The sequence below is a fragment of the Fulvivirga sp. M361 genome, assembly GCF_007097395.1.
GTDB lineage: Bacteria > Bacteroidota > Bacteroidia > Cytophagales > Cyclobacteriaceae > Fulvivirga.
Genome location: NZ_VKDC01000003.1, coordinates 1 through 57671 on the forward strand (window position 1 = coordinate 1; position 57671 = coordinate 57671).

The 57671-nt window shown below is 41.1% G+C and carries 41 protein-coding genes; 12 read left to right on the top strand and 29 right to left on the bottom strand.

The window, feature by feature from the left end:
• Window positions 1-78: 78 nt before the first annotated feature.
• The 14 genes from FNH22_RS02565 to FNH22_RS02630 form a co-directional block, all read right to left on the bottom strand.
• Window positions 79-1491 (bottom strand): family 20 glycosylhydrolase, encoded by a 1413-nt coding sequence (locus FNH22_RS02565; RefSeq protein ID WP_143396758.1) that lies wholly within the window; start codon window positions 1489-1491, stop codon window positions 79-81.
• A gap of 718 nt (window positions 1492-2209) precedes the next feature.
• Window positions 2210-4294: a six-hairpin glycosidase-like protein gene (locus FNH22_RS02570; protein ID WP_185154050.1), complete on the bottom strand. Its 2085-nt coding sequence runs from the start codon at window positions 4292-4294 to the stop codon at window positions 2210-2212.
• Window positions 4295-4313: 19 nt separating this feature from the next.
• Complete coding sequence (locus tag FNH22_RS02575) at window positions 4314-5651, bottom strand: trehalase family glycosidase (RefSeq protein WP_143396760.1); 1338 nt, start codon at window positions 5649-5651, stop codon at window positions 4314-4316.
• 122 nt (window positions 5652-5773) lie between these two features.
• On the bottom strand, window positions 5774-8386 hold the full coding sequence (locus FNH22_RS02580) for a glycoside hydrolase family 31 protein (RefSeq protein WP_143396761.1): 2613 nt from the start codon (window positions 8384-8386) through the stop codon (window positions 5774-5776).
• A 20-nt stretch (window positions 8387-8406) separates the two neighbouring features.
• Window positions 8407-10692, bottom strand: coding sequence for a family 20 glycosylhydrolase (locus tag FNH22_RS02585; protein WP_143396762.1), 2286 nt, complete (start codon window positions 10690-10692; stop codon window positions 8407-8409).
• Window positions 10693-10696: 4 nt separating this feature from the next.
• The gene (locus FNH22_RS02590; RefSeq protein ID WP_143396763.1) at window positions 10697-11059 is read right to left on the bottom strand and encodes a hypothetical protein; all 363 of its coding nucleotides are present in this window, start codon (window positions 11057-11059) and stop codon (window positions 10697-10699) included.
• 79 nt (window positions 11060-11138) lie between these two features.
• A complete protein-coding gene (locus FNH22_RS02595) occupies window positions 11139-13601 on the bottom strand; it encodes a glycoside hydrolase family 88 protein (RefSeq protein WP_185154051.1) in 2463 nt (820 codons plus the stop codon).
• Window positions 13602-13686: 85 nt separating this feature from the next.
• A complete protein-coding gene (locus FNH22_RS02600) occupies window positions 13687-16200 on the bottom strand; it encodes a glycoside hydrolase family 88 protein (protein WP_143396765.1) in 2514 nt (837 codons plus the stop codon).
• Between the two features lie 12 nt (window positions 16201-16212).
• Window positions 16213-18348 carry a polysaccharide lyase family 8 super-sandwich domain-containing protein gene (locus FNH22_RS02605; protein WP_143396766.1) on the bottom strand — a complete coding sequence of 712 codons (2136 nt, stop codon included), beginning with the start codon at window positions 18346-18348 and terminating at the stop codon, window positions 16213-16215.
• A 117-nt stretch (window positions 18349-18465) separates the two neighbouring features.
• Window positions 18466-20721, bottom strand: coding sequence for an alpha-N-acetylglucosaminidase (locus FNH22_RS02610; protein ID WP_143396767.1), 2256 nt, complete (start codon window positions 20719-20721; stop codon window positions 18466-18468).
• Between the two features lie 547 nt (window positions 20722-21268).
• On the bottom strand, window positions 21269-22954 hold the full coding sequence (locus FNH22_RS02615) for a RagB/SusD family nutrient uptake outer membrane protein (RefSeq protein WP_143396768.1): 1686 nt from the start codon (window positions 22952-22954) through the stop codon (window positions 21269-21271).
• A gap of 12 nt (window positions 22955-22966) precedes the next feature.
• Window positions 22967-26326 carry a TonB-dependent receptor gene (locus tag FNH22_RS02620; RefSeq protein ID WP_143396769.1) on the bottom strand — a complete coding sequence of 1120 codons (3360 nt, stop codon included), beginning with the start codon at window positions 26324-26326 and terminating at the stop codon, window positions 22967-22969.
• Between the two features lie 142 nt (window positions 26327-26468).
• Window positions 26469-27515 carry a FecR family protein gene (locus FNH22_RS02625; RefSeq protein ID WP_143396770.1) on the bottom strand — a complete coding sequence of 349 codons (1047 nt, stop codon included), beginning with the start codon at window positions 27513-27515 and terminating at the stop codon, window positions 26469-26471.
• A gap of 143 nt (window positions 27516-27658) precedes the next feature.
• Window positions 27659-28324, bottom strand: coding sequence for an RNA polymerase sigma factor (locus FNH22_RS02630; protein WP_143396771.1), 666 nt, complete (start codon window positions 28322-28324; stop codon window positions 27659-27661).
• 435 nt (window positions 28325-28759) lie between these two features.
• On the opposite strand from FNH22_RS02630, the gene FNH22_RS02635 reads away from it, so the two are divergent.
• Both FNH22_RS02635 and FNH22_RS02640 read left to right on the top strand, forming a co-directional pair.
• Window positions 28760-29380 carry an HAD family phosphatase gene (locus tag FNH22_RS02635; protein WP_143396772.1) on the top strand — a complete coding sequence of 207 codons (621 nt, stop codon included), beginning with the start codon at window positions 28760-28762 and terminating at the stop codon, window positions 29378-29380.
• On the top strand, window positions 29373-30485 hold the full coding sequence (locus FNH22_RS02640; protein WP_143396773.1) for a site-2 protease family protein: 1113 nt from the start codon (window positions 29373-29375) through the stop codon (window positions 30483-30485). Before FNH22_RS02635 ends, FNH22_RS02640 begins: the two co-directional genes overlap by 8 nt.
• Here the strand turns inward: FNH22_RS02640 and FNH22_RS02645 are convergent.
• The 7 genes from FNH22_RS02645 to FNH22_RS02675 all read right to left on the bottom strand — a co-directional run bounded on the left by FNH22_RS02645 (window position 30457) and on the right by FNH22_RS02675 (window position 39136).
• On the bottom strand, window positions 30457-30774 hold the full coding sequence (locus FNH22_RS02645; protein ID WP_143396774.1) for a rhodanese-like domain-containing protein: 318 nt from the start codon (window positions 30772-30774) through the stop codon (window positions 30457-30459). The two genes, FNH22_RS02640 and FNH22_RS02645, sit on opposite strands and share 29 nt — an antisense overlap.
• Window positions 30774-32696 (bottom strand): T9SS type A sorting domain-containing protein, encoded by a 1923-nt coding sequence (locus FNH22_RS02650; protein ID WP_143396775.1) that lies wholly within the window; start codon window positions 32694-32696, stop codon window positions 30774-30776. Before FNH22_RS02650 ends, FNH22_RS02645 begins: the two co-directional genes overlap by 1 nt.
• Complete coding sequence (locus FNH22_RS02655; protein ID WP_143396776.1) at window positions 32693-33511, bottom strand: PASTA domain-containing protein; 819 nt, start codon at window positions 33509-33511, stop codon at window positions 32693-32695. Before FNH22_RS02655 ends, FNH22_RS02650 begins: the two co-directional genes overlap by 4 nt.
• 73 nt (window positions 33512-33584) lie before the next feature.
• The gene (locus FNH22_RS02660; RefSeq protein ID WP_185154052.1) at window positions 33585-34649 is read right to left on the bottom strand and encodes a D-alanine--D-alanine ligase family protein; all 1065 of its coding nucleotides are present in this window, start codon (window positions 34647-34649) and stop codon (window positions 33585-33587) included.
• A 57-nt stretch (window positions 34650-34706) separates the two neighbouring features.
• Window positions 34707-37469 (bottom strand): T9SS-dependent choice-of-anchor J family protein, encoded by a 2763-nt coding sequence (locus FNH22_RS02665; protein ID WP_143396778.1) that lies wholly within the window; start codon window positions 37467-37469, stop codon window positions 34707-34709.
• A 265-nt stretch (window positions 37470-37734) separates the two neighbouring features.
• Window positions 37735-38031: a NifU family protein gene (locus FNH22_RS02670; RefSeq protein ID WP_143396779.1), complete on the bottom strand. Its 297-nt coding sequence runs from the start codon at window positions 38029-38031 to the stop codon at window positions 37735-37737.
• Between the two features lie 10 nt (window positions 38032-38041).
• Window positions 38042-39136 carry an Mrp/NBP35 family ATP-binding protein gene (locus FNH22_RS02675; protein WP_143396780.1) on the bottom strand — a complete coding sequence of 365 codons (1095 nt, stop codon included), beginning with the start codon at window positions 39134-39136 and terminating at the stop codon, window positions 38042-38044.
• Window positions 39137-39347: 211 nt separating this feature from the next.
• Here FNH22_RS02675 and dnaG point away from each other — a divergent pair, with 211 nt between their 5' ends.
• The 8 genes from dnaG (at window position 39348) to surE (ending at window position 47371) form a co-directional block, all read left to right on the top strand.
• The gene (gene dnaG, locus FNH22_RS02680; RefSeq protein WP_143396781.1) at window positions 39348-41264 is read left to right on the top strand and encodes a DNA primase; all 1917 of its coding nucleotides are present in this window, start codon (window positions 39348-39350) and stop codon (window positions 41262-41264) included.
• Window positions 41265-41597: 333 nt separating this feature from the next.
• On the top strand, window positions 41598-42455 hold the full coding sequence (locus tag FNH22_RS02685; RefSeq protein WP_143396782.1) for an AraC family transcriptional regulator: 858 nt from the start codon (window positions 41598-41600) through the stop codon (window positions 42453-42455).
• A 95-nt stretch (window positions 42456-42550) separates the two neighbouring features.
• Window positions 42551-42952: a DUF5367 family protein gene (locus FNH22_RS02690; RefSeq protein ID WP_143396783.1), complete on the top strand. Its 402-nt coding sequence runs from the start codon at window positions 42551-42553 to the stop codon at window positions 42950-42952.
• Between the two features lie 45 nt (window positions 42953-42997).
• Entirely contained in the window at window positions 42998-43513 is a 516-nt protein-coding gene (locus tag FNH22_RS02695) for a DUF1772 domain-containing protein (protein WP_143396784.1), read from the top strand.
• A gap of 97 nt (window positions 43514-43610) precedes the next feature.
• Window positions 43611-44444, top strand: coding sequence for an SDR family oxidoreductase (locus tag FNH22_RS02700; protein WP_143396785.1), 834 nt, complete (start codon window positions 43611-43613; stop codon window positions 44442-44444).
• A 294-nt stretch (window positions 44445-44738) separates the two neighbouring features.
• Window positions 44739-45965, top strand: coding sequence for a bifunctional 3,4-dihydroxy-2-butanone-4-phosphate synthase/GTP cyclohydrolase II (locus FNH22_RS02705; RefSeq protein ID WP_143396975.1), 1227 nt, complete (start codon window positions 44739-44741; stop codon window positions 45963-45965).
• 3 nt (window positions 45966-45968) lie between these two features.
• Window positions 45969-46601: a hypothetical protein gene (locus FNH22_RS02710; protein ID WP_143396786.1), complete on the top strand. Its 633-nt coding sequence runs from the start codon at window positions 45969-45971 to the stop codon at window positions 46599-46601.
• Window positions 46601-47371, top strand: coding sequence for a 5'/3'-nucleotidase SurE (gene surE / locus FNH22_RS02715; RefSeq protein ID WP_143396787.1), 771 nt, complete (start codon window positions 46601-46603; stop codon window positions 47369-47371). The genes FNH22_RS02710 and surE overlap by 1 nt, the downstream gene beginning before the upstream one ends.
• A 19-nt stretch (window positions 47372-47390) precedes the next feature.
• Here surE and FNH22_RS02720 read toward each other — a convergent pair whose 3' ends face one another.
• The 8 genes from FNH22_RS02720 to rpsF form a co-directional block, all read right to left on the bottom strand.
• Window positions 47391-48038: a DUF6048 family protein gene (locus FNH22_RS02720; protein WP_143396788.1), complete on the bottom strand. Its 648-nt coding sequence runs from the start codon at window positions 48036-48038 to the stop codon at window positions 47391-47393.
• Complete coding sequence (locus tag FNH22_RS02725; RefSeq protein WP_143396789.1) at window positions 48010-48642, bottom strand: hypothetical protein; 633 nt, start codon at window positions 48640-48642, stop codon at window positions 48010-48012. The genes FNH22_RS02720 and FNH22_RS02725 overlap by 29 nt, the downstream gene beginning before the upstream one ends.
• A gap of 107 nt (window positions 48643-48749) precedes the next feature.
• Complete coding sequence (gene priA / locus FNH22_RS02730) at window positions 48750-51260, bottom strand: primosomal protein N' (protein WP_255517965.1); 2511 nt, start codon at window positions 51258-51260, stop codon at window positions 48750-48752.
• Window positions 51261-51418: 158 nt separating this feature from the next.
• Entirely contained in the window at window positions 51419-53536 is a 2118-nt protein-coding gene (locus FNH22_RS02735; RefSeq protein ID WP_370513160.1) for a thioredoxin domain-containing protein, read from the bottom strand.
• Between the two features lie 12 nt (window positions 53537-53548).
• A complete protein-coding gene (locus tag FNH22_RS02740; protein ID WP_143396790.1) occupies window positions 53549-54520 on the bottom strand; it encodes a GSCFA domain-containing protein in 972 nt (323 codons plus the stop codon).
• 103 nt (window positions 54521-54623) lie between these two features.
• On the bottom strand, window positions 54624-55064 hold the full coding sequence (gene rplI, locus FNH22_RS02745) for a 50S ribosomal protein L9 (protein ID WP_143396791.1): 441 nt from the start codon (window positions 55062-55064) through the stop codon (window positions 54624-54626).
• Window positions 55065-55076: 12 nt separating this feature from the next.
• Window positions 55077-55328, bottom strand: coding sequence for a 30S ribosomal protein S18 (gene rpsR, locus FNH22_RS02750; protein WP_143396792.1), 252 nt, complete (start codon window positions 55326-55328; stop codon window positions 55077-55079).
• The gene (rpsF, locus tag FNH22_RS02755) at window positions 55325-55699 is read right to left on the bottom strand and encodes a 30S ribosomal protein S6 (protein WP_143396793.1); all 375 of its coding nucleotides are present in this window, start codon (window positions 55697-55699) and stop codon (window positions 55325-55327) included. Before rpsF ends, rpsR begins: the two co-directional genes overlap by 4 nt.
• 187 nt (window positions 55700-55886) lie before the next feature.
• Here rpsF and FNH22_RS02760 point away from each other — a divergent pair, with 187 nt between their 5' ends.
• Together FNH22_RS02760 and FNH22_RS02765 are read left to right on the top strand one after the other, a co-directional pair.
• Complete coding sequence (locus FNH22_RS02760) at window positions 55887-56666, top strand: DUF547 domain-containing protein (protein WP_370513161.1); 780 nt, start codon at window positions 55887-55889, stop codon at window positions 56664-56666.
• A 272-nt stretch (window positions 56667-56938) separates the two neighbouring features.
• Window positions 56939-57601 carry an RNA polymerase sigma factor gene (locus FNH22_RS02765; protein WP_185154053.1) on the top strand — a complete coding sequence of 221 codons (663 nt, stop codon included), beginning with the start codon at window positions 56939-56941 and terminating at the stop codon, window positions 57599-57601.
• The last annotated feature ends 70 nt before the right edge of the window (window positions 57602-57671 follow it).

Here is a 57671-nt window from a genome sequence, read left to right on the forward strand (position 1 = left end):
ATCAATATGTTATTTTCTCAAAGATTATCTGAAATATCTTCAGGGGTGGCTAAACAACTCCTCAGTACATTCTATGTTTTATCTAAAATCAGATTTCTTAACCCAATGAATAATGCGGGTTAAACTTTTGAATTCAACCTCTTCCCGTTGTTCCCAGGCGCACATTTGGGCCCCGATGACCATAGGTGTTGACTGAAGCTGTATAGGAACAACAGAAGGGGCTTTGGGAAACCAGTTCTCCCACCGCCACATGTTCCACCCATAAATGGTTTTCGGCTCCCATTTCTTTTGATTGACCACATAAATGGGTTTCCAGGATGTATTTACAACAGTGTATCCATCTTCCACCAGGTGATTGGGAAGGTACCGGTTGGTTTCAAATTCGTAAACGATAATATCCTTTGGGATCTCTGTTTTTCCTTCTCTTCTGAAACCTTCCCATACACACATTTGTTTTCCCTGTTTTTTAACCATTTCATTTAGCCTTACCAGAAAGTGCCTGTATAGCTCATGTACATCCTTACCCAGCTCGTGTTTTTTCATATACGCTTTGACATCAGGATCCTCTGTGGTTTTGTTAAAAATGGCCTCATCTCCTCCTATATGGAAATAGGGAGAGCTTTTGAAAACAGGAGCAATCTCTGATATGATCTCTTCGAGTGCCTGATACACTTCTTCCTTCCCCATATTGATGATCCACGGGTTGTCTTTCACATCTTTGAGTGCGAAAATTTCCGGGTAGGCCTTAACAATGGCGCTGGAGTGACCAGGGACATCTATTTCGGGAATGATCACTACTCCCCGCAGTTGCGCATATTGCTCTAACTCTTCCAGTTCCTCAAAAGTGTAATGTCCGCCGGGGGTGGATAATTTGGGGTATTTCCGGGAAGGTAATGTGTAGGATTGATAATCGGTAAAATGTAACTGCAAGTAGTTTGTTTTGTAAAAAGAAGCGAGATCAATTAATTTTTTTATGGTCTCAACACTATGCCAGTTACGGGCCAGGTCAATCATTAGGCCCCTGTACGTGGCGGAAGGTTGGTCTTTTAATTGTAAAACAGGGAAGTACAACTCGTTATTTTCAGTGAAAGACATTTGAAGTAAGGTAGTCCGCGCCATGGCCAATGCCTGGAAGCTGCCCCCTGTAACCTCGATTCTGTCCGTCACGTCGATGTGGTATTGGTCTTTGGCCAATTGACGGTTAATAGAGAATAAAATATCTGCCTGACTATTGGCAATGACAACGTCTAATGAGAAGCCTGTGAGTCGGTTTAACTCGTCGCCAAATACCTTTAATAGCGGCAGAAGTGTGTCATTTTTACCGGAGATCCTGCTTTGATCAGAAAGTAAAAGTGCTTTATCAGATCGGGTAATTTCTTTGGGAACAGGTATAAGGTCTAAATCAATTTCAAGGTTTTTACTATTGGGTTTGCTGCATGAAGTCAATAAGACTATGACTGAAAGCGGTAATAGTAGGTTTCTGATGTTCATTGGAAAGACTGTTTTTAAAAGAAGGCCCCTGAATATTCAACACAAGAGCTTTTTTGTTAAAGTGTTTGATGGTTTATACTTATTGGAGTACCTATTGATTAATTACCGGGACCAATAACCTGGTATCTGAATGCCCATTAAACGAGGTCAATTTTATCGTAGCTAAGATGAAAAGCATGTTGCGTTTTTCTCTCAAACACTGCAAATACCTTTTGCAGTGTTGTATCTCTGTTATTCAATGACATTTTACCTTTTTAATGCACTGTATTTGAGCTGAAATATGCTCACACACCACTATTTGAAGAGACAAACGAATTAAGATAAATTGTCTCCCGGCAACTTTTATAATTTCTAATACAGCATTGATAATTGTATTATATATATCTTTGTTTTTGGTTAAATAATTCATTTACCAACGATTGGTATCAATACTTCGTCATTTGGTAGTGTTCTAAGTATCGAAACCTGTCGCAGCATTGGAGGCCGGATTTCCGGCCTCCAATTTCTTAAGACCAATTCCTGCCTGTTGAAGCTTTACCTGATGGTTGTTTTCCACTTATTTTTTTCTTCATGGTTATGTTATATCCGATTAAATTCAACCTATTGATCCGGTTCAATAATAGTATATGGAGTTCCTAGGGCCAATGACTGGGATCAGCCTTTAACCCTCTGATGATCAATTGCCCATTTTCTTATTAGCGTAGTTTACCATTGGCATTTATATAAAAGTTACATTTACCTCTTCTTCCTGTGTGATTTTATTTTCTGTAACCACTTCCTTGTTCTGGTCGATGACCCTTACTACTAATTGATCACGATTCTCGCGCTTTACTTCGAGGTCAAAATTTTGTCCAAATGCCTGTATATTTCTTAGCGCCATCCGGTCCCAATCCTGTGGCAGCTTTGGTGAGCATTTAAAACTACTCAGCCCGGTGGGTACTATACCAAACATCCCTTCCGTGAATACACGACAATACAGACCGCTTTCTGCAGAAAGATGGGCCATATCACCTTCGGGGTAGGCTTCCACAACATAGGGTACCCGTTTGCCCAAAAGACGTTCTGAAGAAAACTGCATAAGTTTGGAAAGGGATTCTTCTGTCGCTCCGGCCAGGAATGTGCCCCTCAAAGCATATAAGGTGCCCCGGTCCCAGAATATTTTGGAGATGGCTTCATTGTCAGAGTTTTTCTCTACATGCACTCCATTTTCTGACCATAGTTTACTGAATAATGCCTCTATCGTAGCTTCCTTTCGATCATGGATCCCCACCACTAGTGGCAGGCATATCCAATGTCTTAAATATTGGTGCTCTTTATAGTATTTGTAAGTGTCGAGCCCCTCTACAGTAGCTCCAAAATAGCTTTCTATAGCTCTTTTGAGTACACCGGCCTGTTTCTTATAAGCCTCCAGCTGCTGACTGGGTTTGTTTAGGCTTTGTCCTAAATCCACAGCTAATTGTAAGGCGCCATAAGCGAGCGATGACGTAGAGAGGTTGGCCGTGCCCGTTTCAATCCTACCTTCCATTTCATCTGACTGGGATTCCACCACCCCTTCCGTATTGGTCTTTCTTCGGCAATATTCCAGGCACCATTCTATCAGTGGCCACAATTCTTCGGCAATGGCTGCATCGCCGTTCGCCATAGCAAACTGGGCCGCTCCATAAGCGATCATAGCGGCATCACCACGGTCCAATGGATTGATGGGAGCATCTCCTTCCATTTCGAACGAATACCGGATATTCTCATAGGAAGGGCTCATTTCTTTTGCAAAGAGTCTGTAGGTGTTTAAAGAAGCCTCAATGGCTGTTTCATACCCGACATATGGAAAGAAAGGCCCTACGTACTCTGCCTGATCATTGGCCCAAAATCCACAATAATACCTTCCTCCTCCCGGTGAATGCATCAAACCCAGTTTCGATTCAAAAATGCTTTCTGATGCCCTGATCTTTGAAAATTCAAACAATGTATTGAGTACGGGTTCCGGTGTTTCCAAAATAAGAGCACTCTTTATCTCATTGAGAAAATTTCCTCTTTCCCGGATAGACGCTTTTGTCTTTCTCGCGAGCCCTGCTTCATCGTCAAGTTGCGCACTAATGGTAATAGAGAAAGTGAGGTGTTTGTTGGCCGGAATGGTGATCCTGGGCGGTGCATCGGATGAAATAGTACGTGTATACTTTCCTTTTAATCCGTAATCCTGTTGTTGAATGAAGGTCTTCCCGCTTTTGATCTGAATGGGTTCATTCCGTGTATTGGTTACTACCCAGTTTTCTATGAAGAGACGTTGACTCATCGAAGGCATCAATTTTCGGGTAATTTGTAAACCGTTTTGGGCCTCGTGCACAATGGTAAGGGTTCCGTCAAGTTGAATAGACTCTACCGGACCGGGAACGAGGATCTTATCACCTACCAGCATTCTGGGAAGAATACTGTCGTCATAAGTATCTTTCAAATACGCTCTGTAAACAAACCATCCGGGATCGGTTTGTTTAATATGGGTACGCAGTTGAGGGAAAATAATGTGACGGCTCAGTGATAAGCGTTTATCGGTGTCAATGTTGTAACTGATAATACCAGCAACCCTTTTTCCGGCCATTTCAATATTATCGGAATGGGGTAGGTTGTAGTCTTTTTTCATGTCCCACGAGATCTGTTGGGGACTCGTGATTTCCCAATGCGACTTATAGTTGTTCTTGTTCTTATTCTGTTCAGCAGGAGGTGATGACACCGGCGGAGTATCCTTTTTCAGCTTAGAGTGACATCCGGAAAAAACCAGCGTTAAGAATAATAAAGCAATCCATCTCATTTTCATTGTGATCGTACGATTAATTTTTGATTTCCAGTAACATCCATTTATCCTCTACGACTCCCTCCAGCAGATTCTGAATGCAAAGATTCCAGCTGATGAAGCCAACAATGTTCCCATCTTTATCGACATTATCATGACTGGGGGCCAGTGGCGCACCTGTGTCTGCGTGATAATTTTCATGCATGGTATTATATTTTTGGATGTCATTAAGGAGTAACTCGCCTAAGGTTTTGGCTTGCCAGCGAAGCTCTTGCTCAAAGCCATAATGTTTTAAACCTATGGAATAGATGAAATTAGCGATCGGCCAAACGGGCCCTTGCCAGTTAGAAAAAGGGATGATGATGTTTTTATTATTATAATCAGGGTCCTGTACTGAAAGGGTTCTGAAACCGTATTTGGCTTTCATATGCCCGGGATTGATCAAATATTTGGATATCATGGCCTTGCCTTTTTCAGGAGGGGCTATGGCATGCATCAATGGAACAAAGGAGGAATAGCTTACCCTTTTGTAAAAGTCACCGGTTTCACGGTCTACCGTATAGTAGATCTGATCTTCTTCAGACCAGAGAAACTTATTAATGGCTATTTTCAGATCGTCTGATTTCTTTTTGTAAAGCTGCGCGTCTTTTGACTTACTTAATCTACTTGCTATGACGGATTGTGCTAAATATTCCCTGCATTGAAGTGCGCTGGCATCCGGCGCTAAAAAGGAACGTTTGTCATCGGCGAAATAATTCATAGCCACATTATTGTCAGCACCGCTCTGCATACCATTGTCCCAGAAAAACAGACCCGTCAATGAATCTTGTTGGGTCTCTTCCCGGTATTTGAGCACTCTTTTCAGTTCTTCATAGTATTCTTCCACCCAGGTATAGTCCCCCAGGCCTTCCGAAGCAGCATATACCCCCTGTGAAAGGAATGGTTTCATAGCGAATTTACCAAACAGCAACCGGGGTCCTTTTGTGGTGGCGCCACCTGAAACATATCCTTCCTCATCAATGCCTTCAATAAGGTTGAGCGCCCAGTATTTCAGGTATTTGGGTTGTCCGATGCTCACGAAATGATTGCCCATGAAAAACCCGTCCCAATCCCACATTTGTTTGTAAAATCCTGCCGGGATCAGGTAAGGGTATTTCAAATATCCTTCAGCCGGTTGGATCACTTTGGGACGTAGCTCATCGTAGCTGGAAGTAAGATCTTTGAGTAAGGGGCGGAGATCTTCACTATTGATTTCCTGTGCCGGGTTTTTGTCTTCCGACGGCTGGTTTTCTGTATTCTGACATGCTATTATCATAGTGCATATACCCGATACCAGGAAAATTTTCCTGCTTATACTTATGATGGTTCTATTCATGACGGATAAGTTGTGGTGGTAAAATATTTCATTTTGACTGTTGCTTAGTAGGTATCTGATCTGTTAACTAGTGGTGGATTTGTTTTATGTTGCTGTTTAAATGAATGCCATTACTACCGTATTCATTTTAGTAATCGGGTTAATGGTCTGTATCTGCTGTTATCCTTTGACCATTCTTCAATCTGGTTTTGATTTTCTATGTACGTCTGACGAAGCAGCTCATATTCTTTCAGAGCGTTTTTGGCATCTAGGTTTACTCTCCGCCCTGTTTGAGCAGCGAGAACAAAATTATTGAAAGGGTATTTCCAGTCCGGCCAGTGGTTTTCCCGGGCAAAAAGAAATACCTCTTTTGATCGTGATATCAAACCTTTAATGCCGCTGACCAATTCAAGGTCATCTTTTTCAAATTCTACCTCTACTACCACTTTATCATACACACTGTATTCGTTGGTATAGACGACAGCCTCTACCTTCACTCCGTCATACCTCCAGGTTCCTTGTCTTATTTCCCTGGAGAAGGGGAGTTCCTGACCGTTTACAAGAACTTTTTTAGGTAAATGACTGATAGGAAAGCGCAATTCGTAAGCGCGGTTTAACAACATATTCTCATAGGAGCCTTCTATTTTATCAATGACAACATTAGCTTTTTTTCCATTGAATTTGGAGCTGACAGACGTATAGGTGTATGCGCCATTTTGGTAGGCTTGCGTATTACCGGCATCATCATAAACTTTAGCTGCTCCGTTAGCTCCCGGGAAGATATTCAATATCAATGGGTTTACAGGTTTCTCACCGGTGTTGTTCATATCTGGCATCATAGGAATGATCGCTCCGGCTTTTACAAATACAGGGATCTCCGAAATTGTAAACCGGGCTTCAATTTCTTTGCCGCCATCCAGCAATGTTCCGGAACTCCAATTGATCCATTGACCTTTTGGCAACCAAACTTTTTTAGTAGAAGCCATTTCACCACCTAAACTATCAATGACAGGGGCGATAATAAGATCATCTCCAAAGTAATATTGGTCTTTGTATTTGTAAGCCAGATCATCGTCCGATTCATAGTACATGGGACGGCTCAGGCATACGCCAGAATCATATGCCTTACGCGCCATGGTATAAATATAAGGTATAAGTGAATAGCGTAATTTATAGGCATCACGCATGGCGTTGGCATATTCGGGAGGATAAGCCCATGGTCTGCGGTCCATGGCAGGGTGTGCCCAGTAGTGGATCTTTACGATAGGAGAGAAGATCCCGAACTGTATCCATCGGGTAAAAAGTTCCGGCTCTTCTTTCCCTTTGAAAAACCCTCCGAGATCGTGGCCCCAATATCCCCAACCGACATTGGAAGAAGTAGCAGTAAAGTAGGGTTGAAATTGAAGGGATTTCCATGTATTGTAGGTGTCTCCTGAAAAACCTATTTGATAACGGTGATTGCCTAATCCTCCCCAACGATGGTAGATCATAGGACGATCTTTGCCACGCCTTTCCATATCCGTATAGTGAAGATAATTGAGGTAGTAGGTGGGGTTAACCCCGGGAATATCCGTGCTGTTCCACTGCTGCCAGTCAAGCCACCAGAAATCCACACCATCGTCTTCCATGGGGTGCAGCACGATATCAAAATAATTCCTGGCAAAAGATTTATCCGTAATGTTAAAGGGAATATACTTCTTAGTTGTGGGGTCCACGCCCATGGCACTGGCAAATTCATGGTACATGTCTTCATGAGGCTGAATACCGGAAGCAGGGTGAAGGTTCATACACGTTTTGATCCCTCGCTTGTCCGTCCAGTCCAAAAACCCCTTAGGGTCAGGAAAATAATTCTGGTTCCAGGAGAACCCGGTCCAACCAGCCCCCTGTCCGGCCTGGTCTGGTTTTTTGTTTTTGCCGTCATACATTTCCGGAAGGTTTACCACATGCCAATCCATGTCAATCACCAGTACATCTAGTGGAAAGTCGTTTGTTTTATACTCTTCCACTAATTCTTTTAGTTCTTCATCTGTGTATTTCCACCATCGGGACTGCCAGGCTCCAAACGCATATTTGGGTGGAAAGGCAACTTTTCCTGCTACCAAAGTGTAGTCGGCTAATGCTTGTTTATAATCGGACCCGTAGGCCATAAAGTACCAGTCTTGCGCCATCTTTTCGTCGCGTGACATTACCCATGGCCAATCAGAATTATCGAAAACGGGTTTTCCTGTATCGTCGATCAACGTCCATCCTTCGCGGGAAAGGATCCCATCTTCCAGGGGAGTAGCCCCATCGACCTGATCTAAGGTCCTGGTCGTTCCTTTTAAGTTCCCGTTATTTTTTTTGCCCGGATACCAGTCGATGAGCTTCTTTTCTGCCTGACCTTCGATGGTTAAATTTGATGTCTTAAAAGATCCTGTTCCAACCTTGTATTTCAGGGTTAACACTTCTGTTTGGATGATCACCCATCCGTCCTGACGGGATACGGTAAAATCAGGTATAGGTACCTTACGATTTACAAAAACCAAAGAGGCATGATCTTCAAACACTCCGTCTTCGGTCCATTCCATTCGTATCATACGAGGGGTGAGTACGGTGAACCTGCAATTATCACTAATGACCGTAGCGTTTTCCGGAGTTTCAGGATCATAACTGTTTTTGGCCCCACTTATCACCGATGTTTGGAGGATCATTTGGAGAATTAATATCGATACGATGGCTTTCCTGTTAAAAATATTCATTTCTTCAGCACATTTCATTGGTTGGTTCAAAACTTGTTTTATTCATACGGTTCACCGTTCAATGGCAAAACCAGGCCTTCAAAGGGTTCAAAGTCCTGCATTTCTGCCGTTTTGTATACAATGCTTAATTGATTCTGAATTTGCCTGTAGTAATATTTGATTGAAAATGAGTATTCTCCCTGGCTATGACTCGTGCTAAAAGACTCCGGTTCGTTTTTGAAGTTGTTCCCTTGTGCGACCAATTTATCGTCAATATATAATTCGGCTAACCCATCCCATGTTTGCAATTGCCATTCATAGGTGCCATCCTTCGGAATTTTTAAGATTCCGGATAATTCAACAGCATACTGATTGTAGATCCCCGGAAAACGTGTTTCGATGTGCCCCTTACTTTTGACTTTTGCAAAAAGCTCTCCGTTGATCTTTTCCAGCCGATCGGTTGTCATTTTACCCGCAAGGCCTTCTCTCATAACATTCAGTTTTGTGAAGTCGGGCATTTCCTTCCAGCCTTTGGTAGGTGCCGGGCCCAAGACTGTATAATCATAAGCGGGTTCGATTTTTCGAAAGTATCGCTGTTCAGGAAAGCCGATTTTTTTGCCATCTGCGTCAAAAAGCTGGGCTGTGATAATAGCGCTTTCATCGATTGAAATGCGCTCGTCATAATCAACGGCTTCTTTCATATCAGGTATTCCCCAATCTGTTGAAGTCATGTATTTAATTTTACCGCTGGTACTTGACGTCAGTTTGACTTTTATGATGTCGTCAAATGTCATGTCATCATTATGAAGCAGTTCTTCGGCTTCAATCGAAATAGGTCGGAATAGTTTGTTGTACAGGTCATTGGTTTGTGCAAATCGCTGCTGAAAGTCTTCGAGGTCAGGTTCAGTTGTGTAGTTCCACATACGTTCGGATAAAACAGGAACTCTTTCGCGAAGGACTGGGATTACTTTGTAGTAATTTTGTTCCCAAAAACTGATCTGACCTCCCAGGGTAGATTGATTCGGGGCTATTTCGATATCATCAAACTGATCATCCCAGTGGTGCCATTGTGTAATGTCCCATTGATATCCTTTTTCTACGGCAGGGGCAAAGTTCATTGCCCCTACCATATACCATGGCACCCATGTTGAATTGACAATGTTATATCCGTTAGCTACCAAACTGTCCGGATGATTATAGGTTGCATTCCAGACGATGACAGTTATGTCACGTGGAATAGATTCTTTACCGGCGCCTGTCCCATGAAACCCCTCCCATATCACTGATTGCTTCCCGGTGGACTTTACCATGGTATGCATTCGGTTAATGAAGTGACAAAAAAGCTCGTTAGCGTCTCCGGCCAGGGCTACATCGAGATTATTTTCCTTGCAATAGGTTTGGTATTCAGGAATGTGTTTTATGGCTTCCAGGTATACTTCATCCCCTCCGAAATGAATATATGGACTTGTGTAAAAAACTTCGGCCAGGGAGTTAATTATTTTCTCGCAGGCCTGGTAGGTTTCTTCTTTTGCCATGTTGATCACATACAGTGATACCGGTTGGTTCGTCTTAGGATCAATACTTCCAAAAACATCCGGGTACTTGCTCCATAGCTGTGTCGAGTGTCCGGGAAGGTCTATTTCGGGAATAATGGCTACCCCCCGCAACCTGGCGTATTCCACTAAATCTTTGAGTTCTTCAATGGTATAATATTCACGCGAACCATCCTTATTCAATGTCTTGAGGTCCGGAAAATCATCCATTGGAAAAGTAAATCGTCGATTATCGGAAAGGTGCAGGTGCAGGTACTTTATCTTGTAGAACCATAGCAAGTCGATGGTCTCTTTAATCGTCTCAACAGGATGCCAAAAGCGAGCAAGGTCAAGCATTACTGATCTATAGTCATAATCAGGTTTGTCATAGACAGATACTCTGGGCAAAACAATTTTGTCCTTTGAAAGGGTGAAAAGCTGTAAGATGGTTGCGGTGCCCATGGCCAGACCACTGTAATTGGATGCTTCGATCTTAATATTTTCGCAAACGTCTAAATAGTATTCTTCTTCTTTGAAACTGTCGTTGAATTCGAGGAGTATATTGTTTTCATCCTGCCCTGCTGTAGTTACATTCAACTTTAGTCCGGATATTTTATGTATTTGCCGTGCCAACAAATGGGCTAGAGGCTTGAGTGAATCACTTGAAGCAATTATTTCGGTTTTACCATTGATCTCAAATGTTCCCTGGTTAAACTCATATTGCCGTGGCTTTGGGATGATCTTCACATCCGGTGATAGTGAAGGTTTGCATTGCAGCAATAAAAGCAACAAGAAGATGGTGTATCGTTTCATAGGTTTATAGTGCTTTTGTGATTAAAAAAGAAAAGTAGCTGCTTTTCTTAGGTAAGCTCAGACTATCAAGCTCGTTATTTTGCAGATCCACGACGTAAAGTCTATGAAAGTAGCGTGACAAAAATATCCACATGAAAAGGATCAGCTTTTTTACTTCCTTTCTGACATTGAATGAATAAGAATCATACTTTTTAAATAAGGACCTAAAAGAAATACCGGAGATCAAAACCATCAGTGAAACATCATAGTTTCTTATTTGAGAAAAAATGAAAAGAGACTTCCTATGTTCTAATAGGATCATCAGGCCAATAGGTCTTGAGAGGCCCATTCCTCTATTTATTTCAGTACTGTTTTTTAAGTCGATCATATCAGGTAATTCTTCAGCCAAATGGAGGATTCACCTTGTTTAGCCTCGTATAAAGTGGATTTGTCAAACCGGATAATCATTATGGTTTATTATCAGATGTCACCATTTTATACATTTCACTTCCAGCTAACAAAAAGGCACCAGTTCCATATACATGCCAGTTATCGGGAGTGAATTTGCGGGGGTCGATGCCTTCCGGCTGCACATTTCCTAAGCGTCCGTTGTCATTGACATTATCACACAGCGCTGTCCAGGCTTTTTCCACTTTTTGCCGGTGTTTTGTATCGATCAGTCCTCTGTTTACCCCCCATGCCAAAGCATATGCAAAAAAGGCGCTTCCGCTTACCTCTCCTTTGTCATGGTAATCCGGGTCCAGAAGACTTACTCTCCACAGCCCATCTACTCCTTGCAGCTCTAATATTCTTCCTGCCATTTCTTTGTATAGCCTTTCATATTTTTCCCGGGTAGGAAAGTCATTGGGCATCAGGTCCAATATGCGGGCAAGACCAGCGATGACCCACCCATTTCCCCTGGCCCAAAAGATCTTCTTGCCACTTTCTGATCGTTGCTTGATGAACCGGTCGTCTCTGAACATCAATGAGTCTTCATTGGAATACAAATAGTCAGTTGTGATCCAATACATCTTGTCCATGTAATCAAGGTATTTTTTCTCTCCGGTTTCTTTGGACATACGGGCAAATGATGGAGGTGCCATAAAAAGGGCATCACACCATGTCCACCACTCTACGAAATAGGGATTGTTCGCAAAGCTCACATCAGCCATATAGGCCCTTCTGGTGGCTAAATGAATGTCCATGGCCCACTTACTATACCTTATTATTTCCGGATCTTTCTGCTGACCATACAGCCATGCCCAGTTAGCAGTGATGGTAAGTTGGTCGGCATAAAATATATTATCTTCCGGTTTCCAACCTGCATATTCTCCGATGTTGATCATTTCCTGCTTGTAGCGATCTTCCTGTGTTAGCTCATACAACGCTTGGATTCCAATAAAATAGGTTCCCCAATGCCATTCGAGTAGTCTTTTGAGATCATAGGGGTTTGCAAATTGCCAATCGGCTGTTTGGCGCATAACATCAATTATCTGTTTTGGCGCTAATGGATCCGTGATAGCAGGGGATGGGAGGTCCATTTTAATCGAACTGTGAAAGCGATCCGCCCAATGTGTTTTGGTCCAGGATGCATGACTGTAATTTAGATATTTTGTGTTTTGCATCCAGACTACCTGTAGAGGATTGCCTTCTTTGGCCCCACGGACAGCAAATGGACGTACATTATCTTTTTCCGAACCTTTAGTAATAAATTCTGCTTTCCACGATCGCCCATCATTTTTCGTCGTCCATTTTTCTATTTCGAAGATAGAATCTCGCTTGACTGACAGGTATAATTCATTCGTATTTTCATGGTCTATGTTTATTCCACCGGAATAATTGGGTTCAGGCTCTTTTTTACCTTCAGGTGTTTGTGGAAACCAGCCTCCTGAATTGATGAGGTCTCGGTTTAACCACTCCTTTCCTGTCCATTTGGCGTAGTAGTAGATATGTTTTTCATCTGTTGGGAACCTGGCATAGGCCAAAACGGGATTACCTTTTTCATCTTCTGCTATATCCCAATTCCATGCTTTGGCTCCTCCTTTTTTCGCGTCATAAACGATGTCCAGCTCTTCTGGCTTTAATGGCAGGTCGGTAATTTTTTTGATGAGTATACCATTAGCCTTATAAAATGCCCCATTTTGATAATATGTGTAATAAATGCTATTTCCTTTTTCATTGCGGGGATGACCGTCCGTGAATGTAAAATGTATTTTATTATCACCATTAGAGTAAACCTTAGTATATGGACGTCTGAAAGCGTATATCGGATCTGGCATCAAAAGTATTTGCCCTTTTGTCCATGATTCACCATTATCGTCACTATGTGAGTATCCGGGCTTACCATCTACACCTCTCCAAAACAAGTATATCCTTCCATTTTCAGCTTTAAGTCGAATAGGGTTGGTGTAAGTGTGTGTGAAGCTGGTTTTATCACTGACCTTATCTTTCTCATCATTGAGGAAAAGTGATTTGACTTTCGTCCATTTTGAGATGTCTTCAGGATTTTCGGATTTTATAAGATATAATGGGTGGGGATGGGGAGAGTCTCCGTAGCCGTGCCTGTTAAAAAAGATCAGGAGCTTTCCTTCTTCATCAAACAGGATGGATGGATTGTCGTGATCATCTATTTCGAGGTTTTTCCGGACGATATGTGTATTGATCTGTTTTGTTTCATGATCATAAAAACCTACGGTTATGTTTCCATAGTTATCAATCCAACCGGAATAAGTTCGCTTATGTTTCCCTTCGTAATAAACGGCCCTTGGGTCAGAAAACCAGCACCACGAACCATTGAATGTAAATGACTTAAATGACTCACTATGTTCTCCGGTGCCTTTCTTTGGTTTTGCATTGATCAATGGTCCCTGAGCATTAACCGTTGTCACTGCAACCAGGAACATCAGTGACCATACCATCGTATTTTTCATATATCTAGCTTTCATTTGTTCTTTACTGTCCTTATTTCTTGCCTCTTACCTTTAAGTATTCAAATAGGAGAGTCTTTCTTATCATTTATTTCGATTCTGCAACCATTTTATGTACTTCCGCCCCTGCCAGTAAAAATGCTCCTGTTGCGTAATTGAATGAGCTATCTTTATTAAAAACAGGGGTCGGGTCAATTCCCTCCGGTTGTACATTGCCCAAGCGTCCGTTTTCATTGACATTGTTGCAAAGTGCCTTCCATCCCCTCAATACTTGCGGCTTATGTTTTTCATCAAGCAATCCGTTATTGAGACCCCAGGTCATGGCGTAGATATAAAATGCAGCGCCACTCACTTCGCCTTGGTCCATAAATTCCCGATCCAACAGACTTGCATGCCAAAGCCCGTCTTCTCTTTGCAGGCTGAGCAATTTGATCATCATTTCGTGATAGAGGTTTTCATATTTAGTTCGGTTAGGATAGTCCTCAGGCATCATATCTAATATTTGAGTAAGTCCTCCGGCCACCCAGCCATTTCCTCGTGCCCAAAAGATCTTCTTTCCATTGTCCGAGCGTTTGTCAAAATAGCGATCATCTCTATAGATCAATGAGTCCTCTTTGGAGTATAAATAGTCTGTGGTTACCCACCACATTTCATCCATATAGTCGAGATACTTTTGCTCCCCGGTTTCCCTGGCCATTCGGGCAAAGGCCGGTGGAGACATGAAAAGAAAATCACATAAAGACCACCATTCTTCACGGGCCGGGTTATCTGCAAAACGAACATTTGCGTTCCATTTTCTTCGCATGGCGATATGCACGTCCATAACCCACCTGGCTTGCTCTATCATTTTTGACTCTTTTTCAAGTCCATACAGCCACGCCCAAATTCCTGTATGCACTACGTTATTACCATCAAAGATCTTGTCATTGGTACGCCAATTCGCGTGCTCACCTACATTGATCATCTCTTGCTTGTAGCGATCTTCTTTTGTCAGTTCATACAGTGCTTTGACTCCGGTATAGAAAGCTCCGTAGTGCCATTCCAGGATTCTCTCCAGGTCATAAGGGTTGGCAAAATCCCAATCTGCTGTTTGTCGCATGATCTCTTCAATCTGACCTGGATCAAACGGATCTGTCATTTTTGGGGAGGTAATATCCATTTTTATTGAACTCTGGAAACGCTCAGACCATTTAATATGCTTTGTCCAGTTGGCATAACTGTATTCAATGTATTTGGTATTCTGCATCCATAATACCTGAAGCCTGTTATCCTCACCAGCCCCGCGAATAGCAAACGGGCGGATATTATCTTTTTCAGAGCCTTTTGTAATAGGGTCTATCTTCCAGTTCTTACCTCCATTTGAGGTGGTCCATTTTTCAATTTCAAAAACAGTTTTTCGCTTGACCGAAAGATATAATACATTGGTGTTTTCATGGTCAATGTTCATCCCACCGGAGTAATATTGCTGGGACTCTTTTCTACCTTCCGGTGTTTCAGGGAACCAGGCTCCCGAATTGACCAGATCGTAATTCTTCCACGCTTTACCGGTCCATCGGGCATAACAATAGATGTGATCTGATGTGGTGGGGAATTTCGTATAGGCCAGTACCGGATGACCATTTTTATCTTCGGCTATGTCCCAGTTCCAGGCGCGCTCTTTGCTGCTTTTTGCGTCGTAGACCACATCCAATTCTTCCGGTAATAAGGGTAACTCATCTATCGTTTTTATTTTCTCCCCACTGGCTTTGTAAAATACTCCGTTTTCGTAATACGTATAATAAATACTGTTTTCCTTTTCCCGGTCCGGATGGCCGTCAGTAAAGGTGAAGTGTATCCTCTTATCGCCATTGGAATATACTTTGGTATATGGTCGCCTGAAACTATAGATAGGAGCCGGTGTCATTAAAATACGACCTTTGGCCCAGGTATTTCCGTTGTCCTCGCTCTGTGAATAGCTCGGCTTTCCGTCTATTCCTCTCCAGAAAAGATAAATCCTTCCATTCTCAGCTTTTAACCTGACCGGATGGCTATAGTCCTGGGACATAGATGCATTTGGGGTGGGTTTGAGGGCTTCATCGTTTAAGTACAATTCCTGAACATCTTTCCATGCTGAAATATCTTCAGGGTTTTTGGATTTGATCAGGTAACCCGGCGGCGCTACCGGGGAAGTTCCGTACCCGTGACGGTTGAAGAATACCAGTAACTTTCCTTCATCATCAAACAAGATGGAGGGATTGTCATGATCATCTACTTCAAGATTTTCCCTTACAATATGAGTGGCTATCTGCTTTGTCTCGTGGTCATAGCTGCCAATTGTAATATTTCCATAATTATCGATCCAACCGGCATAGGTGCGTTTATGCTCTCCTTCGTAATAAACTGCCCTGGGGTCGGTAAACCAGCACCAGGAGCCATTAAATGTAAGCGACTTAAAGGACTCACTATGTTGACCTGAGGTTTTATTGATCCTTGTTTGTACAAGTTTTGTCTGACCATTAACTTCTAAACTTGTAATGAAGATAATAATAAGTAATAGGGTGGTATTTTTCATTTTGTTCATTTCATAAATGGGTACGTTGGCTGAAGGATGATTCTTTTTCATTATCTGCTTTATTTAGTCAAACTCATTTATCGTCACGCTACTTCCTGCATAATCTCCGTCGGGTAGATCGACTACCAGGTTATTCTTCCCTGAAATACCAATGTGGAGCTTATTCAATGTGCGTGATGGGTCCGAAGCCGATATGCTTTCTATGGCATCTCCCTTGGTTTTTAGCATGATAATACCCGGTGAATCCAGCGTTACCCACAAGTCTTTGCCAATTTCTACTTTCCCGGAGGTGTAGAAAACGATCTGGATAATGCCCAGCCCTTTATGTTTTACGGCCTGTAGTTTTGAGGTATTGGATAAGATCTCTATATTCCGGTCGGTGTTCAACGCGTCAGGTGTTGTGACCGGAACGACTATATACTGGTAGGTGACATCCTTTGTGTCCATTTTGCCGGGATACAACCATAAGTTCTCTCCTTGCGGACGTTTACCATGATCAACCCATAGCTTAAAAACATCTTTTTCAACCAGTTCTTTTGGGGAAGTTACCTGCAGGTTTATGTCAGACCAGCGTCCACTCTCCGTTTTGTTGGTGATGTTTATGTGTGTTGAGCATGGGAATATATAGCCGGTGCCATCATGAAAGACCCAACTTACGTTGTCCAGCTTATGGTCTCCTATGTCTATTTTGCTTTTACCATTTGCTTTGGAAACCAGCACATCTCCATTTAGTAGCGTTTGATTAATAGTAGTGGCTACAGGATATCGGAAATTGTTAGAGGCAATACCTGCCCCCAGACAAACATATTCCTCATCAAAAAAGAACCATGACTTTTTTACTCTTATATGATCATGCGGACTGATAAAATCAAATCCGGCAGCTCCGTATAACCCGTCTGTTACGGCCCCTACAAAACTTGTAAGTCCGTCTTTCTGAATTTCATGCTGTGATGGTAAACCCGGCTTCTGTAAGACTGTTGTGCCGGGTATTTTTTGCCAATCATAAACGGGCCAAATGTTTAAGTACTCATTCCCTTTGACGGCCAGATGATTGGTGCCATCGCCCCTGTGATGATTAAATATACCTTCACCATTATGGGCTAATTCCATATTGCGATTACGAATCGAAAACATTCTTACGGAAGTAAAAAAGTTTGGGCGCTGGAATGTAAGGAGTTCTGATTGCCAGAAGAATTTACAAAATGAAAGTGTGGGTTTTTCGACGCTGCCTTTTCGAAGGTTTATTATTTCCAGGATCTCAGGTTTGCGATAGTCGGTTACCTCAAGGAGCGTTTCCATTGTTACCGGTGAGAATATCAATGTGGTTTCTTTTCGTGTGATATCTCTATTGGCGACACCTTTCTCATCATGTTTGCCATAAACCATCTGTTTACAGATCCCATCCAAATAGTAATCCACCATTAGCTTTATCTTTTCTTCAGAGAATACGTATTTGGTGTTGGCGACATGTGCTGCCCACTTGATACAAGCATCACCATAGGGCACTCCGTAGGGTATGGTATTATTTTCTCTGTGAACACGGTGATGGAAGCTATAATCGGATTGAAGACCTCTATTTCCGGTGGAAAATTTGACTTCACTCTCTATCAGTGTTATAATCCTTTCAAATTTTTCTTCATCTCCGATGAGGACGTAGTACTTGGCTTCAATATCGGCTATCCTTATTTTATCGGCACTTGGACGCGCCCAGGGGTTGTCCTGGTTGGCCCTGCTGATGATGGCTTTTACTTTTTTAAGAACATCCTTATTAATGTCCTTTTCCATAAAAAGAGAAATGGTAACCAGTGTTTTTGGCAGGAAAATAATGTTATGCCACCAGTTATCACTTATGAAATCATTTTCACACCAGAATTTTAATGATTTATTGATGCTGTTTTTCAGCTTTTTGTCTTTGTAAAATTCAGAACCCTTTTTGCAGTAGGATAGGGCCATTGCCATTAAGTTTTCTACATGATAGCTATGCTCAAAACCTGTAAGGGATACATCTTTGTAGTTTATATCCGGCCAACTGCCATCTTCCTTCATAGTGACCATTGCTTTTTTAGTATGCTGATCATTCATATCAGCCTTAAGCAACTCTTTGACGATGTGCTTTTTTATTTTTTGCAAATCGTTTTGACCAAATACCTCGACTGAAATGGCTACGCAAAAAATCAGACTTAATAATCTAACTATCATTTATTCATGTTTTGATGTCTTGCAGTACAAACACAGCTGGTATAATTTTCCATTTTGATCATATCCTTTGAGGGATGTTTTTATCAGAATTTCCTGACACATCATTTTTAATAGGTGTCAATTGTTTTCATTGAAATAAGACTGATATTCTTTATTTAATCTTGTAGCCACATCGATTACATCTCCGGTAGGAGCACTTGGATACGCTTCATGGCTTCTGGTCCATTGATAATCCATGGCCCTCACCTCCAGATCGTATTTTTTGGGATCGAATGTTTTACCTTCGGATAAAGCCGTTCGCATATGTTGGATCAGTAGTTTCCATCGCGGCAGGTAATATCCTTTGAATAAGCCATTCCATTGTTTTCCTGCATAATCCCGCAGGTATCCTTCTTTCCAGGGCTGCCAGATGGTGACAATGGTTCTGGCATTCCACTCGTAGTAAGCCGCTTCCTCTTCATTTTGGGCCCAACCTTTTGCATCTTCCAGCCATTTGCCCAGGAGAAAATTCTCATTGGTGCCTGTAATTTCATCCAGGTCTGTGATCAGTTTTTCCAGGCTTTTTGCTGCTTTCTCAAAACGCTTCGTGTCTTTTTCCTGGTAAGCCACCGTCAGTTCGTTGATAAACCGGTGGGTCAGACTGCTCAGTAGCTCACGATAAACGTTAGTCAGGTCGAACCGATAGGTATCCACTGAGGCCAGTTCATCGGCAGACTGTAAGAGCAGGCTGGCTGCTTTTGCGAGTTCTATCGGTTGAAAGTCCCAGGCAAAAGGGTCTTCTTCGGTGATGGTGAAACTTTTTCTCTGGTGCCTAATGTCTTCTTCGGATTCTTCAAAACGTATGGGCCTTGGTGTAGTGATCAATGGTGACCACATGGTTCGGGTCCTTGAATAGACAGTATTCAAGAGCCCTTTCCAGGCATCTATAACTTTTTCGCTGTCTGTACCATATCTCCGGATAGCATATTTTTCGATCCATTTATCTACATCTACCTGTGATTGATTCCAGGCTTTTTCGAAGATAAAATACTGAACAACAGGGTTGTATCCTAACCCTTCCGGAATGACTCCTATGCCTTTGAGGTTGTTTTTGATCTCGCTGTTATAAGCCGCTGTGAAGTTGGTTTGCATTACCGTAAGGTCACCACTCATATTGACTTTCTGGTCTTCATTGCAGATCACGTTCCATATCCATGGCTGTCCATAGAATGCTTCTGTTTTATCCCATGTGGGATTTTTCTCTCCGTAGAGATCGAGGACAATGACCTTGTCTTTTGGGACGGCTTCTAAAAACGCACGGCCTCTTTCCGGCGTCCAGAAGTCCTTTTTGAAAAAGAAGAACCAGCCTTGTAGCACCCAGGTCGCTTCCGGGTCAGCTTTGGCCATGGACTGGTAGACATTACGACTTACCTGGGCTAAGAATTCCGGGTCAGTAGATGGAGGGTCAACTTCTATGAAGCAATCGGCATCGTAGAGATGGTCAGTGCCGAATAGCTCTGTCTGTTTTTCAATAAAAGCGGTACCAATTTCTTGAAAGAGGGAATCTGTGGGATCAAGGAACCATGTGCCGGGTATGCCTGCCCAGTCTTCTATCTGGAATATATTGGCAGTGGGATATAGTTCTTTTAAAGCCTGAGGCACATGTCCGGTAAAGGCCTGCAAGACTGGCTTCATTCCTAACGAACGCATCCGTTGTAAAACCTTGTTTTGCAATTCTTTCCGCTGATCGATCCAGTTTTGTGGAAGCGGGCCACCCAGTCCGTCAATATTGCCCATCCATCCCCATGGAAGGTGGGCAGGTCCCACAAAAAAATCATCAACCTGTTCTTGAGAAAGCCCCAGATCAGTGAGTACTTCCTGCCAGACGGCCTCCTGACCGATGGTTGCCAGGGGCATATTTACTCCCATCATAGCCATGTAATCGATCATTTGCTCCCATCGATCCCAATCCCACCAGGGCATAGTGTATCCATAGGTACAGTAATTGAACATATATCGATAGTCAAACGGGGTTTCGATCCTTTGTTTTTCGTTTACTTCCGGTAGTTGGGGCGGTAGGTTTAACTGGTTATAGTTGATAGAGACCTGGGCATTACAATAGTTTTTCAAGTACCAGTTAAGCCCGGAGGAGAGTGCTACGCCACTGGTTCCTTCTATACGTATTTTGCCGTCAACACTACTGATTTCGAAGAAGTCTTTTCCATTATTCGCTACAGTTTCCTTGAAAATGAACGAACTATTGTGTTCCGGAAGCATCCTTGCCAGAAGGGCGTAAGCAGCTTGTTCGTAGGGTGTGTTAGGAATCTCTTTTTTTGTATTACAGCTTATTAAAACAAGTAATGCTAAGCAACTGATGATTCTGTATGCGCCCATGATTATCCTTAAAAATTGTTTAGTGATTATTTAGTTACTTTTTATGTACCGTTACCGGAGTATCTTTTATTTTCATTTTTATCTTTTAGTAGGACGGATCACTTCGTATTACCGTGTTCATTTTTTTATGTTTTGCATTTAGCATAAAGTATCACTACGTTTTCAGACGTCGGAGACCTCCGTTGCGTTAGCTGTAGTACTGCTGGTGTGTCATAAACTATTTTTACCACCACCAGCGATAACAAGAATATGGTTTGGTCTGGTCTTATTTCAGACATATGCATTGATCTAACAGGTGCTTTAGCCTTTCGAGTAAATACAGTCGTGATATGAATTCATAACTCGTCGTAATCGGAGTATGGTATTTATTAAATCTATACTGACCGGCTAACTATTATACTATCCATTGATTAGTAAGCTGTTATTACTCAAAGAATAAAGAAGAAGACTCCTGTAAGCCAGGAATCTTCTTTTTGATCTCTGCCTGGTTTTGAAATGCGCTTGCGACCATCTGTTATATTGGTTTTTAGCAAGCTCAATTCATGGCTTAATTATAACCTGGATTTTGCTCCAGTACAGTTTCCGTGTTTGTTTCTATCTCTCTGAATGGGATTGGAAACAGGTTGTTGAATGGTTGTATGGTTGGACCAGCTGTTGGGTTTGCCATAACAGTCCGCTCAAATAATAGGTTTAACCTACTTAGGGTCATTCTACGCTGTTCTTCCCAGTTCAGCTCTCTCAATCTTTCATCTAATATGTAGTCGATGTCTACATCTCCTTCGGCTACGGGGATCGCTCCTGCTCTGTTTCTAAGCATATTGATGTCTGCGGCAGCTAACCCAGTGTTTCCCTGAGCAAGATAAGCTTCAGCTCTGAGCAGATAAGTTTCTGCGACTCTCATTAAGTACCAGTCTGTATGTGTTTTACCTGCCAGGGGTGATAATTCTCCGGTGGTAGCATCTAAGATAGCGTCAGCAGGGTGATCATTCTTGGTAGTGATCTTAGTTACATTTGGAAAGAAATCCCGCAAGGTGTCTTGTGCACTCAGACCATCAAACCATGATTGAGGTAAATCACTTATATTTTGACCGAAATAAGCAGATCCCGGATTATCTACCATCCAATCTCTTTGAATATTCCTTTCGTGATTTCTCACATCTACATCGAAATTTCCATTGCCCCAAATGGTATGGGTAAAATATGGAGTAGGTCGTATAAAGCCAACAGGCCTGCCTCCTGCTTGAGTAGTAGGTCCTAAAAATATATCTTCCCCGTCAGGATCTTTTAGCACAAAGTAAAGCGGTCCGTAATTTCTCTCATAGGACAGGCCGGCCGTGAAGTTTTCAACAGTAGAACCACCAGGAACATTTGTTTCTGTTTGTATGACATAAATTCCTTCGGTATTTCCACTGGCTCTGTTTTGATTGTTTCGCTGGAACAGGTCCCAGTAAGGATCTCCATCGTCTGTTGCCCTGTTTCCAAAACGCGTAGTCATCAGGCTTATATTGGGGTCGTCAATAACAGCCGAAGCAGCAGCAATGGATTTGTCCAAATCACCGGAAGTAATATAGAGTTCTGCCAATGTATGTAGTGCAGCAGCATTAACTAAACGCCCCTCGTCTTGCGAAGGAATTTCACTTACGTTGGGTAAATTTTCTGCGGCAAACTCCAGGTCTGAGATGGCTTGTGCTACAGTGGCTTCTTTCGTATCTCGCACAAAATCTCTTTTGGGGCTGCTAATTTCATCTAATACAATGGGAACCCCGCCATACAAGTTTACCAAACAGCGATAAGCATATCCTCGAAAAAAACTTGCTTCAGCTTTGTGTCTCGTCCTTTCATCTTCTGAGTCGTAGTCTATACCATCTAATCTGCCTAGTATAACATTAGTGTTAAAGATAATGCTGTACATAGCATTCCAGTAATTAGCTACAAAAAAAGAAGTTGGATTAAGGTCAATCGTATAATCCTCCAGAAGAGGGATTGCCGTACCCCTGGATGACATAGCGAGGTCAGTAGCAGAATGTAAATGGCCGGTAGTAAAGTACTTGCCATCATAAAAATTTCTTATGTTATCATAATTCAGAAATAAAGCAGCTTCTATATCTTCAGGCGTTGTGAACGAGTTTTCCGGACTTAAGAAATCAAGCGGTGTCTCGTCCAATATGTCCTCATCGCAAGCACCTGCAAGAAACAGTATGCCCACCATAATTATATATCTGTATACTTTCATAATGTGTAAAAGTTAAAAAGTCATGTTTAAACCGAAAGAATAGCTTCTCAAAACGGGAAAACTACCAGTTGAGAAACCAGCGCCTGTTTCAGGGTCCAGACCTTCCCAGTCGGTCCAGGTCACAAGGTTTTTGGCACTGAAAAACAACCTCATGTTATCAATCCCATATTTTTGTAACAGGCTTTCAGAAAAGTTGTATGAAAGATTTACATCCTGTAGTCGTACAAAATTCCTTTGTTGGTAAATATGTGGTTGTGGATTATTAACATTTCTCACACCGGCATATTTGGCGTTAGGGTTTGACGGAGTCCAGAAGTCAAATTCTTTAACGGTATTAAAGTTATTTATAACACCGGGTCCCCAGGCAGCTTCTGATCTTACAGGAGTGTTGGCGGCTGTATAACCATCTTTACCACCTTGGATAGAGTTTATAAAGAAGCTGAGTGTGAATCTTTTGTAAGACACTTCATTATAGATGCTGAATCTATATGCTGGTTCTGCCATGCCCTGGAACGTTCGATCATCTAATGGAGTTATTGCATCATCGTCATTAAGGTCTCTGAGTCTGTATTGTCCTACGGCGAAACCGGTTGGGATTTCATCATCAATTTGATAAATACCATCAACGACGTAATTATAGACTGCTCCAATAGACTTTCCGATGAAGAGGTTATCCGTAATCAGATCATCTTCATTGCCATCTCCATCATTATCTGCGCCATTAATACTTACTATTTCATTAGTATTTCTGGAATAAACGAAGGTACTTTTCCAAATGAAATCACCTTTTTCAATATTCACGGAAGAAAGTGTAATTTCTATGCCATTATTGTCAATTGCCCCAATGTTGGAATTGATATTTGCAAAACCAGTGACTCTGGGTATTTGAATTCCAAATAAGACATCTTCGGTTTGGCTGTTATAGTAGTCAATGGCACCGGTCAATCTGTTCCCAAATATTCCGAAATCCAATCCGAGGTTTAACCCGGTGGTGGTTTCCCAACCTATATCGTCATTAGCTAATGATGCAATTCGTTGACCTAATACTCCTGATCCTCCATTGCCAAATAAATAGGAGAAACCCGTGTTTACTCTCGCCAGGGTAGCGTATCTCCCCACCGTCCGATTTCCGCTAACACCATAGGAGGCTCTAAGTTTAACATTATCTATTTTAGGCGATAAATTGGCAAAAAAGTCTTCATTGCTTAAAACCCATGCAAAAGCTGCGGATGGGAAAACTCCGAATTTTTTATTTGTGCCAAACCCTGAAAAACCATCTCGTCTTACGCTGAAAGTAGTTACGTATTTGTCTTTGAACTTGTAGTTTAATCTACCTAACTGGTACAACGCATTTTCTTCAAAGGCAGCAGAACGCACATCACGTTGATCAGCATCTCCACTTTCCAGGCTATTATAACCCAGGGCCTGATTCAGGAATATCCCGGCGCGGGCGTCCGACTCATCTCCAATCCTGTTTTCTCTACCATATACCAGGGTCACATCAAAGTTATGATCTTCATTAAATGTCTTCTTATAGGTTATGATATTGTCAATCGTTCTATCTCGGAAAACTTCATTGTACTTCCGTGCTGAGCCTCGAAACGTATTTTCGAACTTATTGAAGTTGTAGAACCGGCGGGTTCTATAGTTAGTATTGAAATTGAGACGATAGGATAACCCCTCGATAAAAGGTACTTTGACCTCACCATAAAAAGTACCCAATAGATTTAATCGCTCATCCAAATTGTCAACTTCCAGTGCTGCCAACGGGTTGATGTCATTGCCGAATGGAAATGGGATCAGGTTACCATCTTCGTCATAAGGTGATACTAAGGGTGAATACACTATGGCATTTCTTAAATTAGCTGCTTGCCCGGAATAATCACTGGAAGATACCTGGCTTTGCATTCCTAAAGCAAACCAGTCTGTTATATCAGTTTCAAAATTCACCCGAAGGTTTACCCTGTCATACGTATCATTTTTTATAAAGCCTTCTTGTTTCGTATATCCGGTGGAGATGTAATAGGAAGTAGCTTCAGTACTGCCGGCCATACTCATATCGGCATTGTATATAGAACCTGTTTGTGTTACAAGGTCTAACCAATCTGTGTCCGTTCCATTGTTGAAACCTTCTACAACTTCCGGAATAGTGTATGCCGTAGATGGATCGTAATTGGGATCTCGCTCTGTAAAGTCAGGTCCTATAAAAGAATTCGGATAATCAAACTGGATGGTTTTTTCGATATATTCTTCCCGGTTTAAAGGCGTTAACATATTTGCCGGTGTTTGGAAAGAATAATAGGTTGAAAAATTAAAAACAGGTTTGGATGCTTTTTTTCCCGTTTTACTGGAGATCAATATAACCCCGTTTGCAGCTTGTGATCCATAAATAGCTTTGGCACTGACATCTTTCAATACATCAATGGATTCGATATCATTGGGATTTAGATCAGTTAAATTACCACGGTAGATTATTCCGTCAAGCACGATCAGAGGATTAGTAGCACCGCCGAAAGTATTCCTACCCCTGATCGTAATAGAAGGTGCCGCACCTGCTGCAGTAACCTGTCCCACATTTAAACCTGCCACTGTTCCCTGCAGTGATTGAATAATACTCACATTAGGTTGATCTTTAAAGGCGTCAATGTTTGCAGAAGCAACTGCTCCCGTTACATCGGCCCTGGTTTGAGTACCATAACCAACTACCACTATTTCAGAAAGCAAAGCGATGTCTGTTTCCATGGCCACGTCAATGACACTTTGGCCATTAATGGCTATTTCTTTAATGGCGTACCCTACGAAAGAAAAAACCAATGTCGCCTTACTATCTACCGATAAATTATAGTTCCCATCTATATCGGTAACCGTACCGTTAGTGGTGCCTTTCTCCAATACACTTACTCCAGGTAGTCCCTCGTTGTTCTCATCTGTGACTGTTCCGGAGATAGTTACTTTCTCAATTACTTCTACGATCTCAACTTTGTCAGCAGATCTTTTTCTTTGTATCTTCTTAACATTGATGTTATTATTGACTTGCTTAAATCGCAGGCCGCACTTCCTGGACACTTCAATTAATACATCTGAAACCTTGATACTTTGATTGGAAATTGAAATTCTATTATTCAATTCCGATTTCAACTCCGATTGATCTAAAGAAAATGTAAAGTTGGTTTTTGATTCTATCTCTTTGAAAAGACGGCTAACGGTAGAGTTTTGAACGTTTAGGTCTATTTCAACCTTTTTGACACTAATCGCTTTTTGACCAATAGCATTTCCGGCGATCGCCAGATTTAAGAATAATAATTGGATCAAAAATGCATACAAAGCATACTTTGAACCCATCATAATAATTCGTATAAATCTTAATTTCATACTTTTACATATAATTAGTTAAACATGTTTTAGCTATTCCCAGGTATTGCATTCCCCAATGACCTGCCTGGGAGAATTTTAAACCGGCAACCTTGTTGTCGGTTTTTTTCCTTTAAGTACTATTGTTATACATTGTCGATTATTAAAATTTGATTTTTACAGTATCTTTATGTATTTGATATTCAAAGTTTTTAGTGTAGCTAAGGCTTTTTAGTACATTGTCCAGACTCTGGTTGTCGAACTCCGAACTATAGTCCCAGACGCCTTTTTTTCTTTCGTTTTGGATCTTAAAACTTACTCCATACCATCGTTCGAGCTTTGAGATCACCTCCGTGAATGAAGCGCGTTCAAAAAGGATTACACCATTTTTCCATGCCATTGTAGCATTTATATCGGCTTTGCCTTTAATGGATTTTTTATCCCGCTTGTTGTAAAGTAAAAATTCACCGGGATCGAGAAATGCAGCTTCTTGCGCTTTACTTTGAGCAGTGGGACGTTCTACTTTCACTTTACCTTCAACCAATACGACTTTAGCCGCATTATCTTCTTCAAAGGCTTTAACATTGAAAGCTGTGCCAAGAGCGGTGACTGACATTTCTCCTGACTCTACTATGAAAGGCCTTTCCCCGTCCTTAACAACATTGAAATAAGCCTCACCCTTTAATTTCACGATTCTCTTATCGCCTGAAAAGTTGGCAACATATTCAATTGAACTAGCCGAATTCAACCAAACCATGGAGCCATCAGGGAGGAATATCTGAGATTTTCTCCCTGCCGGATTCTCTTTATAAATTAATGATTTAACCACTACCGGGCTCCCGGTATTAGTGAGGTTATATGACTCGATCAAAAAATAAATACTAACGATCAGTACCAGGGAGGCGGCTATTTTGAAAAGTAGTTTTCCGGGAGCTTTATGTTTCCTGAAGTTTGAAGGTGTGTTTTTACTTCCTGAGTTCCTCAGTACAGAGTTCAATACTTTGTCTTTAACCTCATCTGTGGCTTTAAATTCCTTGAATTCAATATTTTGAACTAATTCCTTGGCTATCAGGAAAGTCTCCTTTTGCTTAGGATGATTCTTAAGCCAAATCTGCCAAAATTCATTAGACTCGGGGGTTGGCTCAATAACCCATGATTTGAATTCCGGGTTAAGGATGAAGTCTTCTATGTTATCGAAATGCTCTTTCATTATCACCTTCTCATTTTCAAGTTCTATGTATAAGAGAGGGAAGTTTTGAAAAAGAAATCACGAAAGATGAAAAATATTTGCACTTTTTTCTAAAAGGGCAAAATATAGGTCTGATGATTAACTAAGAGGTGTATTGAAGCCGTTCAGTTAAAAATGAACGCGGGTATTACTACAAGTAAATGTTTTTTCAATTCGGAAATAGCGCGGTACATAAGGTTGCGCGTGGCTTGAATATGTGTGAAATCCATCAGTTTTTGTATCTCGGCATAACTCATGTTTTCATAGTAAAAATAATAAATGGCCTCCCTTTGTCGAGGTGTTAGTTTTTTTATAGACTCGGCAAGTTTTTGTCTTTGCTCTATATGCATCTGACTCTCTATGAGCCTTTGTTCTATAGAAAAAGTTACTTCGAATGCGGCGTACTCAGGCTGAGGCGAATAAGGTAAATCCTTTCTGCGTTTTTCTAAAAGCTTTATCAGTTTCCTTTTAAGTGATTTAAATAGATAGAACCGGATTGACGTTTTTATTGTGATCTTTTTGCGTTTTTGGCGCAATTCCACGAAGAGGTCCTGAATAGCGTCTTCTACCAACTCCTGTATACATGTAAACTGACATCCATATTGATACAATGCCTGAAAATGTTCATTGTATATGTAAATAAAGCTGGCCTCGTCACCTGATCGGAACCTGTTCCACACGTCCGCATCGGGCAAAGTGGCCATGGGGTTTTGGGGCGAATGTAAAAGAACTTCGTCCTCCGGCTTCGAAGAAGTATGCAGTCCGTTATTTAATAGTTTTGAATTACCCATGTTAATATAGAGCAATTAAATAAACTAATAAAGATCAGATTACCAATTTAATAATTCCCCTTTATCGTTTTTGATGTCCTTTCTTTAAAACTGATCCAAAAAAATCTCTATTAAATACTAGTTGGTGGTATAGTGAGTTGATTTCCAGAATTTTAAATGAAGAATTGCCGGTAGACGGAAATCCTCAGATATGTGAGCGTTGGATAGAGGGAACCATTTGGTAATACAGAATTTTTTCCTTATCTCAATAAGCAGCTTAATAAGTTAAAGGCTTTGATTAGTCTGTAACTCATACTTCCTTGAATTGCTTAGCCCTACAAAAAACCAATGATATGAAAATAGTGACAAGTCAAAACATACTAAAACTACCTTTGTTTTGGGGGTGCGATGTCACATATTTGCCCATAAATAACCAAGTAACAAACATATTAGAAATTGGAAAAGGCGGGAGTACAAAATATTATCTTTGATCTGGGAGGTGTGATCATCGGCCTGGACATCTCGCGCACATTGCTGCGACTGGCAGAACTCCTGGACATGCACTTTGATGAAATGTCACGGATATTTTATCAGGATGTTCGATTCAAAGAATATGAAACAGGCAATTTGACTGATCAGCAGTTTCGGAATTTTATTAGAACATTAAGTAGTGTCACCATAACGGACGCAGCTATTGACGAAGCTTGGAATGCTATGATATTGGACATTCCAAGGGAGCAGATGAATTTGCTCAAAATGCTAAGGTCTGATTATTCCGTTTATTTGCTAAGTAACACGAATGCTATTCATCTTGACTACGTAAAAACCAAGCTCCCCGTAGATGAGGCGGACTTGTTTGATGAATTTTTTAACAAAACATATTACTCTCATTTAATAGGAATGAGAAAACCTGATAATGAGATTTATGAGTATGTTTTGAAAGATCGAAATATGCTGGGCACGGAGACTTTGTTCTTTGATGACAATGCGGACAACATTTTGGGCGCCCAGGCCGTTGGTATTCATACTTTTCATGTCAAGGATCTGGCAGACGTTATAACTTATTTTCATGGATAAAGACCTTAAGAGGTATCTTGTACATATCGGATTGTTTCTGGTTACTTTTTTGTCAACCACATTTTCAGGTAGCTTTTTTATAAAAGGTAAAATGTGGGGATACACCGAGTATTCCTGGGAAGATTTTCTAACAGGAATGCAGTACTCTGTACCTTTTTTACTCATCCTGACGGTCCATGAATTCGGTCATTATTTTACAGCCAGGTATCATAAGATAAAAACCACACTTCCGTATTATATTCCATTACCTCCATTCCCAATGCTTATTGGTACTATGGGGGCTGTTATCCGGATCAAGCAGTTTATTAAATCTAAAAAGATCCATTTTGATATTGGTTTGGCAGGCCCCCTGGCTGGTTTTACAGTGGCGATAGGATTACTTTTTTACGGATATGCGACCTTACCTCCTGCTGAATACATCTATGAGATCCACCCGGAGTACAAAGCGTATGGAGAGAATTATGCAGAACATTTCTACAACAATGATACCTTAATGAATGTGTCGGTAGGTAAGAACCTGACTATCCTTTTCTTTGAAAATATGGTTGCTGACCCGGAAAGAGTACCACATCCCAATGAGTTTTTACATTATCCCTATTTGTTTGCCGGATTTTTAGCCTTGTTTTTTACCGCGTTGAATTTACTTCCCATAGGTCAGCTCGATGGAGGACATGTATTGTACGGTTTGGTAGGCGCCAAGTGGCATTCCAGGATCGCTGTCACTTTTTTCTTTGGATTACTTTTTTACGCAGGTTTAGGATATGTTACGCCCTTTCAGCCCTATGAGGAGTTGTTGTGGAGCGTGCCATTGTATATCGCATTTTTGTTTTTTGCCTTAAAAGGGCTTAAAAAGGATAATCAAACTACTTTCATGTATGCACTGATCATTTTTGCGGTACAGTTTGTCGTTACTATGTTCAACCCTGGCATCGAAGGTTTCCAGGGTTGGTTGCTGTTTGGATTATTGATAGGTCGTTTTTTGGGTGTGTACCATCCAAAGTCACCCGAAGAAGAACCGCTGGATACTAAGCGCGTGATATTGGGGTGGCTAACGCTGATCATTTTTATTATTTCATTCAGTCCGGCCCCTCTGATTGTAAATTAAAGTAAGCCTCTATCCCGCCTTCCAGTGATTTCACCTTTGTAAAACCATTTTTCAGCAAAAATTTAGCAGCCTGATGGCTTCTTTTACCACTTTTGCAATGGCATATGATCTCTGCATGTTTTAGTTGAGCCAGTTCGTTGATACGATCCGGAATAGAGCACAATGGGACATTTTTAGCTCCTTCAATATTAAACTCTTCGTATTCCCAGGTTTCCCTAACATCCAATATATATGGTTTTTCTTGATGGGCAACGCGCTGTTTGAGTTCTGCAGGTTTGATGATTTCCATTAATTTTTGATAATCTTAATAGACCTGTACTCACTCTCCACCCATATTTGCATGAAATAAATGCCATCAGGAGCATTTAGCAAATCGATTTCAGTAGTTTGGTCCACCAGGGTTTTTTCAAAATTAATCTCTCGTGCGTGAATATCAAATATTCGAATGGTTTCTATTCGGGTATTCATATATACCTTACCATCAGTAGGATTAGGGTAGTACTTAATGGTTGTTTTTGTGAATGGATCATCCACCGAAGTGATCTCACTTGTATCGGGTACTCCAAATACAGGTCGTATCATCAGACTGCCGGTTTCAAGATCTGTTTCAGATTCCCAGAAACCTTTTGTATTTTCAAAGATCCTATCTATTGTGTTGGTATTCCTATCTAATCCAATCCGCAGATCAGTGTCAACATTTTGTAAATAACCTACGTAAAACCTACCGCTTAACAACGCTGAATTCCGAAAGGGATAACGTTGGTATTGGTTTATCTTAGTTCCTGTAATGATGAACACCCGTTCTTGTAATATCCGGTTGCCGGGCTCTCCATTGTTATCTGCCCAGACAATGATGTCGATGGATCTGCCGGCAGGATCTGTATTGATGAAGGGGAAATAAAGGTCCAATGCAGTTATAGAATCCTGAACACCATTTGGAAGATCAAATTGATAGGCCACCAGGCTTGCAGACTGTTTGAAGCCGGCACCGAATTCTGCAGTGCCGTCATCGTAAGCGTAGTAGTCAGAAAGCGTGTACCTTGTACGAACCGTATCATTGCTCCTGAAATTAATGGGTCGGTATACCTCAGGTTGATATTCAGGAATGGGCTCGGCTGGAGACTCAGGTATTGATATTGAATCCATATCGTCAGAGTTGAGAATAAAGCGAAAATCAACATAGATAGAATCGGCGTCCACAAGGAAATCATTGTTTGCAAAAGGAACATTAACGTCAATTTCTTTGAATTGGTTGGGTATACTCGGACTTTCAGTTGGTTCGGGTACATCTAAGAAGGAACTATTTGTGATGGTATCTTCTGCCACAAAGTTTATTACGTCTGTTTCTGTCTCGTAAGAGATTACCTGCTGCTGACCAATCCCTATCCTGTCCAGGTTGAACATACTCAGTGTTGGATTAGATAAACTGGAGGGTTCAAAATGTTCTTTTGGGATGGCCGTATAGGTATTAAATATTGAGGTAAGCCCTGAGGAGATTGTTCTGTCCGGATAAAATATGTCGTTTGGGGTCCTGTTTTTATTCATATAGACATAGTCTATATTCCAGTTATCCCAAAGTCCTGATTGTCTGCCAAAACTTCTGATCCTAAATTGGAAATTACCCTTAAAGAAGTCAGGGTCATCTAGTCGTAAAATCTCCTGGATGAATGCTCCTGACCGGTTTATCGTCGAGCTACTGGATGGCCATACCTGCACCCAAGTAGTATCGACAGATTGTCTGTAGAACTCAACGACCAGGGAATCTCCCTGCCCTTCTTCCGAAACTTCACCAAGGCCGGCAAATTGATAGAAGAAACTGAGATATACGTTATCATCCACGGTAAGTGCTGAGAGGTCAATAGGGCAGGAGGTCAGAACATCCGTAGGGCCTTCAGCGCTGGGATTGGAGCTATATCCTTTTCCATTAACATCTAATCCGTCAAAAGATGCGACATTAATACTGGGAGGATTTAGTCCAATGTCAGGATTGATTCGTACGTTTTGACTATCCTGCCATAATGTGTCACTGGGTACGTCCCTGGAAAAGGAGAAATCATCCCAAAAAGGAAGTTGTACAGGTGCAGTACTTTGCGTTCGTGCGGATTTAGATGTTCTTTGAGGGGTAGTTTGCTTTACAACAGGACTGACCTTTAACTGGGCCATCAAAAGGCCAGGTAGTAAAATACATCCTATTATCAAAACAGTTCTCATTGATCTAAACTTCCATCGGTTTCTTCACTCTGGAATAACAACTGGTATAATGAATCCGTTTCCGGTACGATCCATAAATCTACCAGGTCACCCAACTGTACATTTTGGCCTTCACCCGGATGTTGCTTTATTACAAAAGACTTTTGCTCTGTAGTGTCATTTTCTACTGTGATAATGCCTGTAGCCAGTCTCACACCTTTGATGTAAAACAGCGCTTCTTCCAATTCCAGCCCAACAAGTTTAGGTGCTTTAAAATTACGGGCTGCGTGGCCGTCACCAGCGATAAGATCTATTACAGACCCTTTTGGGATCATATCGCCTTCTTTCAAAGATTTACCGTTCCATTTCATATCCAGTACCAAATCAAAAAATGGACTCGGCTTGTAAAGAATCTTACCAGGTTTGAGTTCTGTGCTTTTTAATACCGCCTCGGCCCCTTTTAATGAAGAAGAACCAATAAGTTGGTGCGGAAAAGGAACGTTTGGTGGAGTCACCCTATTGACCGAAATAAATATTTTTCTATTCTCTTTGACCTTCGATCCTGGCTTTGGGTATTGTTTCAGGATGGTCAGCGGAGGGTGTTCGTCTGAGTAGGTGCTGTCGTTGATCTCATAACGTAAATTCCGTTTGGTGATGAAATCATCAATATCCTTCATATTGAGCCCATGAAGGTCAGGAACAGTGATGCTTTCCCCTTTGTTAGTAACCAGCGGAAGGTAGCTGTAAAAAAACAATAACGTGGCGACTGCCATTACAATAATGACAATGATAATATGTATACCAAAATTTTTGAGCGAACCAGTGTTGAGTTTCATTATGATACTATGGCTGTAAACGTCAAACTTAATTAAATCTTGTGTACCTTGAAAAATGTTATTTTTTTAAAGGTTATGAATAGTCTTTTTCAATGTGTTTTGAGGCTATGTACTTGTCCTGTGCCATTGTTATAAGTTGAGTGATGAGCTCAGGGAATGATATGCCTCGCTCTTCCCACATCATAGGGAACATACTGGAATTGGTAAATCCGGGTATCGTATTTATTTCGTTCACCAGCACCTCATTGTCTTTAGTCAGAAAAAGGTCGACCCTGGCAAAATCATCACAGTGAAGCGCTTGATAGGCCTGAATAGACAGTTTTTGTATTTTCTGGACGAGGTTATCTTCTAAAACGGCGGGAACCTGCAGTGTTACTGCATTAGGATCAAGGTACTTCGCTTCGTAAGTATAAAACTCATAGTCCTTGCTTATTATTATTTCGGCCGGTAGTGAAGCATGAGGAGATGTGTTACCCATTACAGAGCATTCTAATTCACGTCCTTCGATATATTCTTCAAAGAGGACCGAACGGTCAAATTGAAAACACAATTCCATCGCCTCATCAAAATCGTTTTTTGATTTTACTTTTACCACACCTACGGAAGACCCCAGGTTTGCTGCTTTTGCCATAAAAGGCAACCCTATGTCTTCCGCGATAGTATCAAAACTGAACGTATCTCTATCTTCAAAATTGCACGAAATGTAGCGACTCACCGGAATATTAGCAGCCTGAAATAACTGTTTACTGGTCAATTTGTTCATAGCAAGCGATGAACCAAGTACACCTGTACCTACAAAGGGCATATCCATGGCCTGTAGCAACCCCTGGATGCTTCCGTCTTCACCGTCGGTACCATGGAGAACAGGGAAAAAGATGTCAACAGTAACCCGTTCATCGCCATTTTGTAAAAAGAAATTACCGGGATCCAGTACCAATGAAAGAGGTTTACAGCCAGTGAAATCACTATCTACTTCTTTTTTTAGATGCCACTCACCTGTTTTTGAAATACCAATAAGAACGGGTTCAAATTGTGTTTTATCGATCTGTTGGAAAACATTTTTAGCGGAGTTGATAGATATCTGATGTTCTACTGAACGACCCCCGTAAAGTATAGCTACTTTTTGTTTATCTGCCATTAGCATCTTTTTAGTAGCTTTCAAAGATAGTGTAATTACTTATTGCACGAAACAAAATTAATTGCCTTTCATTACACGCTGTACATTAGAGAAGGATTGTCCTACTATTTTTACCAGGTAAATGCCTTGTTTTTGCCCGCTTAGATCAAACGTGTAGGTTTGATTAAGTGTATTTGGGAAAGAGTTTTCGGAAAGTATATGCCCCAAAGCATCATAAATACCAATCGTTACAACTTCCTTGTTGGGTAAGTCAAAGAGCAGGTTGAACTGGCCATTGACGGTGGGATTAGGAAAAAGGTTATTTTGAGTATTAATGAAAAAGGGAGTGATAAATATCTGGATATTATCCACGTATATAGAGTCACCATTGTCGTTTGTAGATACAAAGGCAGTTCTTACATTTTCCCTGCCAAGATAATCGCTTAGTGAAAGAGTTACGTTTTGATATTGTGGTCCGGTGGCCCCGGCCCCTTCGGTAACAGTATTTAGATCATCTCCGAACCGATTAAAAGAAGTCAATTCATAGGTTTCCCCACCATCCGCAGATATAAACACTGAAAGACCATCATTTTTGCCGGCATCATTTGAGTAAGCGTAGTCAAAATTCAGGTCAGCCTGGGGTACATCGGATAAGTCCAGTGCAGGGCTGACCAACCAGTCCTTTTCCCCGATAGCCACATAACTCCCAAGGTCAATAAAAGCTTGCCCATTATCCACTACCCAACCTATATCATTATCAGGGTTAGCCAATGTAAATGAATTTTCTGAGGTCGATTCAAAAGCTTCCCTTAAGGGTAGTACGTCAGCATTGTTTGTCACCTCGAAAAATTGTACAATACTATTATTATTGAGCGTGAAGTCTTCTTCTCCGTTAGGAAGGCCCACTTTGGTGTATAAACGATGTGAACCTACGGAAAGTGTGGGTAACATCCGCTCTACGATGAAACGTTCGCCGATAGCCAAGGCTAAACTAATCGTTTCTTTTATGGTATCTTGTTGGTCTAAAACGTATTCAAAATTGAAATTCTCCAGGACTAAACTACCGGAATTACTGATTTCAAGATTTAAAAGAGGAGAGGTATTAGCGGAGGCTATGGAAGGTGAATGAATAGTTTCCAGATCAATACCAGGTATGGAATCGAGCAACAATTGCAGATTATCAATGTATAAATTATTCCCAAAACCATTTTTGGCTATCATGGAGAGACGTATGTTATTAAGGCCGGCGTAGCTTCTCAGGTCAATGACCTCCGTCCTCCAGTCATCAGCACCTGTGGGGATAAAAAAACCGCTGGCTACATCCACAGTTGCAAGTTCTGGAGCCATTTTATAATAAACTGTATCCGCTTCAAACAAAGGGTCCTCACAATCCTGCGATATAGTTACCAATAGCCCTTCACCTATAACACCCGGAAACATGTCATAGGCCACATCGAAACTAAAAATACTTGCGCCATCCGTAAAATCAAGTACAGGAGAGGTGAAAAAGTCGTAATCTCCTTCGTTTTCATACCTACTGAACTGTACAAATAATGCCTGGTTAAAGATCTCACCATTAGGTGCAGACCTTGTTTGCCAGGTAAGCAGATCATCCGGATTGCGTATGTCCCAGTTGGAGGGAACCCCGGTACTAAAGTCGATGGTAAAACCACCTGATAATGCCTCAGGAACTTCTACCTGAATACTTCGAGCATTATTATCCGTGTTATTATCCACACTTCCATTAACATTGAGAATTTCAAACTCAAATAAATAAGTACTATTAATGGGGAGTGAAATAGGTTGAAAAGTTACATTTTGTATATCAAGAGGTGACAAACTAAAATTTGCCATGACAATTTCCTGCGAAATTCCATTTACCGACAGCTCAATTTGTGCGCTGGATAGGGTATTGTTTCCATAGTTGCGAACGTCCAAAACAGGTGTGATCTGTCCGTCACAATTTACCATACCTGGTGAGATAATACTGCGGATGCCGAGATCATTGCTTACTATTACAGGTTCGATCGCACCTTTTGAACTCACAAGACTTAACCTTCGTGGGCTATTATCCAATACAGTTACCATACGCGTTTTTTGATCTTGCGTGAACAGGTTCATACAGAGATCATCGGTAAATGCCATATAGTTTTGGAACATATCGTCACTGTCACAGGTACTGGTTGCCGGGAATGAGCAATTGCCAAGTCCATTGTGATCCTCACTTGATTGTGGAGTGTCCTCACAAAAATCATCCACTCCACAACCTCCATCTCCCCAAATATGCCTTAACCCCAGGTAATGCCCTATTTCATGCGTAGTGGTTCGTCCTAAATTATACTGGCTGCGCAAATCAGGGGAAGGAAATTTATCCACTGATCCAAAAGACCGGTAGTCTACCACAATACCATCCGTCAGCTCACTGTTACTGGCTGTTGCCAGCCCTCCAATGTTGGAGATGGGAAACTGTGCATAGCCCAGAAAATCATCTCCCAGTGCGGTCACCCAAATATTAAGATAATCCGCGCTGGGCCATTGGCTCAATAATTTCAGGTCATAATTATCAATCAGCAGCCATTCGAACCGGTTACCGTTGACCCTGTTGATACCACTGGTGGCGAGACCCTCAGGGTCTCTCTTTGCCAGGACAAACTCTACCTCTATATCGGCTGCTACGGGTTGAAATACAGCAGGCGTATTGCTTGCGTCCTCGTTCAATCTTCGGAAATCTTCATTGATCACCTCAATTTGTGAGGCGATTTGTTCATCTGCAATATTTCTTCCCAGGCCTAATGGCTCACCGTTGTGAATGATATGTACTACCACAGGAATGGTGATCACGGCACTGGTACGTAATGATTTAGGGACTCTTTTACGTTGTTCTATACGTTCCTTTATCCAATCTTCAAATTGGGATTCATCTTCGCGTACAATATTTCTCTGCTGCAGTAATTCCTGGTATTTTACGGTCCCACATCGTTGCTGGGCATGTACTAACGAGGAAGTCAGGGTTAAGAAAAAGCCTGTTAGGAACAGGCGTAATACTTTTACGGATATATTGATTGATGATTCCAGGCCGGGATATTTTAACAGTTAACGGGAAGTTTTACAACATATTGTCGGGAAGCTTGGCATAAGGGTCATCCGGATGAGTGATATTTACGGCCTCTACTGCTTTAACCTCCGGAACGGCCTTTCTTATAGCTTCTTCCACTCCGGCCTTCAGTGTCATAGTGGACATAGGGCAGGAACCACAAGCGCCCAATAACTCGAGTTTGACCGTCATGTCTTCGGATATGTCGATGATCTTTACATTACCTCCATCCGTTTCCAGGTAAGGCCGGATACTATCCAGTGCCTTATCTATCCTATCATGTATTTCTTCCCTAAACTGCGCGTCCATAAGTACTAAGTTAAACTTTTATTTCCACAGGTTTGGTCTTTTCCACGGTAGCGTTGCGAATTGCTACCTGACGGGCCACAGATTCTGCAAGTGATACAAAGGCGGTGGCGGTAGGGCCTTCTTTCATTGCTTCGGGCATTCCGTTGTCTCCGCTCTCACGTATACTCTGTACCAGAGGGACTTGTCCCAGGAATGGAACATCAAACTTTTCTGACAAATTAAGACCGCCATCTTTACCAAAGATATAATATTTATTTTCAGGAAGTTCTTCCGGAGTAAAATAGGCCATGTTTTCAATTACACCGAGCACCGGTACATTGATCTGAGGTTGTTTAAACATAGACAACCCCTTTCTGGCATCCGCCAGGGCCACTTTCTGAGGTGTGGTTACAATCACAGCGCCGGTGACCGGGACAGTTTGAACCAGTGTGAGATGAATGTCGCTTGTGCCGGGAGGCAGGTCGATCAGCAAATAATCCAGCTCTCCCCATTCAGTGTCTCCTATGAATTGTTTCAAAGCGGAACTGGCCATAGGACCTCTCCAAACCACGGCATTGTCAGCCGGTGCAAGGAAGCCAATAGAGATCAGTTTTATACCGTACTGTTCTAAGGGTAAGATCTTGTTTTTGCCGTCCACACTTTTTACGCCGGGTTGCTCGTGCTCACAATTAAACATCGTAGGCATAGATGGCCCAAAGATATCAGCGTCAATAACCCCTACTTTAGCACCCTCATTAGCTAATGCTACAGCCAGGTTGGCCGTTACCGTAGACTTGCCGACACCTCCTTTTCCGGAGGCTATAGCGATAATGTTTTTCACACCAGGTAAAAGAGGAGCACTGTCCCTGATGGTGGTAACATTTGAAGTCATAACAATATCCACCTTGAGGTCCGGACTAAGGTGTTTATGAATAGCTGCCAGGCAGTCTTTTTTGATTACCTCTTTTAGAGGGCAGGCAGGTGTAGTCAATACAACGGTAAACTTTATTGCATCACTAAATACCTCTACATCCTTGATCATATTCAAACTCACCAGGTCTTTTTTGAGGTCCGGGTCATCTACTGTGCTCAGGGCCTTTAATACATCACTCTCTTTGTAAGCCATTTAATTTGCTTTGGTCGATCCTTAAATATGCTGCAATTTAGCTCAATCGTTTGTTTTAAGGAACAACTACTGATACAAATAAGTTGTCATTATTTTTCTTTAAATAGCTTGGTCAGTTAAATGACAGGCTAAGTGTGGTTATTATTAACAGTGCATATTCTTTTTACTTAGCTTTTTAAAAAACAGCTATCTTTACTCAAAAAAATTCGAGGTGATTTCGCAGCATACAATCCAGCTTGTAAAAGATAGGATGGACATTGAAGAAGTAGTGTCCGATTATGTGAGCCTGAAACGCAAAGGCCAGAACCTTTGGGCCTGCTGTCCATTTCATGATGAGAAAACACCTTCTTTCTCCGTCGCCCCGCACAAGGGGATATACAAATGTTTTGGTTGTGGTAAAGCCGGTGATAGCATTTCATTCATTGAAGAGCATGATGGACTTAACTACCTGGAAGCGATACGTCATTTAGCAGGGAAGTACGGTATTGAAATAGAGGAAACAGAGCAGTCTGATGAGCAGATAGAAGCCCAGAATGAAAAGGACAGTCTTTTGATCGTGCTTGGATTTGCAAAAGATCATTATAGAAACCTTTTGACCCAAAGTGTAGAAGGCAAATCCATAGGAGGGAGTTATTTCCGTGAGCGTGGCTTCACAGAGCAAATCATAGAAAAATTTGAATTAGGATACAGCCTTGATCAGTGGGACGGATTTACCAAAGAGGCACTGAGTAAGGCCTATAGTGAAGACCTGCTGGAAAAGGCCGGTTTACTGGTAAAAAAAGAAAACGGCAGACAGTATGACCGGTTCAGAGGTAGGGTGATCTTCCCCATTCATAATGTCTCAGGTAAAGTAGTTGCGTTCGGTGCCCGAACGTTAAAAAAGGAAGACAAACCCAAATACCTGAACTCGCCTGAAAGCGATGTTTACCATAAGAGCAAAGTGCTTTATGGCTTATTTCAAGCAAAACAAGCCATACGTCAGCATGATAACTGTTACCTCGTAGAAGGCTATACGGATGTCATTTCACTTCACCAGTCAGACATAGAAAATGTTGTAGCTTCTTCAGGTACTTCGCTTACTACGGATCAGATCAAGCTGATCAGTCGATTCTCTAACAACATCACCGTACTGTTTGATGGAGATGCAGCCGGGCTCAGGGCCTCACTGAGAGGTATTGACATGATCCTGGAAGCAGGTATGAATGTTAGGGTAGTAGTATTTCCGGAGGGAGAAGATCCTGACAGTTATTCCAGGAAACTGGGAACCACTGCTTTTAATACTTACCTAAACGCGGAATCTCAGGATTTTATTTCTTTTAAAGTTACCCTGTTTGCGAAAGAAGCAGCCAATGATCCTGTGAAAAAGGCCGATGCTATCAAGGAAGTGATCCAAAGTATCGGTGTAATTCCTGACCCGATCAAAAGGGCGGTGTATCTCAAAGACTCTTCCAAGCTACTGGATATGGATGAGTCTCTTTTGGTAGCGGAACTGAATAAACTGCTGATCCAGAAAAGAAGAACGAACCAAAAGAAAGAGGATCGATTAGCGCATGAAACCCCATCTTCGGAGGTAATTCCTGAGCTCAAGGAAAAAAGTTTTGATCCTGACGATTCCATTGTGGCCCAGGAACGGGAGAGCATACGGTTATTACTTAATTATGGCAATGAAGACCTGGAAGAGGATTATAAACTTAAAGACTATTTGATTGAAGAGTTGCGTGAGATTGAATTTATCACACCGATTTTTAAAACAATTTTTGAGATCTTCCAGGAGCAACATGCCAGTGGAAATATGATCGACAGTCAGTATTTTATACGAAATGCTTCTAATGAAATAAAAAAAGAGGTGATAGACCTCACAGCTGTACGAAGAGAAGTGAGTCCGATCTGGACCGATAAGCATCAAATACAAATACCACATGAGCAGGATTTCCTGGATCATACGGTTTATCAAAATATTACCCGACTGAAGAGAAATATTGTTCAAAAACTGATCGAAGAGAACAAAGAAAACCTTAGAGATGTCACTGATCCTTTAGAAATGGATCGTTTGTTTGAAATACAAAAGAAGTTGAAGGCCAGTGAGATGGAACTTTCTAAGGTGCTAGGTACAGTGATTCCCAAGTAATTCAGCATGATTTTGTACGATTGATATTCTTTTTAAAGGGTAGATAGGTTTAGCTGGTTACATTTAATGTAACTTATGTGTCATAAAGGAGGATAGTCAGTAAAAAAGATCGTTGATTATTTTACGACTCATCTGTCAAGCAAATACAGCGCTGGAGGTTTGGTACAAAGAAAATCTCAGTTGATCGGTAAGAATTTGAATGATGCAAAACCAGGTTTTTTTTAAGTGCTTATTATGTGGATAGCATAAGAGTTGTATTTCACATCAGGATAAATGATCATTGCTTGATAGCCCGGAGGATTGTGGCGGATTGGTTTACCTTTATCATTTGAGATGACGCGAGATATTATAGAAATAAATGACTTTATCGTTTTAATTGAACAATCCACTGAAGAAGAAACGATCGTTGATAAGTGTGGTTTCGATGATCAGGTCATTGTATTTTCTTTCTATGGGTCAGGAAATGTAGCGCTGAATATTCACTATGGTGATAATACAAGGGCTTTTAACAATACAAAAGGTATTGCTATTTCTTTTTTTGCCAATGATAAAGTAGAATTTGTTCATAACATATCCAACCAACAGCCATTGCAATGCATTTGTATCGTAACACGTGTCAAAAATCTGGAGGCATTACCTAACGAGGAGGGCAAAATATTCTCTGAATACCTGCATCAGTTGGTGAACCCCCAGGATGATTATGTGGAAGGTCCTAACTTTTATATGACCCATGATATGCAAAGTGCTGTGGATAAGATCTTCAACACATCCTATACCGGGAAAACCAGGATCATGTTTCTGAGAAGTCAGATAACGGAACTACTGTCGCATTTTTTTGCATTACTTTCTGACACAGAAGTGGATGGAGTAAAAGAGCGAGACCGGGAAAAAATCTATCAAGCCAAAGAAATACTTACAAACAACATAGAAACACCACCCTCTTTAAACGAGCTTTCAAAACTCATTGGCCTTAACAGCTACAAATTAAAAAAGAATTTCAAAGCGCTTTTTGGCATCCCGGTCTTCAAGTACCTCCAAAATGAGCGCTTAAATAAGGCACATGACTTATTAAGAGATGGTGATACCAGTATCCAGGAAGCTGCATGGAAAGTTGGATATGAAAGTGTGAGCTCTTTTTCAAATGCCTTCATCAAAAAATTCGGCTTTCGACCAAGTGAGATAAGGAAGTAATCCTTTTAGAACAGATCTCCATCCTTTTCGGACAAATGATTGTATGCCTATAGCTTCAGCTTTGTAGGGTCAATTATTCAAAAACGAAAAGGACTATGAAAACAACAAGGGCTATTTTATCAGGGACCCTGGTATGGCTATTAGGCGTTGGTATTTTTACTTTGTCAGACTTTGTAGTGGTATTGCCGGATGCCACATTACAGCAAAATGGTGCGTTATCCATTTTTCTCATCCCGTTCGCTATTTTGGGTTCTGCCATTTATTATAAAAAGGGACATACTACACATGGGCTTATTGTAGGGGCTATCATGGTGATTACCGCTCTGGTGTTGGATGCCATGCTCACCATACCTTTTGTTATTATCCCTAATGGTGGAAGCTATTCATCATTTTTCAGCAGCACGTTCACATGGATTATTGCCCTGGAGTATATGATGATAGTATTCTTTTACTGGGTAATTAAAGTGAAACCTTTCTATTCCAGATCGGCAAAATGAAGTCATTCATTTCCGCAAATGCACAATAACTTAAATACAAAAGCAATGGAAAACAACTTTAAGGCACTAATGATGCTATTGACTATTTTGTTAACAGGATTGTCAGCAGGACTTTTCTATGCATGGTCAATATCTGTAATTCCGGGGATAAAACGTATTCCTGATAAAAGCTACCTGGAAGCTATTCAAGAGATCAACCGCTCCATTCTTAATCCGTGGTTTTTCATCCTCTTTTTTGGGGCCGCTCTAATGATGGTATATAGCGCTTATCTCCAATTCAAAACAAACGCATATCTGTCATTTTGGATCAGTCTGTGTGCAGCGGTGATCTATCTCGTAGGAACTGTAGGGATTACAGCATTTGGAAATGTTCCGTTGAATCAAATGTTGGACCAGGTACAACTCAATATACTCAATACGGGAGACTTGCAGCTCACGAGGCAGGCTTACGAAGGTCAATGGAATAGACTCCACACGATAAGGACCTTCTTTTCAGTTGTATCTTTTCTTTTACTGACTGTTCGATACAATGGTCATCAGACGGCAACAGATCTTCTTTAGAGAATTACAGTGCTCTTTGAATAGACTATTTTATAAGATTCTATCCATCTAATGAATCATAAAACACAAGAGTTTAAATTATTTAAATAAAACAATTATGGAAAGTAAAAAAGTATTGGTACTTGGAGGAACTGGTAAAACAGGACGTAAAGTAGCCAAAAAATTAACCGACCTTAATCAATCAGTCCGGATTGGCTCAAGGAATGAAAGCCCGGCATTTGATTGGGAGGCTCCTGAAACATGGGAGGGAGCCCTGGATGGAATGGATGCTGTTTATATCACCTTTCAACCCGACCTGGCAGTGCCGGGTGCTGTTGAAGCCATTAAAAGGTTTACAGCACAAGCCGTCAGTAGTGGTGTAAAAAAGATGGTATTACTTTCCGGGAGAGGAGAAAAGGAAGCCGAACTTAGCGAAGAGGTTGTAATAAATGCCGGGGTGGACTGGACGATAGTTAGGGCAGATTGGTTTAACCAGAATTTCAGTGAAGATTTCTTTTTAGATCCAGTTTTGGCCGGGCATCTCGCCTTGCCCAGGGCAGAGGTACTTGTGCCTTTTGTTGATACAGATGATATTGCTGATGTTGTGGTGGCTTCACTGCTATACCCTGATCATAACGGTAAGGTCTATGAATTAACAGGGCCACGGTTATTGACCTTTGGAGAGGTGGTTGAAGAAATTTCGAAAGCTACAGGCAGGGATATTAAATTTCAATCGATCACTATGGAGGCATATACAAAAATGCTTAGTGACTACCAGGTGCCGAAGGATTACATATGGTTAATCAATTATCTTTTCACAGAAGTTCTGGATGGCCGCAATTCCAACACTACTGATGACCTGGAACGTGTATTGGGAAGGAAGGCTAAAGATTTTGTGGAATATGTAAATGAAACAGCAACCACAGGAGTATGGACCCCTTCTGAGAAATAAAGTAATTCCATACAAGTCGGGCTATTGTTTTGACTCCGATAGCAAAAGTGACTGGTATAGTCAGGCTATTTGACGTCTTGCAAGTGCCTGACTTTTTCTGTTAACTGGCCTCAATACATTCTTCTGGGAGAAGGAAACAAATAAAGATAAAGGCTTGTCATAGTACTGACAACCGTTCTTTCCAGGCATTTTGCGGGTAAACCTTCTTCTGTTTCCTTCGTTCTTATTGAAAGTTGGCAGGATAAACCTTGATCACATCAAAAAGGCTTATTTTTGCGGCAACAAACCGAAAAAATGCAGGAAAATATTAAGTTAAACACTATCCCTGAGGCGTTGGAAGATATCCGCAATGGAAAAGTGATCATTGTGGTAGACGATGAGGACCGGGAAAATGAAGGAGATTTTATATGTGCAGCAGAATGTATTACTCCTGAAATAGTAAATTTTATGGCCACTCACGGCAGAGGCCTGATTTGTGTGCCTCTCATTGAAGACCGATGTGAAGAATTAGGACTGGATCTGATGGTGGGCAGGAATACTGCCAGTTTTGAAACACCATTTACGGTATCTGTAGACCTTATCGGGGACGGCTGTACAACAGGCATATCGGCACAAGATCGTTTTAAGACGATTAAGGCGCTTGTAAATCCGGAAACGGAACCTGAAAAGCTAGGAAAACCCGGTCATATATTCCCTTTAAAAGCTAAAGCCGGTGGCGTGTTAAGACGTGCCGGACATACGGAGGCAGGCATTGATTTTGCGCGGATGGCAGGATTCAGACCGGCTGCTGTCCTGGTAGAGATCATGAATGAAGACGGGTCGATGGCCAGGTTACCTGATTTAGTAAAAGTTGCAGAACGATTTGATCTTAAACTAGTCTCTATTCAAGACTTGATAGCCTACAGGCTTGAAGAGGAAAGCCTTATAGAAAAACGTGTGGAAGATGTACATATGCCTACTGAATTTGGTGAATTTAAGCTGACAGCCTATGAACAAAAGAATACAGGAGACAATCATCTGGCACTCGTAAAAGGTAGTTGGGATGAGGATGAGCCAGTGCTTGTCAGAGTACACTCTTCTTGTGTGACAGGCGATATCTTTGGCTCATGCCGATGTGATTGTGGAGGTCAGTTACATAATGCTATGGAAATGGTAGAGCGTGAGGGAAAAGGAGTGGTGCTTTACATGAACCAGGAAGGTAGAGGGATTGGCTTGGTAAATAAATTGAAGTCTTACAAACTACAGGAAGAAGGGCTGGATACTGTGGAGGCTAATTTGAAACTGGGTTTTGAGATGGACCAACGGGATTATGGAGTAGGAGCTCAAATATTAAGAGATCTCGGAATTAAGAAGATCAAGCTGATTTCAAATAACCCAAAGAAAAGAGTAGGACTTATAGGATATGGGCTGGAAATAGTCGATAACCTTCCTATTGAAATAGCGCCCAATAAATACAACGAGAAATACCTGAAAACCAAACGGGACAAAATGGGGCATCACATATTAAAAGACGCGGATTAACCAATGAGAACACCCCTTATTATAGTGCTACTTTCTGTGAGTGGTGTGCTGTTCGGGCAACGGTTCCCCAGCGAACTATGGCACGATGGTTACGTTGTTTTGATAGAAGGAGATACATTAAAAGGTCAGGTTAAATATGACCTTGAAACAGACCTTATTCAACATAAATTTGGCCCACAGGAGACCATAAATACCATTACTGCCAGAAGTTTGTCATTTTTTGAAATATTTGACGGCACGGCTAACCGCTATCGGCAGTTCTATGTATTGCCTTATAATGTTCGCATAGATTATCGTGCGCCGGTGATATTTGAATTAATTTACGAGGGTGAGCACCTTACATTGCTGAGTAGGGAAAAGGTAGAATATCAGGTAACGAGCTATCCATATGCTGTAAGTGGTACATACACAAGGTTGACGTTGGTTTATACTTATTATTTCTTATCGCCAAACGGTGGAATAGTGATGCATACTGGCAAGAAAAATGACTTACTTTGGAATATGAAAAGGAAATCGCCGCAAATGAAAAAATTTCTTAAGGAGAATAAGATAAAAGTAGATAGAAGGTCTGACCTTATAAAAGTAGTCAGCTATTACAACAGCCTTTTCGAGAATTCTTCAAGCAGAGTAAACTAATGAGTAAACCACTTATTTTGGTGTCTAATGATGATGGCATCACATCCAAAGGTATTCGTGTATTGGTAGAGGCGATGAAAACATTGGGAGATGTTATTGTCGTGGCACCCGATAGTCCTCAAAGTGGAATGGGGCATGCCATAACCATCGGTAATACCCTGAGACTGGAAGAAACTGATATTTTTAGTGATGTTACAGCATATGGATGCTCCGGTACCCCGGCGGATTGTGTGAAGATGGCAAAGCATTTTGTGTTAAAGGAACGTAAGCCTGACCTCGTCGTAAGTGGTATTAACCATGGTGCCAATACTTCGATCAGTGTACTTTACAGTGGCACCATGTCGGCAGCTATAGAAGCGGCCCTTGAAGGAATGCCTGCTATAGGTTTTTCCCTTTGTGATTACTCTTCTGAAGCAGATTTCAGTCATACCGTAGAGTATGTCTTGAAAATAGCTAAGAATGTGTTGAATAAAGGGCTTACAAAAGGAGTGGCACTTAACGTAAACATACCTCCAAAGAGAAACGAGGCGGTAAAAGGAATCAAAGTCTGCCGTCAGGCCAATGCCAAATGGCAAGAGGATTTTGACATGCGATACGACCCGTATGGACGCAGGTACTTCTGGTTGGCAGGCAATTTTATCAACCATGATAAAGGAGAAGATAATGACGAATGGGCTATTGCCAATAACTACATTTCAATAGTACCCTGTCAATATGATCTCACAGCTTATCACGCTGTTAAACATATCAATGAGGAATGGGATCTTTGATATTCAGGGGTTTACAAGGTTAAAACTTGTATTTCAAATAAACATTTACTGCAGGCACAGTTTGATCAAGTGTTCTTCCGTATCCAGGTATTGCGTATGTATCTACAGGTGAAAATTTATCTCTTTGATTCATCACTCTTAATGTAAACTGCCCTCCAACGGCCCACTTTTCATTTTTTAACTTTTTTTCTGAACCCATCACTAATTCAAACCAGTTGGCTTCCAGGTCTTTTTCACTAAAGCTTACACTATATGTATCGAAAATGTCACTACTGATCTCATACATTCCTTCATCTTCATAAAAAGCCAGGGCATACTTAATGCCTACAAAAAAAGTATTTGTATTGTCAAATGGGATCAGATAATTCACGCCAATCCTACCATAATAACCCGTGCTTTTATAAGTGCCATTTTCAAAAGCAGTTGCCGGTTCCAGTGTAGCGTAACCGGCCTGAAAGTTAGGAGCGAGCTTGTTGGACAGTTGAATGGCGATACCCGCTTCCAGTTTGCTCTCAAACTCTGAAAACTGTGTGATCAACTTTCCATAGTCCAGGTACACCTCCAGGCCTGTATCTATCACCAGTTTGGTAGAATCCTCCTGTGCATTTCCCTTTAAAAATATAAGAGTGAACAGCAGACTAAAAACGAGCGGTAACAGTGGTTTCATTGCTGGTACAAGTAGTAGATGAATCTTGACATATATAAGTGATTTCCAAGCTTTCGCTTATGACATCCGTCAGAAATGCTTCGACAATCACGGTTCGCTGTTCCACTACTGTATTACGTTCATAAGTAGCTTTCAGATCATATTGTTGGCCCTCAAGGGAAATTTCAAATTCACTTATGTCTTCGGCGGGGTTTAAAGGAATTCTGAAGATCTCCGCACTGTCCGGAGAAGGTATTATCGGGTTTATACCGGCGGGGGAGGATATCCCGAATACTCTTACACTGCCGCTTTCGATGTCCGTAACCGTAAGGTTAAATGCTGATTTTGTAGTATTTAACGCTGCTTTTTCCTCATTAAGACTATCAATAGTTTCTGTACGATCTATGACACTATCTAATGCCAATATAGCGATGGTGTCATCAATGTCTTTTACTGTCAGGTCTATTTCCTCGATCAATGCATTCAATTGGTCAAGGCTGTCACCATTGATGAAAACGATATTTAGAAACGGGTCAATATTATCAATTTCCGGTTCTGTATCCTCACAGGACAGTGCTACTATAAGCACACATAAGGATAGAAAGGCAGAAAATTTTAAACTCATCTTTATCACAGGCCGCAAAAATAGGAAATGTTACTGACTCGTAAGGACATTTTTCTTTAAGCAAAAATATGGCCAATTATGAGTGTTTAAAGATGGCTGCAAAAGTGCTACTGAGGGTCTACGTTAAACACGATCTTACTTGACTTTAGTGTTTTTTCCTCCATTAATTCCAGGCGGGCCTCCTGACACACCTGCTTTACTTTTCCCTGGTCGATGCCTGATCGCTCCAGCTTTATTACCAGGTCCATAAGATATTCGTTCCTGATTTTTGAAATTACCGGTTCTTCCGGGCCTAATACTCGTGAACTTCCCAGTTGGTCTCGTAGCAGATTGGCTAGTTTTTTGGCGGTGACTTCAGTTTTCTTTTTGTCTTTATTTTTGATGGTAATATGAATGAGGCGGGTAAAAGGCGGATAACGATGATTTTTACGCTCATTGACCTCAGCAGTATAAAAACCAATGTAATCGTTTTCCATGATCTGCCTGATGACCGGCAGCTCAGTGTTCCTGGCTTGTATCACTACCTGGCCGTTCTTATTTCGTCTTCCTGCCCGACCACTTACTTGGGTAGATAGCTGAAAGGTACGTTCAAACGACCTGAAATCAGGAAAATGCAGCATCCGATCGATATCCAGGATACCTACCAGGCTTACCCGGTCAAAATCAAGACCTTTACTTACCATTTGTGTTCCCACGAGTATATCAATATCTCCTTTCTCAAAATCACCGATAATGGTTTCATAACTGTATTTACTGCGCGTGGTATCCAGGTCCATGCGCTGTACCTTAGCTGCAGGAAATAATAATTGCAGCTCTTCTTCCAGTTTTTCAGTACCAAAACCCATTGTTTTCAAATCAGTTGACCCACATGCTTCACATTCTCGAGGAGTGGGTTCTTTGTATCCACAATAATGACAAATGATCTCCTTGCGGTACTGATGGTAAGTGAGACTCACCGCACAGTTTTGGCATTTAGGTATCCAACCACATTCCTGGCAGGAGATGTAAGGACTGTACCCTCTTCTGTTTTGAAAGATAATGGCTTGTTCTTTACGATCTAATACATTTTGTATTGCAGTCATTAATACGGATGAGAACTCACCTTTCAGGAGCTTCTTTTTTCGCTCCCGGATCATGTCTGTAACGGTAAAAGCGGGCAGTTGCGCATCTCCATAGCGTTCCAGTAGTTCCACAAAGCCATACTTACCGGAAGCCGCCAGATAATACGATTCAATGGCCGGTGTAGCAGAACCTAACAGTACCTTGGCATGCTGGTAATGTGCCATGACCAGCGCTACATCCCTGGCATTGTAACGCGGTGCCGGATCATATTGTTTGTAAGAGGATTCATGCTCTTCATCTACAATGATCAGTCCCAGGTTATCAAAAGGTAGAAATATAGCTGATCGTACACCTACTACAAACTGGTAACTTCCGTTGATTACGCCTTGCCAAACTTCCACACGTTCGTTGTCAGAGAATTTGGAATGATAAACACCCATTTTATCACCAAATACCTTTTTCAGACGTACTACGATTTGTGTGGTAAGTGCTATTTCAGGTAATAGGTAAAGTGCCTGTGAACCACCTTCCAGGGCATCCTCTATCAGTTTAATGTAGACTTCTGTTTTGCCACTGCCCGTTATTCCATGTAAAAGTACAGTGTCTTTTTGCGAGAACTGGGCCATTATTTCAGCTTTGACCTTTTCCTGGGTGGACGTAAGCGTTATTTTAGTGAGCTCTGAAGGTTGTTTTGCAAATCGGGATACTATCACTTCAAATTCTTCCAGAATGCCGTTTTTTACTAACGTCTTAATGGAAGATCCTGACAGCCCTTCTGTTTTGAATCGTTTTTTGTTTAATCCATCAACATTTAATTCAGGGTTTTGATATACCGGTACATGCTGGAGATAGAAAAGTAACACCTCTTCTTGCTTCGGGCTGGTACTTAATTGATCAAATACTGTTTCCAATTTACCCTGAAGTATCTTTTGAGCTATTCGTAGACGTGTTTCTTTTTTTGGCTTATATTTTTCACGTACCTCTTCAAAAATTAAAATGGTCCCTTTTGATACCAGTGATTTTAGTAAGCTATATATCGTTTTCTGATGTGTTATCTTACTTATGTCTGTATAGGAGAGCTCATCATTTCTGGATAATGCTTCGAGTACCAGTAGTTCTTTTTCGCTGAATTCAACAGAAGACTCATACAAGTCAAATTCCGGGTGGAGCTGCACACGGGACTCGCTGCTGAGCTTTAACCCGGATGGTAAGGCTATGTTCAATACTTCTCCAAGGGTACACATGTAGTAATCAGCCATCCACTGGAACATCTTTATTTGTACCGGGTATATTACCGGTATCTCATCGAGGAGTTCCAGAATGTACTTGGCTTCATACTTGGCAGGAGGGGTCTCATGAATATCACCGATCACTCCTGTAACAATTTTTCTTGAGCCAAATTGTACCACTACCCTACAGCCTACCGATACGTGTTCATTCAGTTCAAAAGGCACCCGATATGTAAACATACGCGGTATCGGCACCGGAAGTATAAGGTCAACAAATAGTGTTAACCTGGTTGTTTCCGTCAGTGTATTGAGCTGTAGCTGCGACAAATGTGCTGGGATAAAATTCAAAAATAGGAGACCGGCCTTGAAGAAGAAAACTAAAATGAAATATCTATTCTATGAAATTGCATTTGAGTAATGAAAATACCTTCAATAGCGCAAACTTCGACAGATCAGTACCCTGGGCGGGAGAACTTTTCTATTATCTATTTCCTCACTTTTTTTAATTGCTTGTAAGCCTCTTCGACTGATGTTACAGGTAACTTACATGTTTTATTATAACATACGTAAATGGTGGTTTCGCCATTTATGGCATATTTCCCTTTCATCAAAGGAAGGTCACTTTCTTTCAAAGCGCCCATCATGACTTTGTTAGGCAGATATTTTTTTGAAAATTCCTGTTGTACACGTTGTGCATCAGGGCCTACGATAGATATTTCCGCCGTAGGTGTAGCAAAGTAACCATACAATATACCCCAGTTGGAAAGGTTGGCTGTTTCGGCTTCCGTTAATTCAGCCATTTTTGATACCATCTTTGACGCCTTACTCTTAAACTCCTCTATGTCATAGATCACCCCTAACTGATACAAATTGATAGCCATTTGGGAATTGGAAGCTGGAATGACATTGTCAAACACCTCTTTTTTACGTGCAATGAGCCTTTCCGCACTGTCATCAGTAAAAAAGAAGAGTCCCTCTGTTTTATCATAAAAATGGTCCAGTACATATTCCGTAAGAGATAACGCCTTCGACAACCATTTTTCTTCGAATGTTACCTGGTAAAGTGCGGTAAGCCCGTTGATGACAAAGGCATAATCTTCCAGGTAGGCCGGAATAGAAGCTTCTCCGTTTTTGTACGATCGGTAAAGTTGATCGTCTCTTACCATGTTTTCTAATATAAAATCAGCGTTATCCTTTGCGAGTAAAAGAAATTTTTCATCATTGAATGCACGATGCGCGTCTATCAGCCCTTTCAGCATTAAGCCGTTCCAACCTGAAAGTATTTTGTCATCCATACCGGGACGAACCCTATCAGACCTGGCGTCCAATAACGTACGTTCAGCGCTTTCCAGCTTTGCTTCCAGCAGATCATTATCTATTTTATGTTTTTTGATGAATTTTTCATCAGACATAGTACGTCTCAATATGTTCTTGTCCTCCCAGTTACCTTCGCTGGAAATGTCATAATAGTCTTTTACTATAGGCGAAGCCTCACCAAGTAATTGGTCTACTTCCTGTTCATTCCAAACGTAGAACTTGCCTTCTTCACCCTCACTATCGGCATCCAGCGCAGCATAAAACCCACCTGATGCGTCTAACATTTCACGTTCCAGCCACTGCACGGTTTTATAGACCACTTCCTTATAAAGTTTTTTGCCAGTCACTGTGTAAGCTTCTGAATAAAGGCTCATTAACTGTCCATTATCGTAAAGCATTTTCTCAAAATGTGGCGCCAGCCACTCGGCGTCAGTAGAATAGCGTGCCCACCCGCCGCCTATTTGATCGAATATGCCACCCATGGCTATTTGATCTAAGGTAATTGTTAGCTGTTCCAAAGCTTCAGCATCTTGTGTGTAATGATAATAGTGCATCAAAAATAACCATATGCCGGGCATAGGGAATTTAGGTGCCCTGTTAAACCCTCCGTATTCGGGATCAAACTTTTTACGGAGCGATTGGAACATTTTTGATAGCGAAGTTGCCTGAAAGTCAGTATCAGTACCCGTTAATTGATATTTGATCACCTCACTTGTAGCCAAGGCATTGGTCAGATCTCCGGCAGACTTTTCTATCTCAGAGCGCTTATCGGTAAAGGCTTTGGTCACATTTTCCAATAGTTTTACCCACTGCTGAGGAGGGAAATAGGTCCCTCCGTAGAATGGTTTTTGATCCGGAGTAAGAAACACATTGAGTGGCCAACCCCCATTTAACCCCATGGCCTGTACAGCATCCATATACACCTGGTCTACATCGGGCCGTTCTTCCCGGTCTACCTTTATGCATATGAAATTATCATTCATCACAGTCGCTATGCTATCATTTTCAAAAGACTCTCTTTCCATAACATGGCACCAATGACAGGCTGAATATCCAATACTCACAATAATAGGTTTATCCTCTTTTTTGGCTTTTTCTAAAGCCTCGTTGCCCCAGGGATACCAGTCTACGGGATTATAGGCATGTTGTAATAAGTAAGGGCTGGTACTTTCTATTAACCTGTTGGCTTGGTGTCCATGCGTGTTTTTTTCTGACATCTGGCTTTCCGTTGGGTTGCATCCTGCTACATAGAATGCTATGGTGAGTAAAATGAAAGGTCGTTTCATACTAGTTGATGATCAAAGCAGTTGAGCCTTGAGCTTATTTAACTCTTCGGTAATATCAAACTTATCACTTAATTCAAGGAGTTGTTCTATCGTATGTTGGATAAATTTCTGGTGTCCTTCAGAAGCTATATTAAAAGGTCTGTGATTAAGTGCTTTTTGTACGACCGACCATTTTTGTATAAGTTGTAGGGTTTCTTCGTCAAGATAGGCTGCAGTAAACTTGCTCCAGATATAATCCTCTGCGACATCACTGGGATGAAGCATGTCCGGTTTGTAAAACCGATAGTCTCTCAGGTCATCTATCATAATCTCATAACTTGGAAAGTAATTGGCGTTCTCGTGTTGCATTATGAATTTATAACACGCGGTACGCAGTATTGATTTACTCACCATATTCAACTCCAATGTTTCCTTGAGGTGTCTTACGGGGGATACAGTAAGGATCAGTTTTATTGATGGGTTAAAGGCATGAAGCTTTTCTTGCAAACGTTTAAAAGCATCTATGATTTTTGCTTCCTCCAAAAGGGACTTTGAAAACTCTCTGGCCGGTACCTTATGGCAGTTGGAAACTATGGCATTCAGTGTTTCATGTTCATATACCATAGCAGTACCTAGTGTAATGAGCAGATAATCTGCACATTTCAAAAACTCATGCACTTGTGCAAGTGCCGTTAATATCCTGCTCTTTAATTCTTCCTTATCCGGGCTTGAAAACTGCGAGTGAAAGTCATAATGTGCCCATAGCCCTTGTGTGTTTACAAAACCGGACTCAGGAGGGGTTTGCTTGTTTAACGCGTACTCAAGCAGACGAATAATGGAAATAGGATTGTAGGCTGTTCCAAATGGATTGACAAGTACTGAAAATTTGTTTTGCCTAAAACGATATCCCATTGCATCCGAGAAACATGACCCTATCGTTAGAATGGAGCTGGAGAAGTTAATTTTTTTCTGTGCGGCAGCCGGATTGATCTCTGTGCGAAACATACCTTAAAAATAGTGAGTTTACATTATGAATAGAGATCAGTGCTAACAAAAAAGGTCGTGAAACGAATTCCACGACCTTTTTCTTTGTAGTGATTTAGGTAAACTACTCCGCTATAACTTTTACAACGATATCGTGTTGTACTTGTCTGTGTAGATCAAGTGTGGCGGTATATTCCCCTAATTGCTTTATGCTTGGTAAAGAAATTTTCTTTCTATCAACTTCAAATCCTTTATTCTGAAGTGCAGAAGATACCTGTAAGGTAGTGATAGCTCCAAAGATTTTACCACTGTCACCTGCTTTAGTACCTATTTCCAGCGTCAGGCCGCCAATTTTATTGGCTATTTCTTCAGCATCTTTCTGAAGCTTTTCTGCTTTGTGAGCAGCCTGTTTTATATTCTCAGCGATCTTCTTCTGATTACCGGTATTTGCAATGATGGCAAAACCTTGTGGGATCAGATAATTTCTGCCGTATCCGGGCTTTACAGATACCGTATCATTTTTGTATCCAAGCCCTTGTATATCTTGCGTTAGTATTACATCCATATCCGTCAAAGCTTATTTTAAAGAATCAGTCACATAAGGAAGCAATCCTAAGTGTCTTGCTCTTTTTACTGCCTGAGATACTTTCTTTTGGAATTTCAGACTTGTTCCGGTTATCCTGCGAGGTAAGATCTTACCCTGCTCGTTTACGAACTTCAAAAGGAAGTCAGGATCTTTATAATCAATGTATTTGATGCCGTTTTTCTGAAAACGACAATACTTAGCTCTGTTTTCTCCTCTGTTTAGAGGCTCATTCATTAATGTCATTTCTTTACAGGCTCCTCCTTAGCTTTTTTATCTTTCTTAAATGCACCTTTTCTTCTTCTTTCGTTGTACTCGATAGCGTGCTTATCAAGTGCAGTGGTGAGAAATCTCATTACCGCCTCATCTCGTCTGAATTCTGTCTCCAGTTTGTCAATGGCTTCAGGAACTGCCTTAAATTCAAAAAGGTTATAGAACCCGGTGGACTTATGCTGGATAGGATATGCCAGTTTTCTAAGCCCCCAGTTTTCTTCATTGATCATTTCAGCTTTCGCGTCTTTGAGCACCTGGATGAATTTGTTGACAGTATCCTTCATCTGATCTTCAGACAAAACGGGATTTAAAATGAATACCGTCTCGTAATTTTTCATAAGAATAATTTTGTTTAAAAATTTTGAGGTGCAAATCTAATGATATTAGGTAAATAATAAAATCATTCTTCTCGAAATTGAAAAGGTCGGTTAGTGGAATATAGTATGAAAGATAAAACGTCAGGCAATTGACATACATTTCTTTACACAATAAATACCGTATCAATTAATAGGTTAAACCGTTAACCGGAATATGTTTTTGAAATGGCTGATGATCCTGGGCTTACTTTTTTTAGGACTGATTTTTATGGCATCATGTGATGCGCAATCCATTAAATCATCCTCTGAACCGCCTTCCCATGAACTGTGGACGTCATTACTTCGGACGCACGTAAAAAGTAACGGGTTAGTGGATTATCAAGGTCTGGTCAAGGACAGAGAAAAATTAGAGCAATACCTGGACCTGCTGAGCGCTAATGCCCCGGATCCGGATGCCTGGACTGAACAGGAAAAACTTGCTTATTGGATTAACGTGTATAACGCATTTACGATTAAATTAATTGTGGATAACTACCCCGTAGAGAGCATTAAGGACCTGCATCCGGTAAATATTCCTTTTGTAAGTTCCGTATGGCAGAAAAAGTTTTTTAAGATCGGAGGTGTCAATATGAATTTGGATCAGGTAGAGCATTCCATTCTGAGAAAGAAATTTGTTGAACCAAGAATACATTTTGCCGTTAACTGTGCTTCGATGTCATGTCCGCCATTGAGAAATGAAGCTTTTACGGCTGATGAGTTGGAACATCAACTCACAGAACAGGCGATTAACTTTATTAATGATCCGCTACAGAATGAGATTACAGCAGAAGAAGTACGTATTTCCAGGATATTTAGCTGGTTTCGACGTGATTTTACGAAAAATGGGTCATTTGAAGACTTTTTAAATATGTATTCAAAATTGAAGGTAGACAGAGGGGTTGATATAAATTACCTGGATTATGATTGGAAGTTGAATGATGGGAGTAGGGAATAATCAGGTTTTGGTGGAATAGCGCAGTTTTTCTGCGCTATTTTTTTTCATTATGCTTATCGGTGGGGCGAATATATTTATGCGCTAATATGGCAAATCGGATCATCGAAACATGCTGATCTACACGTTAATATCTATTACTTACCCTTAAACATTACTTCATACGGAAATAACTTTTCATTAACATTTAGATTTAACGCGAAAAGCACTAATTTGAAAAGCTGAACTACCGAATCAATTGGTACGACACCATTTCAAACTTAAATGATATTCCTTTGGCGGTAAGGAACAGACATCAGGAACAAATTGGGGAATACAGCATAGTCAGTAAAACAGAGAACCATCCCTTACATTCTTCTGATCAGGAAGTCTGGAAAAGGTTTGTTCAGGGTGACGAACTGGCTTTTGCTCATATCTATCGGTTAAATGTGAACCTGCTGGTCAACTTTGGCCGCCAATTTACCAATGATCACGAATTGGTGAAAGATGTCATCCAGGATTTGTTTATAAGATTGCGTCATCCTAATACTTCCCAAAAAGTAGTTAAGATCAAATCATTTCTGTTCAAGTGCTTTTACAGGGACCTGATCAAAAGAATGGATCGGGAGAAAACGTTTGATGATGCTTTTCAGCAAGACTCTTTCGCAATTACAATGTCACCGGAACATACTTTGATCAATCAACAGTTAGATTGTTTAAAGCGACATCATTTGAGTGAATCAATTGAAAAACTGTCTGTCAGACAAAAACAAGCCCTTCTCTTATTTTACTATGAAGACTTTTCCTATAAAGAGATTGCAAGTATTCTGGATATGAAAAGTGTTAAATCTGCCAGGAAGTTGGTTTACAGGGCTATAAGTAAGTTGAGGTCCGTTATAAACCCGACTTTTTTAAAGGTAATATCCATTATTCTGCTGATATATCCTTTTGGCACTTGAGCTTCAGCTAAGTGCATTCTACCGCTAATCCTAAAAAAAGAAAAATTTAATTGGGGTCATTCGTTCAAAT

Bases quoted from the DNA above. Each gene is read 5' to 3' on its own strand.
- FNH22_RS02565 (WP_143396758.1), bottom strand. From the start codon at position 1,491: ATGAACATCAGAAACCTACTATTACCGCTTTCAGTCATAGTCTTATTG.
- FNH22_RS02570 (WP_185154050.1), bottom strand. From the start codon at position 4,294: ATGAGATGGATTGCTTTATTATTCTTAACGCTGGTTTTTTCCGGATGT.
- FNH22_RS02575 (WP_143396760.1), bottom strand. From the start codon at position 5,651: ATGAATAGAACCATCATAAGTATAAGCAGGAAAATTTTCCTGGTATCG.
- FNH22_RS02580 (WP_143396761.1), bottom strand. From the start codon at position 8,386: ATGAAATGTGCTGAAGAAATGAATATTTTTAACAGGAAAGCCATCGTA.
- FNH22_RS02585 (WP_143396762.1), bottom strand. From the start codon at position 10,692: ATGAAACGATACACCATCTTCTTGTTGCTTTTATTGCTGCAATGCAAA.
- FNH22_RS02590 (WP_143396763.1), bottom strand. From the start codon at position 11,059: ATGATCGACTTAAAAAACAGTACTGAAATAAATAGAGGAATGGGCCTC.
- FNH22_RS02595 (WP_185154051.1), bottom strand. From the start codon at position 13,601: ATGAAAAATACGATGGTATGGTCACTGATGTTCCTGGTTGCAGTGACA.
- FNH22_RS02600 (WP_143396765.1), bottom strand. From the start codon at position 16,200: ATGAAAAAGAATCATCCTTCAGCCAACGTACCCATTTATGAAATGAAC.
- FNH22_RS02605 (WP_143396766.1), bottom strand. From the start codon at position 18,348: ATGATAGTTAGATTATTAAGTCTGATTTTTTGCGTAGCCATTTCAGTC.
- FNH22_RS02610 (WP_143396767.1), bottom strand. From the start codon at position 20,721: ATGGGCGCATACAGAATCATCAGTTGCTTAGCATTACTTGTTTTAATA.
- FNH22_RS02615 (WP_143396768.1), bottom strand. From the start codon at position 22,954: ATGAAAGTATACAGATATATAATTATGGTGGGCATACTGTTTCTTGCA.
- FNH22_RS02620 (WP_143396769.1), bottom strand. From the start codon at position 26,326: ATGAAATTAAGATTTATACGAATTATTATGATGGGTTCAAAGTATGCT.
- FNH22_RS02625 (WP_143396770.1), bottom strand. From the start codon at position 27,515: ATGAAAGAGCATTTCGATAACATAGAAGACTTCATCCTTAACCCGGAA.
- FNH22_RS02630 (WP_143396771.1), bottom strand. From the start codon at position 28,324: ATGGGTAATTCAAAACTATTAAATAACGGACTGCATACTTCTTCGAAG.
- FNH22_RS02640 (WP_143396773.1), top strand. From the start codon at position 29,373: ATGGATAAAGACCTTAAGAGGTATCTTGTACATATCGGATTGTTTCTG.
- FNH22_RS02645 (WP_143396774.1), bottom strand. From the start codon at position 30,774: ATGGAAATCATCAAACCTGCAGAACTCAAACAGCGCGTTGCCCATCAA.
- FNH22_RS02650 (WP_143396775.1), bottom strand. From the start codon at position 32,696: ATGAGAACTGTTTTGATAATAGGATGTATTTTACTACCTGGCCTTTTG.
- FNH22_RS02655 (WP_143396776.1), bottom strand. From the start codon at position 33,511: ATGAAACTCAACACTGGTTCGCTCAAAAATTTTGGTATACATATTATC.
- FNH22_RS02660 (WP_185154052.1), bottom strand. From the start codon at position 34,649: ATGGCAGATAAACAAAAAGTAGCTATACTTTACGGGGGTCGTTCAGTA.
- FNH22_RS02670 (WP_143396779.1), bottom strand. From the start codon at position 38,031: ATGGACGCGCAGTTTAGGGAAGAAATACATGATAGGATAGATAAGGCA.
- FNH22_RS02675 (WP_143396780.1), bottom strand. From the start codon at position 39,136: ATGGCTTACAAAGAGAGTGATGTATTAAAGGCCCTGAGCACAGTAGAT.
- FNH22_RS02685 (WP_143396782.1), top strand. From the start codon at position 41,598: ATGACGCGAGATATTATAGAAATAAATGACTTTATCGTTTTAATTGAA.
- FNH22_RS02690 (WP_143396783.1), top strand. From the start codon at position 42,551: ATGAAAACAACAAGGGCTATTTTATCAGGGACCCTGGTATGGCTATTA.
- FNH22_RS02695 (WP_143396784.1), top strand. From the start codon at position 42,998: ATGGAAAACAACTTTAAGGCACTAATGATGCTATTGACTATTTTGTTA.
- FNH22_RS02700 (WP_143396785.1), top strand. From the start codon at position 43,611: ATGGAAAGTAAAAAAGTATTGGTACTTGGAGGAACTGGTAAAACAGGA.
- FNH22_RS02705 (WP_143396975.1), top strand. From the start codon at position 44,739: ATGCAGGAAAATATTAAGTTAAACACTATCCCTGAGGCGTTGGAAGAT.
- FNH22_RS02710 (WP_143396786.1), top strand. From the start codon at position 45,969: ATGAGAACACCCCTTATTATAGTGCTACTTTCTGTGAGTGGTGTGCTG.
- surE (WP_143396787.1), top strand. From the start codon at position 46,601: ATGAGTAAACCACTTATTTTGGTGTCTAATGATGATGGCATCACATCC.
- FNH22_RS02720 (WP_143396788.1), bottom strand. From the start codon at position 48,038: ATGAAACCACTGTTACCGCTCGTTTTTAGTCTGCTGTTCACTCTTATA.
- FNH22_RS02725 (WP_143396789.1), bottom strand. From the start codon at position 48,642: ATGAGTTTAAAATTTTCTGCCTTTCTATCCTTATGTGTGCTTATAGTA.
- FNH22_RS02735 (WP_370513160.1), bottom strand. From the start codon at position 53,536: ATGAAACGACCTTTCATTTTACTCACCATAGCATTCTATGTAGCAGGA.
- FNH22_RS02740 (WP_143396790.1), bottom strand. From the start codon at position 54,520: ATGTTTCGCACAGAGATCAATCCGGCTGCCGCACAGAAAAAAATTAAC.
- rplI (WP_143396791.1), bottom strand. From the start codon at position 55,064: ATGGATGTAATACTAACGCAAGATATACAAGGGCTTGGATACAAAAAT.
- rpsR (WP_143396792.1), bottom strand. From the start codon at position 55,328: ATGACATTAATGAATGAGCCTCTAAACAGAGGAGAAAACAGAGCTAAG.
- FNH22_RS02760 (WP_370513161.1), top strand. From the start codon at position 55,887: ATGTTTTTGAAATGGCTGATGATCCTGGGCTTACTTTTTTTAGGACTG.